We start from the raw sequence: 57,671 nt of genomic DNA on the forward strand, positions 1-57,671 counted from the left end.
GAAAATGGAATATGCCTTCTGGATGGACGGTGCAGAATCGCTGATCCCCAATCAGGCCTATCGCCATGTTGTTAGGATGCCGGACGGTTCGCTGCTTAACCGCTACTGGGATGACCGTGACACACCGCGCGACGAATCCTGGCTTGAGGACGTAGAAACCGCAAAACATTCCGGTCGCCCCCCCAACGAAGTGTATCGCGATTTACGTGCGGGCGCGGCTTCTGGCTGGGATTACTCCTCCCGCTGGCTGCGTGACGCGGGTCGTCTGGCGAGTATTCGCACCACCCAGTTCATCCCCATCGACCTGAACGCTTTCCTGTTTAAACTGGAGAGTACCATCGCCAACATCTCGGCGCTGAAAGGTGATAGAGAGACAGAAGCGCTGTTTCGCCAAAAAGCCAGCGCCCGCCGCGATGCGGTAAACCGTTATCTCTGGGATGATGAAAACGGAATCTACCGCGATTACGACTGGCGGCGCGAACAACAGGCTCTCTTTTCCGCTGCGGCCATCGTGCCGTTATATGTCGGCATGGCAAACCACGAACAGGCCGATCGTCTGGCAAATGCCGTGCGAAGCCGTTTACTGACACCAGGCGGGATTCTGGCAAGCGAGTATGAAACCGGTGAGCAGTGGGATAAACCCAACGGCTGGGCACCGTTACAATGGATGGCGATTCAGGGATTTAAAATGTACGGAGATGACCATCTGGGTGATGAGATCGCTCGTAGCTGGCTGAAGACGGTGAATCAGTTCTACCAGGAACACCACAAACTGATCGAGAAATACCATATTGCCGATGGTATCTCCCGCGAAGGCGGCGGCGGTGAATATCCGTTACAGGACGGGTTTGGCTGGACCAACGGTGTGGCACGCCGTTTAATTGGTTTATACGGCGAACCGTAATATTTTTTACAGCCAGCCGCTAATATCCTGCTGGCTGTAAAATTATCCTCTTCAGGAGGAGATATTTAACATCATTGCCGCCTGGGTTCGGTTTTTCACTTCCAGACGTCGATAAAGCGATTCCAGATGCGCCTTTACCGTTCCGGTGCTGATATTTAACGCCCGGCCAATCTCTTTATTCGATTCGCCTGCCGCCAGCATGGTTAAAATTTCCCGCTGGCGGGCGCTTAATGATGCGAGATCTTTCGACTCTTTTTCCGGCGCTGTTCGCCAGTCGCCGGGCAGAAACATCATGCCCATCACCGCACTATTTACCGCCAATACGAACGTCTCAACGGTTGAATCACGCGGCACAATGGCCATCACATTAAAGTGGATAACCTCCTGCAACCATCGTTTGTTGCAATCCGTCGCCGTGATTAACACTTTAATATCAGGAAATTGCACCACGGTTTTTTGCAATAACCACTGGCAAAATTCACCGTCTTGATCGCCATCCAACATCACTAAGGCTTCGGGATAGCTTTCAAGTCTTTGCCATAGCTCATCTGCCTGACTGACGCCCTGAATACCTACCCCTGGAATACGCTGTTGTAAACTGATTTTCATTCCATGAATAAATATTGACTGCCTGTCAAACATGATTATTTGCATTACTGAATCTCCACCTGAATACGTTAAAAAGACTTAAGTAGTGGAAGGGTATTACCCGAGAGACAAAATAAGAATTCGCCATTTGGCGGTGGCCATTCTACAGAGATGAAACGTAGAAAATAGTTACCGATATAAATAGTTACAGCTAAATGCCCGAAATTACATGTCGAGGGCACTATTTAAAAAATTCTTAAGGAATTCCTTATATTTTGCACCGCATTCAGGCAAGTAAAGTAGATTTATCGCTCGTTTTAATAACGTCTACGGTTAAAGAAAATGATTAGATTGCGCACTAATCCGCAATACGCTGTTTGTGCATTTTATGAAATGAGTCAAAATTATGACCTTCTGCTGGTTATTTCTCTATTCAGGGAACGCTAATCCACCCTTTATTCTCTAAAATATCCTCACTTTCTGCGTTGCACCGTTGTGAAATCATGCATTAGATGTTAGAAAAAACAATAAATAATGCGATATGCGCGTTACTGTTTCGCTGTGAACAACAATCGGTCAAAGAAATGGATAAAATTCACGCAATGCAGTTGTTCATCAAAGTCGCGGAGCTGGAAAGTTTTTCCCGCGCGGCAGATTTCTTTGCTCTGCCGAAAGGTAGCGTCTCGCGTCAAATCCAGGCACTGGAAAACCAGCTTGGCACCCAGCTCCTCCAGCGTACCACGCGGCGGGTACAACTGACGCCGGATGGTATGACCTATTATCAACGGGCGAAAGATGTGTTGAGTAATCTCAACGAACTGGACGGCCTGTTTTTGCAGGATACCACCAGCATCAGCGGTAAATTGCGCGTCGATATCCCGGTCGGAATGGCGAAAAATTTGTTGCTGCCGCGGTTACCCGATTTTCTGTATCAGTATCCGGGTATTGAACTCGAATTAAGCAGCAGCGACCGTCAGGTAGATATTCTTCATGATGGCTTTGATTGTGTGGTTCGCACAGGTACGTTACCCGACGATGGACTCATCACCCGTCCACTCGGCAAACTGACGATGGTCAACTGTGCCAGTCCGCACTATCTGACGCGCTTTGGTTATCCGCAAAATCCCGACGATCTGACTTCACACGCGGTAGTGCATTACACGCCACATCTGGGCGTGCACCCATTGGGTTTTGAGGTCGCCAGTGGTCATGGCGTCCAGTGGTTTAAGTCCGGCGGCATGTTGACGGTAAACAGTAGCGAAACCTATCTCGCCGCCGGTCTGGCGGGGCTGGGGATTATTCAGATCCCCCGCATCGCCGTGCGCGAAGCCCTGCGCGCCGGACGGCTTATTGAAGTGTTGCCCAGCTATCGCGCCGCTCCACTCTCCATTTCCCTGGTTTACCCTCAGCGTCGGGAGCTTTCCCGCCGTGTAAACCTGTTTATGCAGTGGGTTGCAGGCGTAATGAAAGAGCACCTGGACTGACCGACTATACTTTTTAAGACAGACAACGACTGAAGGACTAAAGAGCGGATGACGCAGGAAAACGAGATCAAACGTCCCACCCAGGATCTGGAGCATGAGCCGATTAAGCATCTGGATAATAGCGATAAAGGCGGCAAAGTCAGCCAGGTGCTGGAAACTGTCACCACCACCGCCGAAAAAGTCCAACGCCAACCGATCATCGCGCACCTGATTCGCGCGACTGAACGCTTTAACGATCGACTGGGTAATCAGTTTGGCGCAGCGATCACCTATTTCTCGTTTTTGTCGATGATCCCGATTTTGATGGTGTCGTTTGCCGCTGGGGGTTTTGTGCTGGCTTCGCATCCGATGCTGTTACAGGATATCTTCGACAAAATTCTGCAAAACATCAGCGATCCAACGCTTGCCGCCACGTTGAAAAACACCATCAACACCGCTGTTCAGCAGCGTACTACCGTAGGTCTTGTTGGCCTGGCGGTGGCACTTTATTCCGGCATCAACTGGATGGGCAATTTACGTGAAGCGATTCGCGCCCAGTCGCGTGATGTCTGGGAACGTTCGCCGCAAGATCAAGAAAAATTCTGGGTTAAATATCTGCGTGATTTTATTTCGCTGATTGGCTTGTTGATTGCGCTGATTGTGACGCTCTCAATCACCTCCGTTGCCGGTTCTGCGCAGCAAATGATTATTAGCGCATTACACCTTAATAGCATTGAGTGGCTGAAACCGACGTGGCGATTGATTGGCCTGGCGATTTCCATCTTCGCCAACTATCTGCTTTTCTTCTGGATCTTCTGGCGGCTGCCGCGTCACCGCCCACGGAAAAAGGCGCTAATTCGCGGGACATTCATCGCAGCTATTGGTTTTGAAGTGATTAAAATTGTGATGACCTACACCCTGCCATCGCTGATGAAATCCCCCTCCGGCGCAGCCTTTGGTTCCGTGCTGGGGCTGATGGCATTTTTCTACTTCTTCGCCCGTCTGACGCTGTTTTGCGCGGCGTGGATTGCCACCGCCGAGTACAAAGATGACCCGCGAATGCCGGGTAAAACACAACATTAAAATATGCCGGATGCGGCGCAAACGCTTTATCCGGCCTACGAATTTATTCGGTCTGGCTCCCCCTGGCCGGGTAAGATGCTCCAGCATCGCATCCGGCTATAACGCGCACATAACCTCCTGAAACTCTTCCCCCTTCGCCTTTTCAGTATCGCTTCAGGAGCAAACAATTTCATGCCAACTCATAAGCTCAGCATATAAATCCAGTTGGTAACTTTTATTTAACCTAAAACCAGTTTTATCGACTATTTATGAAATTATGTGAAGCATTTCATAGAAGAAAAATCACCAGCCTAAACATTATCCCCTTTTTGCCTGGTTTTTAGTCGTTTTCGTGGTTTGTTACACATTGAAATATCACTTTTGCTGTGCGTAATATGGCTATTCGTTAGACAAAAAATAAGAAAAAATTATGCAAGCAACAGCCACAACACTCGACAACGAGCAAGAATACACGCCGATCAACTCGCGTAATAAAGTCCTTGTCGCCTCCCTCATTGGCACGGCCATTGAGTTTTTCGACTTCTACATTTACGCCACTGCGGCCGTTATTGTATTCCCGCATATCTTCTTCCCGCAGGGCGATCCGGCGGCGGCGACACTACAGTCGCTCGCGACCTTCGCTATCGCTTTCGTCGCGCGCCCCATCGGCTCTGCCGTGTTTGGTCATTTTGGCGATCGCGTTGGGCGTAAAGCGACGCTGGTCGCCTCTTTGCTAACGATGGGAATTTCGACGGTGGTCATCGGCCTGCTGCCTGGCTACGCAACGATTGGTATTTTCGCCCCGCTGCTGCTGGCGCTGGCTCGATTTGGTCAGGGCCTGGGATTAGGCGGTGAATGGGGCGGCGCAGCGCTGCTGGCGACCGAAAATGCGCCGCCGCGTAAACGTGCGCTGTATGGCTCCTTCCCGCAGTTGGGCGCACCGATTGGCTTCTTCTTTGCCAACGGCACTTTCCTGCTGCTTTCCTGGCTGCTAACCGACGAGCAGTTTATGAGCTGGGGCTGGCGCGTGCCGTTTATCTTCTCGGCGGTGCTGGTGATTATCGGCCTGTATGTTCGCGTGTCGCTGCATGAGTCGCCGGTGTTTGAGAAAGTCGCTAAAGCGAAAAAGCAGGTGAAGATCCCGCTGGGTACGCTGCTGACCAAACACGTACGCGTTACGGTACTCGGCACCTTTATCATGCTGGCGACCTATACGCTGTTTTACATCATGACCGTCTATTCAATGACCTTCAGTACCGCCGCCGCACCAGTCGGGCTTGGCCTGCCGCGAAATGAAGTGCTGTGGATGCTGATGATGGCAGTAATCGGTTTTGGCGTGATGGTGCCGGTAGCCGGATTGCTGGCTGATGCCTTTGGTCGTCGTAAAAGCATGGTAATCATCACCACACTGATCATCCTGTTCGCACTGTTCGCCTTTAACCCGCTGCTCGGTTCTGGCAACCCGATTCTGGTTTTTGCCTTCCTGCTGCTGGGGTTAAGTCTGATGGGGCTGACCTTCGGGCCAATGGGCGCGCTGTTGCCAGAGCTGTTCCCAACGGAAGTGCGTTACACCGGAGCATCATTCTCTTACAACGTATCGTCGATTCTCGGGGCTTCCGTTGCACCGTATATCGCGGCCTGGCTGCAGACTCACTACGGGTTAGGTGCGGTAGGGTTATATCTGGCGGCGATGGCCGGCTTGACGCTAATCGCTCTGCTGCTGACGCATGAGACGCGACATCAGTCGTTGTAATAAGAGTGAAAAGCCTGATGCGCTACGCTTATCAGGCCTGAATTTCCATACAATGTATTGAATTCACAAGGATTAGTAGGCCGGATAAGGCGTTCACGCCGCATCCGGCATGAACAAAGCACACTTTGCCAACAATCTAAATCTGTTTAATTGCCGGATGCCAGACATCCGGCAATTATCATCACTTCTTCATCTGCGACAAAATCATCCGGCACTGATTAGCTTCACCTTCTGAAGGTGATATCAACGCCAGTAATGCCGCCGCAGGTGTCACCAGCGTTGCCAGTGCTGCCGCAACAGCACCACGGGCAATCAACGGCCCTGCTTTCACCCCTGCCTGCGGATTTTTGAACGTTCCGCGGACATACAGCGGCGAACGCAGCGTGATAATCCGAATACCTTTGCTCTCTGGATCGACAGTTAAATCCAGTTGCTCCGAAGCAAAACTTGCCGTGCCGGTAACATTAATCAACGCATTCTCAGTATCGAAAGCAAAAATCTGCGGACGCACCACGCCGTTGGCAATATCCAGATTCGCCGCCGCGCAGTTCATCCGCACCTCGTCATCACCAAAAATCGCACCGACAATGTAGTTACCGACGTTCAAGCCGACAATCTCCATCAGGTTACGGCTCACCAGCCCGTCATTCATCAACAGTTTCAGGTTGCCATTACTATTTCCCAGCAGCGCCGCCACCGAGTTGCCGCTACCGCGTAGTTCAGCATCGCCGTTCATTTCACCCAGTGTTTTCTGCATCAGCGCCACATCCGGCATCAACGCTTTCAGTTTCAGCCGACGAGCCTGAATATCCGCCCGACCCTGCATCGGTTTTTTATCCCCTTCCAGATGAATGTTCGCCGCAATACTGCCGCCCGCCATGCCAAATTTCAGCGGTTGCAGGCGCAGGTCGGCGTTTTTGAGGATGATATGGGTAGAAAGATCGCTAATCGGCAGACTGCTGCCATGCTCAATGCGCCGACCTTTAAAACGGACATCGGCATCCATCGCATCCCATTTATCGGTTTCGAAGCGGTCATATGGCAGCACTTTGCCCGCAGGCTGAACATTCTTTTCGCCCTTCTTCTGTTCAGACCGTTTCGACTTTTCCGCACCTTTCCCGGAATCAACGCCAATCAACGGCCCCAGATCTGCCAGCCGTAACTGCCGCGACTCGACGTCACCTTCCAGTTTTGGTCGTGGTTTGCCGGTGGTGTAGACCAGAGAACCGTGAATATCGCTATCACCAATGCGCCCGTTAAAGCCGCGATAATCAAAGACCGACGATTTTTCAGTGTCGATTTTCGCTACCAGTCGGCCATCGGTTTCAAACGGCGGCGTATCGGGCAACAGAACGCCGGTCAGTTCGTAGAGATCACCCAGCGAATCGCCATAAAATTTAAGCCGTAAATCGACGCCGCCCATTTTCATTGGGTCATTCACCACGCCATCAAAAGCGACACGGGTGTTACCGGAGCGAAAATCAGCCTGTACCGGAAACGGTGTCCCTTCACCACGCAGCGCTAGCATACCGCCAATTTTACCCGTCCCCATGAGTGGTTCGCCGTTATAGCGCCCTTGTGCTTTCAGGCCAAAAACGTAATCGCCCACCTTTTCTTGATCCGTTTTACCTTTCGATCCGGTCACTTCGCTGAACGGCAACGGCTTGCCTAACGGATCAACAAAAATCTCCAGATCCGCTTTGCTTACTTTGTCATCAATAGCGATCCGCCCTTGATCGAACAGAATATTATCCAGCCGAAACGACCACGCCGATGGTTTTGCATTCGCGTCTTTGTTGTCATCGTTGCCGAGGTTGAACGTCCAGTTGTTGTTCTTTTCAGAGAGGCGAATCAGGCGCGCATCAGGCTTTTCCAGCTTGATCCACGGCAACCAGACCGTTTTGGTCAGCAGCGCCAGCGGAGCCAGCGTCGCTTCTACGCGCGGCAAATGCACCATCGTTACTTCGGGAATATCCGGCGGGTTGCCGAGAATGATGTCTTCTGCGTGCACATGAGGCCACGGCACCCAGCTACGCCAGCCGGTTTCTTGTTTTTGCCGCTCCCACACCACGCCCAGATCGCCACGAATAGCGAAGGGGCGATTCAATTCCGCAGAGACTTTCTGGTTGATGGTCGGTTTGAGACGATTCCAGTCAAAAGTCGCAATCAAAATGATCGCCACGACGACCAACAACAAGAAAGCCCCTGAAATCGCAGCGGTTATTTTGCCTGCCTTGCTCATAGTTCGCTTCCTCATGTTCTTCCTGTGCCAGTCCTAAAGATAGTCCAGCCAGGCGAAAAATGAGGCGGCTTACAGAGCCAGCGCCACTGAATCCAGCGTTTCTATCGGCGCAGGGCGCGAAAGAAACCAGCCTTGTGCAGCGAATGCGGGAGAATTTTGCACATCGCCCCATTCTTCCTCAGTCTCGACACCTTCGACAATCACGCCGCGGCAGTAGCGGTTCATCAAATGCAAAAGCTGGGAAAAGAGCGTGCGGCCTTCCGGAGACTGGCGCAGCATCACAAACAACTCGCGAGCGATTTTGATGTAGTCATAACGCACTTCACTTAGCGCAGAAAAGTTTGCCATCCCGGTGCCAAAATCATCCAGCCACAGCGGGCCAAATTCGCACATTGAGGCAAATGTTGAATCTTTCGGCAGGCGGATGTGTTCCACCAGTTCAAAGCGCAGCCAGGGAAGACGGTCAATCTGGCGTAAAATCTCCGGCCGCTGACGCAGGGCGAGAAGTGTAGGACCATCAATATTAACCGATGCCAGCAGACCGTGCTCAGCAAAGAACGCGGCTTTTTTCGCTAGTAAATCAATCTGTTCTTTCACCACATCCATCCGATGCCTGACGGTGATTTCGGCAAAATAACGATCTGGCGGCAGTCGTTGCAAAGGATTATCGGGATGCGTGACAACCGTTAAAAGCTCCACGGCCATCAATCGCCCGGAAGTCTGGTAAATCGGCTGCCAGGTGTAAGCTCGCTCACATTGCAACCAAAAACGCCGTTCCTGCAAGCTCTCGATGCTTGCTTCAGGGTTGCTTATTCGCTGGATAACCTGCCTTATCATCGAAGATGTCCTGTGTTTAAAAGTGATACTGGCCGGACTCGACAAATATTATCGGCGCGCTACGGCAGAACTTTACCGCCAGAGAGGAGTTAATTTGCCCGCGCAACGACGGAATTTCTCAGGAATACGTTCTGGCTCAAAAAAATAATGGAACAGTGTTTTAATATAGTTGACCAACAAACCACCGCAGCGCAAACTAACGCTAATTTTTTACAGATCAGGTTCACGACTATGTCCAAAAAGATTGCCGTGATTGGCGAATGCATGATTGAGCTTTCCGAGAAAGGCGCAGACGTTAAGCGCGGTTTCGGCGGCGATACCCTGAACACTTCCGTCTACATCGCTCGTCAGGTCGATCCTGCGGCATTAACCGTTCATTACGTAACGGCGCTGGGAACGGACAGTTTTAGTCAGCAGATGCTGGACGCCTGGCACGGAGAGAACGTCGATACTTCCCTGACCCAACGGATGGAAAACCGTCTGCCGGGTCTTTATTACATTGAAACCGACAGCACCGGCGAACGGACTTTCTACTACTGGCGTAACGAAGCCGCGGCCAAATTCTGGCTGGAGAGCGAGCAATCGGCGGCGATTTGTGCAGAACTGGCGAATTTTGATTATCTCTATCTGAGCGGCATTAGCCTGGCGATCTTAAGCCCCACCAGTCGCGAAAAACTGCTTTCTCTGCTGCGCGAATGCCGCGCCAATGGCGGGAAAGTAATTTTTGACAATAACTACCGTCCACGCCTGTGGGCCAGCAAAGAAGAGACGCAGCAGGTCTACCAGCAAATGCTGGAATGCACGGACATCGCTTTCCTGACGCTGGATGATGAAGATGCGCTGTGGGGTCAACAGCCGGTGGAAGACGTCATTGCGCGTATCCATAACGCGGGCGTGAAAGAAGTGGTGGTGAAACGCGGCGCAGATTCTTGCCTGGTGTCCATTGTGGGCGAAGGGTTAGTGGACGTTCCGGCGGTAAAACTGCCGAAAGAAAAAGTGATCGATACCACCGCTGCGGGCGACTCTTTCAGCGCCGGTTATTTGGCTGTACGCCTTACCGGCGGCAGTGCAGAAGAAGCGGCAAAACGCGGGCATTTGACTGCCAGCACCGTGATTCAGTATCGCGGCGCGATTATCCCGCGTGAGGCGATGCCAGCGTAAAAACAGCATATGCAAAAGGCTGGATAAAGTGTTACTCCTCTATCCAGCTCTTCCATAAATGCCTGATGGTTGTGCTAACTCATCACCATCAGGCATTACTGTGCGGGTGGAATATCCGTCACTTCAGGATGCACATCATCTGCGGCTACAGATGTGGCGGCAGCCGCAGTAGATGGTGCCATGATTTGATCCCAGGCGGCCTGCAATCCTTTCATGTTAAATTCCGGCTCACCTTTCGGCTGCAACAGAATTAACGCCATGTCGTTCGACAACTGCTGACGCAGATCCTGATTTAACATTTCTACCGTCAGGCTGTTAAGAAAATCCTGACGCAGTTTCTGATATTGCTCTGGCGCGATATCGACGACCTGATTTTGCAGTGAACGCATCCGCTGCCCCATCAGAATATCGGTATCAGCTCGCGCATAAGCAGCAAACAGTTTCTGTAACTCCAGTTTCTTTTGCGCAACCAGAGCGTTGAACTCTTCTTCTGGCAGGCCTTTATCACGAACTTTCGCCAGTTCACGCGCAACCAGATTCAGGTTGCTGTTCAGTTTGTCGTTTGGCGACTCGATGTTGATGGCACATTGCGCACGCTGATACAGCACACGGCAGTCAAAACCGAGGCCGATATCTTTGCTGTTATTGGCGCTTAGTGCTTGCTGAACATGCCAGAACAGCGCCTCACGGGCCAGATCAGCACGCCAGTAGCGCAGGAGCGCCGCTGACTCACGAATCGGCTGCCACGGCGTATCCCACATAATGGATAACCGGTCCTGACGCACTGCGTCAGTCATAATGCTTACCGCTTCGGCGCGCAGCGGAGAAAGCGTCGGCACTGGTGCCGGTGTTTCACGTTTGCCTTTCAATTCGCCAAAGGTTTTGTTGATTTGGTCGACAACCGAGCGCGCATCAACATTACCCACCACCAGCAGCGTCATAGCATCTGGGGTGTACCATTTCTGGTAGAAATCTTTAATTTTCGCCGCCTCAACGGGTTGTTTCAGCGAATCAGCAGGATCGTGACCTAGCAAGGTAGATCCTTTCAAACGATAGCGCCACCAGCCTTCTTTGGTGTCGGCTGGCCAGGTTGCCACCATGTCCTGGCTTTGCAACGCATGGTTTACCGTTTCTGGCGTGATGGTCAGCTTGCCGGTCGTATTCGCCAGATAAGAGAGCGCTTCTTTCAGCAGGTCGTTACGGTTATTTGGCAAACTAAGATTAAACAGCGTGGTGTCATAAGAGACGATCACCGGCGGCATTGGACGCTTAGGGTCGATCCCCTGTTGCCACAATGAGCGTGCCTGTGCTGCTTCCAGGCCACCGCTTTGCGTTAGCGCAATACGAGGAATAGCGTGGCTGTAACCGCTCTGTTGTGTACTTTCAGCGAGCGAACCGGTATTAACCAGCAGGCGAATTTCAACACGATCGCTGGGACGCTGAGGCGTGGTCAGCACTTGCCACTGTAAACCGTTGGAGAGCGTCCCCTGTTGCCATGCTGGATCAGGCTGGAGCGCATCTGCCTGCACATAGCCAGCAGTGGCCATCACCAGCAAACCGCCCGCTAAAAGTCGAATTTTTGTGCCCTGCATGTGAACCCCTGATCAACTATCCTGGTAATAAAAGACTGCCCGTTGTCGGTCAGTCTGAATGACGTTAAAAACACTTCGTGTTAGACCGCAAGAACATGAAAATGTCACGGAGGAAGTGAAATAAACCCGAACTCACCCAGGGGGTCAGTTCGGGCACAGGGGTCAATTATGCGCAAACACCCGCACTCGGGGAAGGGAGTGCGGGCATAAGTAGTGAGATTAAGAGGATAATTCGTGCGTTTTGCCATCCGGCGCACGATTATTCAGCACATCATCCAGTTTTTTGTGGTCCAGTTCTTTAACCCACTTCGCTACCACGATAGTTGCGACACCATTACCGACAAGATTAGTCAGCGCACGAGCTTCCGACATAAAGCGGTCGATGCCGAGGATCAGCGCCAGACCAGCCACCGGTAAATGACCCACGGCTGAAAGCGTCGCCGCCAGCACGATAAAGCCACTGCCCGTTACCCCTGCCGCCCCTTTGGAAGAAAGCAGCAACACAACTAACAGCGTGATTTGGTGGACGATATCCATCTCACTGTTGGTGGCCTGGGCGATAAACACCGCCGCCATCGTCAAGTATATCGATGTTCCGTCAAGATTAAACGAGTAGCCTGTTGGGATAACCAACCCCACCACCGATTTCCGGCAACCGAGTTTCTCCATCTTGTCGAGCATACGCGGCAGCGCTGACTCGGAAGAAGACGTCCCCAAAACAATCAGCAATTCTTCACGGATATAACGGATAAATTTGAAGATACTGAAACCGGTCGCTTTAGCGATTGAACCCAGTACCAGCACCACAAACAGGATACAGGTGATGTAGAAGCAGATAATGAGCTGCCCCAGTTGCACCAGTGTGCCGACGCCGTATTTACCGATAGTAAACGCCATCGCCCCAAACGCACCAATGGGTGCCAGGCGCATGATCATATTGATAATGCCGAAGATGACCTGTGAGAAACTTTCGATAACGTTAAAAATCAGTTGGCCTTTGCTACCCAAACGATGGAGCGCAAAACCAAACAGGACGGCAAACAACAGCACCTGCAGGATGTTACCGCTGGCAAATGCGCCAATAACACTCGCCGGGATGACATCCATAATGAAGGCGACAATGCCCTGATCTTTCGCCTGCGCGGCGTAAACCGCGACCGCTTTCGCATCAAGACTTGCCGGATCGACGTTCATTCCGGCACCAGGCTGCACGACGTTAACGATGATAAGACCAATAATCAGCGCGATGGTACTGACAACTTCAAAGTAAAGCAGTGCGACAGCGCCGGTACGACCGACCGCCTTCATGCTTTCCATGCCCGCAATGCCAGTTACGACAGTACAAAAGATGACGGGAGCGATGATCATCTTAATGAGCTTAACGAATCCGTCGCCAAGCGGTTTCATTTGCTCGCCTATTTCAGGATAGAAATGGCCAAGGAGAATACCAATGGCTATCGCTGTCAGGACCTGAAAGTAAAGGCTTTTAAACAGAGAGGTCTTCATAGGGTGTCCTTTAGTAAAACCACAGGTCTTGTAAGGTTATGGTGTACCTGCGGCCTTAAAATAACACCCAGACAACATCACAGAAATGTACCTGGATCATAATTGAAACAAAAAGGTTAAAAAGTTTGAGCTGGCTCGCACAAACCAGCACTTTTTAAAGTTTTGTAATCAGTTTGGGGTAGTTATTTATCTTCCAGGTAACTCTCTTCGAAGATTTCAATGGGGAGTGGCCGTGCAAAAAGGAAGCCCTGGGCAATACCCACGCCCGCTTTTGCCAGCCAGTCGCGTTGCGCTTCAGTCTCCACGCCTTCGGCAATCATTTGTAGGTTCAGACTTTGCGCCAGCATGATAATTGCGGTAATCATGCTGCTATCTTCTGGCAAGCCTTCAACGAACATTTTGTCGATTTTCAGCACGTCTATTGGCAACGATTTCATATGCTGCAACTGACGTAGCCCTGCGTAACCCATGCCGAAATCATCCAGTGCCACCTGTACTCCGGCATTTCGCAGCGGACGGAGGATCGCCACCGCCGCTTGCGGGTCATCAATACGTCGACTCTCTGTCACTTCCAGAATCAGCGTTCCCGGCTGAATGCGATAGCGGGTTAACAACTCCAGCATATCCGGCACCATATTCGGGTGCATAAGCTGTAGCGCCGAGAGGTTCACCGACAACGGCAGCATAATGCCGCGCTCTTGCCAGGCGGCAAGCAGCCGACAGGACTCCTCCAGCACCCAATGACCAACGGTAACCATCAGTCCACAGGACTCAATTCGATCGATTAGCCCATCCGGCAATTCCCAACTACCATCCGGTTGCTGGATACGCAACAACACTTCCGCACTGACTAATTTGCCACTGGTCATCTCCACCTGTGGCTGCAACCAAATAGCAAACTGATGATTTTCCAGTGCATTAAGGATATCGCTCTCTTCCGTCAGCCGCTGTTGAGCTTCTTCCATCTGCTGCGGATCATAGAACTGAATTTGATTCTTCCCTTTATGACGAGCAGTAAACGCCGCTGAAATAGCACGACCATAAAGTTGTTCGGCAGTAAGATCGCCATAGAACATCGCCACACCAATGCTACAGTGTGGACGCAGTTGAATACGTTCAATTGGCAAACGCTCGCTCATGATAGTAAGCACTTGCTGACCTAATGTGATAGCGTGCCACGGCTCCTGTACGCCGTTAGCGATAACAGCGAAGTCATAGCCGCTGACCTGTGCGAGGATCATGCGTGGCGACAGCACAGATTTGATTTTCTCCACCAGCGTCAGTAGCAGGATTTCCCGCTGCGCCTCTTTCAGCACGCCTGCGGTATCACGCAGCGTTTCACAAGTGATGATCATCAGTGCGGTGGTTTGTTTACGTGCAACCACCTGCTCCAGCATCTCCATCAGCAAGGCTTTGTTTGGCAAATCCGACACCGGGAAGCGCATCGCATTTTCGCACTGTTCTTCATAATGGCGCTGCAACAATTGCTGATTAAGGTTGTAACTGCGCACCAGCATACCGATTTCGTCGTCCTGATGCAGACGCGGCAAGGCCAGTTGATGACCAACAATCTCTTGCGGTGGAATGGCGTTTAGTTCGCGAGCAATATTACGTAAAGGATGTAATATCAGTCGGTTAATGCACCAGCTAATCGCCACCGTCAGGATGAGTGACAAAAGTAAGTAAATGGTCACTAACGTAGAGACGGTGCTCATCACGAACTTGTACATGCGGAAGGAATCTGCCTGTAACACCAGATAGGCAATCGGCTGCGGGGTGGCCGGACGCTCCAGCGAGTAGACGCCCAGCGAGATTTGTACCGGTAACTCAAACAATCGGGTGAACATCACTGGCACCGGGCGCTCTGGAATAAAACTTTTACGTAGCGCCTGGAACTGGTTAGGTAATACAACATCGGCGCGGCTGACCACACCCGCCGGTTTTATGCTGGCAAGAATAGCTTCCGCCTGCGGAATATCACCTTTCAAAATGGCGGAAGATAAGGGTTCGCGGACAGAGCGAGCAATGCTTTCCAGTTGCGTAGCCGTGTTATAGCGGTTCTGCTGTACCAGATGAAACAGCAAAACAGTGCAAAAAACAAAAACGAATACCATGACAACGGCCGCCACCATTGCCATCTGCTTAATTGTTAACGAGCGACTAACGCGCAAATTGTCTCCCCCCGGAAATCCCAGATTGCCGCCCGAGTATACCCGATCGCAGCGGCATTAAGAGAGGCGCTATCTGAAAACTTACCAGTCGGCGTAAGGTATCAGCGGCTGCGGCGGTAAATCCATGTCGCCCTGCCATCCGGCGGCGGAATACCGTACATAGAGCAGGAAATGGCTGGGCGCATAATCTTTCGCCTGCTGGATATCGATTGCCGTACCGACAAACCAGTTGGATGTGACGCGGCGTTCAAGTAATGCCCGCGCCGTGTAGCCAAAGCCCTGACTGCTGCCACCGTCGTTGGTCTGGCCGGCTGCATCGTCTTTCCAGTCAGTCGGGATCAGGTTCATCAGCGGATAACGCGGCATGGTTTTGGTTCGTGAATGCGACCACGAGCCAGACGCACCCAGCTCCCACGACCAGTTTTCCGTCCGCTCACGCCACATCACCGGTACGGCAAACGACAGGTATTCCTGCGGGCTGTAGTAACCGCCCTGACCGAGTGAGTACCCACTCAGGTCTTTGTCGTAATGCCAGATCATATTGTTCAGACCAATGGTGACGCGGCGATTGTTCTGGTTGATGACTTTATAGTAATAGCCCGTCATCCAGCGCACGCGCCAGTTATCTTCAACATTTTTACCGGTTAACTGGTCGCCGCTAAGCGATGCCCAGACGCCGTTCGCTTCACCTTTATCGTAGCTCAGGCTTAGCCCCACGCCATCAGCACGCACGCCGCCCCATTTTTTCCCGGTGTTGCCCGGGGAGTCTTTTTGCCCGCCAAAGGCCAGCAAGGAACTGGAGATGGGGCGACGATGGGCGTTAATGGTGTAACCAAGCGGCCCCACGTCGTCGCTGTAACTGATGCCGCCAACGACATCCACCACGTTGAAGCCCATCGGCGTGGTGCCGATATCCCAGCTCCAGACGTCATTGCGCCAGCCGACAGCAACGCTGGCACCGGAATCCGACTGACTGCGATTGCCGCTACAATCCTGTAACGTACAGGTGCCCCAGTTGTTATCCCATTTACCCTCAGCGTCGGCGGAGAAACTGCCAACGTTCATATTGACGAAATCACTGCGGAAGAACATTCGCCCGTCGGAATACGGCGCATCCACCTGCAACATGGTGGTGTGCGCTTTCAGATCAGAATAGCCACCAGTACCGCTCGAACCCCAGTAATCATGTTCGAGGGTGACGTTGAGATCCTGCTGACGATAGAGGTCCGCCGCATCGCTGCGCACGCCGCGTTTCAGCCAGTCGTCCTTCTCGTCATTGCGGGTCAGACGGGTAAAGGTGTCGTTATCCTGCGGACGCGTTGTCGCCACACCGGATGCGACCATTGCGTCTTTGTAGGTTTCCAGCGCCTGCTGCGGTTCCCCCGCCTGCGCTTCAAAACTCGCGCCATCGCGCAGTACCATCGCGCTTTCCATCGACGGTGGTTGAGATTTTGCCTGTGGGATCAGCCTGTTAAACGTCTGCTGCGCCGCCGCGGTATCGCCAAGCTGTGCCTGCACCAGCGCCACACGCCGTTGCGTGTTCAGCGACGCGTTATCGGTGGCGGGCAGTTTCGCCAGTTGGCTGCGCGCTGCCGCTTTGTCGCCTGCAGCAATATCCACTTCCGTCAGGCCAAGAATGGCGTCGATGTTATTCGGCTCGCGCGTAAGGACATTCTGATACGCAGCGCGGGCGGCGGTGTAATCACGCCGTTGCTGCGCCCAGTCGGCCAGCGTGAGGTCAATGCGCGTGGAAGGTGGTTGCTGGCGCAGCATCGCTTCCGCTTCGGCCTCTTTGCCGCTTTCCCGCAGACGGTTAGCGGTTTCCAGCACCTGATCGCTTTGCAGCCGATTAACCAGCTCCTGAATATTGCTGTTCCACTGCGCGCGCGGCAGGTTGTTGATATGCGCCAGCGCCGCCCGCTCCTGATCGTGACCGGAGAGATACAGCCCGTAAGCGTAAACCTGCTCCGGATCGTCTGGTTTCTGCTGTGCCAGATTGCGCATCAGGGTATCGGCCTGGCTACGTTGCCCGGCCTGCCAGAGATCCTGCGACAGCCGGTAAGTAATCCATACACTGCCGGGATCCAGCGCCAGCCGTTGCCGCTGAAGCGCTGCCGCCTGCGCCCATTTGCCCTGATTTTCCAGTGCCTCCGCCTGCTGTGCCAGACGATCGTTTTGCAGGCTGCGTTCGATGTCATCAACGCTGCGCCGCTGGCTGGCCGGGAGCGAGGCAATAAACGCTTCGGCTTTTTCCGGTGACTGCTGGCGATAAATATTCGCCAGTCCGCGCACGGCGTTGGTGTTGCTGCTGTCCATGCGCAGCGTCTGCTGATAATAACGTTCCGCGGCGGGGTAATCTTTGCGCGCCATTGCCACATCACCCAGTCCCAGCACTGCATAGCTGTCGGCGTTATCAACACTGCGCGCCTGCCGGAACAACCGTTCGGCCTGCTCTGGATTATTGGCTTTCAGCGCAGCATCACCCTGCTGGATCGCCAGCCAGTAGCGGTTCACTTTCAACAGGCTGTTCCACTTGTCATTGTTGCTGCTGTGCGGGTCCAGCGCGAGGGCTTTTTCCAGATTCACCACCGCATTCGCGCGATCGCCTTTCTGGGAATACGCCTGGCCCAGCGCCCCCAGAGCTTCACTGTCTTTCGGGTTAGCGCGCACCGCCTGTTGCAGTTCGGGAATAGCTTTACCCGCCATGCCTGAATCCACCGCGGCTAAACCTTGCGCACGAGCGCGGAAATTAGGATCGGCCAGTTGTTTTTGTTGTTCTGCCAGTTGCGATTGCGCCAGTGCCACACTATCGCCATCGCTAAAGATTGAGAGATATTTTTTCAGCGCCTGCACGCTGGCATCACTGACAGGCATGTCTTTTATCTGTGCGTACCAGATTTTAGCGGCACCCTCTCGCCCGGCGTTGGATTTCGCCATCTGTTCCAGCACGGCAAAACCTTCGTCACGGCGATCGCTGCTAAACAGCAATAACGCCAAATTGTTTTGCAACCCCGTATTGCCCGGTGTATCCGCATTGATGCGTTTTAGCTGATTAATCGCTTCGCCACGACGCGCCGGAATTTTCGCCACTGTACTCCAGTACTCGACGGCAATATCACCTTCCGGCGGCGCTCCGTTAAACAGTTTGTTGTAACCTGCCACGGCTTCTTCTGCGTGCCCCGTGGTGGCCTGTAAACGCGCCTGTTGCAGTGCCTGACGACCATCTGCCGTGGAAAGCAGCATGATGGTACGCGACGATTTATACGCATTTGAACTCGGCGCTAATTGCGACAGTCGGTCGAGCTGTTTTTGCGCCCCGTCAGTGTCTCCCTGACGTAATAATGAACGAAAACGAGCAGCAACCACATCCGGGTTATTCGGATCGATAAGCTCCAGACGATACAGCGACTGCTGCACCAGGTCTTCACGATGGGTAGCTTCGCCCACCCGAACCTGCTCCAGCAACTGTTGCTGGGCGGTTGGTGCCGCCTCGACCATCGGCATCATAGCCAGACCGAGGGAAAGCGTAAGAATATTTAGTGTGAATTTGCGCATTCCAGGCCCCAGTCAGGTAATAACTCACCCTTTGTCGAGAAGCGAAAACGGTGTTGATCCCAGCCTTGTCCAAACAGGGTCAACACATAGTTGTAATAGGCATCGCTACCAGGAAAGTTATCGGCTACGCGCTGGCGCTGTACAGCCTGCGCATCACGGTTCTGAAGAAACGGCAACATAGCCGCAGAAAAACCGACTGGCCCTTTACCCTGCGCTTTCCCCGTCGCGACATCAACTTTCTCCGGTGGATAACCATTTTTCTCGGTAAATGTTGCCATCGGTTTAAAACGGTTGAGCATCCGCGCTTTTTGCGGATCGCTATCCGGCATCATGCCGACCCACATATAGACGCGAATAGCGTCGTAACTGCTGATCAACGTTTTCTCCGGCTTTAACTGCCAACCTTTGTCTTTCTCATAGCGTACCCAGTCTGGCGAAAAACCTTTCGGTGCAGTTTCCAGCAGTAAGCGCTGATTGGTTTCGCGCAGCGTAGTCCACGGCGCGCCAAAGCGGGTGAAATACTGCGCCAGCGTTGGAGGCAGGTAACTCGGGTTAAAGCGCCAGGTGTTATCCTCAGCAAAGCCCACTTTGCCCGGTAACAGCATGGAACCCAACCCTGGCACCGTCACCACTTCTTCTTGCGCAATGCGTTTTAACAACGCGCTACCGATGTCGGTATAGCGTTGCTCTTTCCACAATCGTCCTGCTTCCAGCAGTGACCAGGCCATCCAGATATCGCCGTCAGAGGCGGAGTTACTGTCCAGCACTTCCCACTTCGTGTTTTCTTTCTTGCCCCATAGCCAGGCGGGCAAATGTTCTTTTAATGACCCCTGGGCGAGATTGTTCTGCGTCCAGTCGAGAAGGTTGTCGAAAGCCGCACGGTCGTTAGCCGCCAGGGCAAAGAACATGCCGTAACTTTGCCCTTCGGAGGTGGTAATTTTGCGCGCATCACTGGGGTCAATGACGCGCCCCTCCTGACTGATGTAATCCTTTTTGAACTGCTCCCAGGCAGGCCAACTGCAGGCAGCCTGAACACTAAAGGCAGCCAGCAGCAGCATCGTCACGATTCCACTACGCAAAACATTCATCATCAATTACTCATTATCCGGGTTAAGACGACGACGGCTGATGATACGCAGCAGACGCCACAGTACCCAGGCCAGCAACACCACGCTGATTGCCGCCAGCACCGCCAGCAGAATCGGGTGATTCGCCAGTGCATACCACAAGCGTTCGAACCACGGCAGATGTCCGACGTAATAGATATCACCGACACGCAAACTGTTTACGCCAGATTCACGGATCACCGCTACCGAGCCAAACATGGTGGCGCGTTTGCCGCTGTCGTTCACCGCATCGTTAAGCATTTCATAACCGCGAGGGCTGTCCGCCAGCAGCGCAATCACACTGCGCTGGTCGTTATACGGTGACTGGAAGCCAATCACCGCCGCCATCGCGCCGGAAGACGTCAGCGTTGACTGGGTTTCTGCCGCGCGGTCGTTTTCGTCCGGCACAATCCCCGGGAATGGCGTCTGACGCATCGGCGTTTTCACCCAGCTTTCTGTGGCCTGTACCAACATATCGATCTGCTTATCGTCTTTCAGTTTTTCAGGGATACCGCCGATGATCATGATATCGGCGTCTTTCCCCTGAATGGCGCTGCCGTCATCGGTCACCGTCAGGTTAATCGCCGGGAAGCCCGTCTGTGCGCCAATAAAGCCAACGGTATTGAGCAGCGTTTCCATCTGCGCTTCATTTGGCGTTTTTGGCATCACGGTGATGGTTTGCGACAGATCCGCCATCCGGCTGAACGGGAAGCCCGCGTTAGCAAACGCGCGCAAATCCGGCATCGGTATAAAGTGGTAATACTTCGAGAAGTCGATGGTGGAGTCATCGCCAATCACCACGTGATTCTGCACCGGCTGGAAGGTAATACAGTTATTCACCGAACCGCCCGGCATCGGGTTCATGTATTCAAAGTCAAAGCGTAACTGGTTGGTGGCTCCCAGTTTCAGCGCCGGAATCGAGACATCGGTTTTACCATCCAACAAGCCTTGTAACACAGGTATACGCAGCAGCAGGCGATTTGCCTCCTGTTTGCTACTCAGATTGAAGGATTGCAGGAACTGGTTGTTCAGGCTGATATCCATCCGTGAACTGTCTTTCACCGGCGGCGTGGTGTAGCGATAGTTGATATCCATATCGATACCGGTACTACGCATCAGATAGAGATCCGGCGGCAGGTTTAGCGAGACGTTAATCGCTGCCGGTTCCAGACCGCTGGACTGTAACTGTTCTTCATAGGTTTTCAGCTCGCCAAAGGTGACCGGACGATCGGTACGCACCCAGTTCGGCGCATCGTACGGCTTACGTGGCAGCAGCGGTTTGACTTCTTTCACTTCTACGCTGTCGCCGCGGAACAGAATATTGCCCTGGGCGATACCTTTCGCTGCCTGCAACAGGTCTTTGTCGTCACGACCAAAAACCACCAACAGCTTGACGTAAGGATTTTCCGGATGGTTGATCATCTCAATCACCGGGGCTTTTACTGCCGGATGATCGCGCAGGAAGTCCGGGCGTTTGTCGTTAGTGGCAAAAACAATGGCATTGCGATCAGGAAGTTGATTATAGAGTACCGGGAAGTTCTGCCCACGCCAGCCGGAACGGGAACCAAACCACGAGGCAACAATGGCGGAAGCCTGTTGCAGCCCCACATCCGGCGCACCGGCAAAGACCATCGGGAGCGTATTAGTACGGTTATCGCGTGGGTCGAAGAACGGTATCGGGAAGTGCGACAGGTCATTTTTCACATTCAGTGATTGATACGTCAGATCCAGCCCACTACTGCGTCCGACATCCAGCCAAAGTGTGGTGCTGGCCGGGTTTTCGCACACATCCTGATAATGACCGACAAACTCCAGCCGCACGCGGTTGAAGTCGGTAATAAACAGCGGATTAATCGGCATTTGCGCCAGTGTCTTTTTACCCAACTGTTCTTTGGTCACTGGCAGCACACCCATCAGTTCATCATTCAGATAAACCTTTAACTGCGACTGGACAGGCAGCAATGACGGCGACGGCGTATATTCAAGGTTAAGCATCGCCTTCGTTACCACTTCGTCGCTGCGCATACCAAACTCAATACTGCCGTTCGGGTTGATGCCACGCAGCACCATGCTGCCCGGCGGCGGCGCGATTTGCGCAAAAGTCAGCTTCACATCCCGTGAAGGGCCGTTCTGCGCGACGACTGGCGCATCCGCTCCCTGCACGCCCGGCATCACCTGCCCCACCTGCGGGCTCTGCTCCGCCTGAGTAGGTACGGCTGGCTCAGCATTGATCAGTGGTTGCGTTGCAGGCGTCGCATGCGTCATGTAAGAAGGGAATGCACTCATCCCCATTGCCACTGCACAAATCCAGAATAGTTTTCTTTTCATCGCGTTATCATCATTGTTGAGCCAAAACCTGATCCGATGGTTGTACCGTTTCGCTCCGCTCCGGGCGGCGCGGAATGAACGAAACAACCCAGGAAACCAGAGAAGTCAGCGCGCGGAAAATGCCCTTCACTGAAGAAGGCGCAAACTCCGCCAGATGGCGGTAGCCACGGAAGCCGAGCTTCAGAATATCCAGCAGACTTTCCAGCGGCTTATCTTCCGGGTAGCTGTCCTGCCAGAGCGCCCATGTATCCGCACGGGCAAACGTACACTGCACAAAATCGATATGTTGCTGGGTAGTAAGCGGCATCAATTGCAGCCCAACTTCGTTACCCATCACGCGCGCCACCTGAGTCGGGAAGACATATTCCTGCTGACCGCGTTTGAGCAGTAAGTTCACCTTCTGTCCTTCCAGAATCTGCGCCTGACCGTTGATCTTGATCCCCAGACCGCCGTCAGAGAAGTCCTGAACAGTGCAGGAGAAAAGGTGGCCGTCTTCGCGGGCAATGGCCGCTGGCATCGTCATTTCTACACGATGCGAACGCCGTACCTGTTTACTTTCAACCGATACCGCTACCGCGCCGCCGAGAATAATCAGGTTGTAGAACACCCACACCATACTGACAACCACGGTGAGCATTTCAGTTGGCGGGCCGTAGAAGTAACGCCAGATGCCAACAGCGACACCAAACAGGTTGAGCAGGACGAGGAAGATGTACGGTCGCGAGATCACCCAATCGACATATTCTTCCTCCACCAGGCCGCCTTTGGCGGTGACGTTAAATTTGCCTTTATGCGGGTTAATTAACGCCACCAGCGTCGGCGGCGCGATATACCACGCCAGCACTGTTTCGTAGATTTCACTCCAGAACGAGTGGCGATATTTACCCTGAATCTTCGAGTTGGTCAGGCTGGCATGGATCATGTGCGGCAGCACAAACAACGCGATCATCAACGCGGGTGCGTAGATGATGTAAGCATGAAGCAGCAGGAACGCCAGCGGCGCGGTCAGGAAGATCAGCCGTGGAATGCCCGACAAGAAGTGGAACATGGCGTTGACGTAACACAGCCGTTGCGCGAACTTCAACCCTTTACCGGTAAGCGGGTTATCAAGACGGAAGATTTGCACCATCCCACGCGCCCAGCGAATACGCTGACCGATATGTGCCGACAGGCTTTCGGTCGCCAACCCCGCCGCTTGCGGAATACGCATATACGCAGAGGTGTAGCCACGACGGTGCAAACGCAGAGATGTATGCGCATCTTCGGTCACGGTTTCGACAGCAATGCCGCCGATCTCATCTAACGGCTTACGGCGAATCACCGCACAAGAACCGCAGAAGAAGGTGGCATCCCACATATCGTTACCGTCCTGCACCAGACCGTAGAACAGCGTGCCTTCATTCGGCGTTTTACGAAAACGCCCCAGGTTGCGTTCAAATGGGTCTGGTGAGAAGAAATGGTGCGGTGTCTGCATCATCGCCAACTGCTTCTCTTTCAGGAACCAGCCCATCGTCATTTGCAGGAACGAGCGCGTCGGTACGTGGTCGCAGTCAAAAATCGACACGAACTCGCCTTTGGCATATTTCAGTGCGTTGTTGATATTTCCGGCTTTAGCGTGTTCATGAGTTGTTCGGGCGATATATTTCACCCCAACATTTTGTGCAAACTGACGAAACTCTTCCCTGCCGCCATCGTCGAGGATCCAGATATTGAGTTTATCTTTCGGCCAGTCGATACCCAGCGAGGCGTAAATCGTATTTTTCACCACGCTAAGATCTTCGTTGTATGTCGGCACAAAAATATCCACCGATGGCCATTGCGACATATCTTTTGGCAGCGGTACTGGCTGACGGTTCAGCGGCCATACCACCTGGAAGTAGCCAAGCACCAGCACAATCCACGCGTAAGTTTCCGCGAACAGCAGAATTAAGCCACACACCAGGCTAACCGGATCGTCCCAGTTCAGCGTGGAAGTGTAGCGCCACCAGATATAACGGCACGAAACGGTGAGCGACAGCACAATCAGCATCAGTGCAGAGAAGCGTCCCGGTAAACGCCGCACCATTAGCGCTACACCCCACAGCAACATCAGGAAGATAAACTGTGACAGTGGGTTAAACGGCTGGGTGACGCAAATCAGCGCCAGAATCAGCGAGAACGTCACGATGATGCCAAGAATAAAGCGCCGAGCTCCGGCGCTTATATGGCCCAGCTCTTTTTTCTCATCAAGATGTTGCGTGTTATGACTGAAGCGAGCCGGAAGCTCATCCATCCATTGATGATAACGACCACGAATATTCTGCAAGCGTGAAAACGAACGCCAGCGCGGTTTCGCCGTTTCTCTGCGTGAAGCACTGATTAACAACCAGCAGGTCTGGATTACATAGCGGACCGGATCCAGCGGACGCGGGCGCGCGGCGTTGATATGCGGATAAAGGTTTTTATGTTCTGCTCGAATACGCTGCCAGCGCGGATGTTCCAGCGGAATAAATACCCAGGCGAGAATCAGCCAAAAACAGCCGAGCGTCGCGCTAAAAGGCGACGCGCCGTGACGACGATATTCCCGATAACGCCCGATAAGACGTGCGTTGACCGGCGGGATAAGCAACCACCGGGTCAGAATACTCATGATTCGCTCCCGGCTGACGCTTTCAGCCCGGAATAGTTCAACAGACACCAGTTCGCCAGCGTTAGAATCTCTTCTGCCGCCAACGCATCGCTACGGTATTCGCCCAACGGTTGTTTTGCCGCCAGACATTCAGCCATCGCTTCATCACGATGGATCAACATCGGCAACAAGCGCCGCTGGCTTTGCAACCATAGTTGGTAAATATCATCCTGAACCTGGCTACCTACGCGAAAATCATTAATTAAAATATGCGCGCCAGCAGGTAGTACCTGCTGATGCAGCCGAATATGACAGTTGGCATCCACTTTAACGATTGCCAGGGTGTGATCGCACAGACTCAGCAACTGATGCGTTATCTGCGAGGCGTCGCGTGGTAAATCGATCAAAATCCATTGATAACGCCCGCTAGCTTTCAGTTGCTGAATACCGGTGCAAATCTCGCCCAATCGCGTTTGCCAGTGTTGGGGATTTTCATGTTCTTCGAGAGTCAGTTGACCAAAGGGCAGCAGATCGAGCTGCGAGGTATAACGTAGCCCGGCATCACGCCAGTCCTGACCATCCAGCATGGCTCTTGCCCAGCCCTGACGGTGAGAAAAATCAACGTTAAATGACAGGCGCAGCAAATTGTCCGGGCAGGCATCGACCACCAGGACATTTTCTCCTAACATTTGCAATGACCAGCCTAACGCGGCAGTGATGGTTGTAGTACCCACGCCACCCCGCACCCCCTGCAATCCCAGTACGGCCATTTACCACTCCCCTACTTCTGCTGCGCAAACTCAGCCAACAGCGGCCAGCGTTTTAATGCTGCAGCCAACTGTTCGCGTTGAGAAATATCGGCATAATCAATATCAGGCAGTGAAAAAGCCTGTTTTAGCGCCAAAATATCATTCTGGAAGATATAGCCTATCGCGGGATCAGGCAGAATATCGGGTTCATTGTTATTCATTATGGATGATCCCTATGAAATAAACATATTACACAGTAAGACACTTTCACCGCTTTATTGCTAACGGTGGCACAGAAGTTCGCTCATTTTTTGGCTTTCCGTTACGCAACAGAAAAACTAAAAAACGAAAAGGCTGATATCACAAGGCTTCTGACCTGCTAAATTGATTCACATGCTAAATCTGATAAGTTTTAATTTCAATGGTAGGTTTATTTCTTAGCTTTCGCTAGTAAACTGATAATCAGACAAAATGGCGACTTGAGGGACACTGTGGACCCTGTATTCTCTATCGGTATCTCATCCTTATGGGATGAGCTGCGACATATGCCAGCAGGCGGCACCTGGTGGTTTAACGTCGATCGCTATGAAGATGCTATCAGTCTGGTGAATCAAACCATTGCATCTCAGGCCGAAACCGCGAAAGTCGCGGTCATTAGCATGGGCAACGATCCTGACAAATACTTCAAATTAGATGATTCTCAAGGACCAGAAAAAATAAAATTATTTTCGATGCTAAATCATGAAAAGGGCCTATACTATTTGCCACGTGATTTACAGTGTTCTATTGATCCTCAAAATTACCTTTTCATTCTTGTTTGCGCAAATAACGCATGGCAAAACATTCCTGCCGAGCGGCTTCGCTTATGGCTGGAGAAAATGAACAAGTGGAGTAGATTAAACCATTGTTCACTGCTGGTAATTAATCCTGGAAATAATAACGATAAACAATTTTCATTGTTGTTGGAGGAGTACCGTTCGCTTTTTGGACTCGCCAGTTTACGTTTTCAGGGTGATCAGCATCTGCTGGATATCGCCTTTTGGTGTAACGAAAAAGGCGTCAGCGCCCGTCAGCAACTGACCGTCCAGCATCAAAATGGCATCTGGGCGTTAGTTCAGCGTGAAGAGGCAGAGATCCAACCACGCAGCGATGAAAAACGTATTCTCAGTAATATTGCTGTACTGGAAGGCGCGCCACCGCTATCGGAACACTGGAAGCTATTCGACAATAACGAAGCCTTGTTCAATGAAGCCCGTACCGCTCAGGCAGCAACGGTCGTTTTCTCTTTACAGCAAAATGGACAAATTGAACCTCTGGCCCGCAGTATTCATACTCTGCGCCGCCAGCGTGGCAGCGCATTGAAAATCCTCGTGCGGGAAAATATCGCCAGCCTGCGCGCCACCGACGAGCGTTTATTGTTGGCCTGCGGCGCAAATATGGTTATTCCATGGAACGCTCCACTCTCTCGCTGTCTGACGATGATTGAAAGCGTGCAGGGGCAGAAGTTCAGTCGCTATGTACCGGAAGATATCACCACACTGCTGTCGATGACTCAGCCGATTAAACTGCGGGGGTTTCAGAAGTGGGATGTGTTCTGTGATGCGGTTAATAACATGATGAATAACACCTTGTTACCTGCCCACGGTAAAGGCGTTCTGGTGGCTCTGCGCCCGGTGCCTGGCATCCGTGTCGAGCAAGCACTGACGCTGTGCCGCCCTAATCGTACCGGAGATATTATGACGATTGGTGGCAATCGACTGGTGCTGTTTCTCTCTTTCTGCCGGATTAATGATCTGGATACCGCGTTGAACCATATTTTCCCACTGCCTACTGGCGATATTTTCTCCAACCGCATGGTCTGGTTTGAAGATGACCAAATCAGCGCCGAGCTGGTGCAAATGCGCCTGTTAGCGCCGGAACAATGGGGTATGCCGCTGCCTTTAACGCAAGGCTCCACGCCAATCATTAATGCCGAACACGATGGTCGCAACTGGCGACGCATACCTGAACCACTGAGATTGCTGGATGATGCTGTGGAGCGTTCATCATGATGACCATCAGCGATATCATTGAAATTATTATCGTTTGTGCACTGATATTTTTCCCGCTGGGTTATCTGGCTCGACATTCTCTGCGGCGTATTCGTGACACTTTGCGTTTGTTATTCGCTAAACCTCGTTATGTAAAACCGGCCGGTATATTACGCCGTGCGGAAAAAGCCAGGGCAACCAAAAAATGACTCAATTTACCCAAAACACTGCTATGCCTTCTTCCCTCTGGCAATACTGGCGCGGCCTTTCTGGCTGGAACTTCTATTTTCTGGTTAAGTTCGGCCTGCTGTGGGCGGGCTATCTTAACTTCCATCCGCTACTAAACCTGGTATTTGCCGCGTTCCTGCTGATGCCGATTCCACGCTACAGCCTGCACCGTCTACGTCACTGGATAGCCCTGCCAATCGGTTTTGCATTGTTCTGGCACGACACCTGGTTGCCTGGCCCGGAAAGCATCATGAGTCAGGGTTCGCAGGTCGCCGGTTTCAGTACCGATTATTTAATCGACCTCGTCACTCGCTTTATTAACTGGCAGATGATCGGAGCCATTTTTGTATTGTTAGTGGCCTGGTTATTCCTGTCGCAATGGATTCGCGTCACCATTTTTGTCGTCGCCATTCTGGTGTGGTTGAACGTACTTACCCTGGCGGGTCCAAGTTTCTCCCTCTGGCCAGCCGGTCAACCGACCACGACGGTGACAACGACAGGTGGCAACGCAGCAGCAACTGTCGCTGCCGCAGGCGGTACGCCGGTGGTTGGTGATATGCCTGCGCAAACCGCGCCGCCGACAACCGCAAACCTTAATGCCTGGCTGAGTAATTTCTATAACGCCGAAGCGAAACGTAAGTCAACCTTCCCATCTGCTCTTCCGGCTGATGCACAGCCATTTGAATTGCTGGTCATCAACATCTGCTCACTCTCCTGGTCGGACATTGAAGCTGCCGGGTTAATGTCGCATCCGTTATGGTCGCATTTTGATATTGAGTTCAAGAACTTCAACTCCGCCACCTCATACAGCGGTCCGGCGGCAATTCGTCTGCTGCGCGCCAGTTGTGGGCAGACTTCGCACACCAATCTGTATCAACCAGCCAATAATGACTGCTATCTGTTCGATAACTTGTCAAAACTGGGCTTCACCCAGCACTTGATGATGGGGCATAACGGCCAGTTCGGCGGCTTCCTGAAAGAAGTGCGCGAAAATGGCGGTATGCAGACAGAATTGATGGATCAAACAAACCTGCCGGTTATTTTACTGGGCTTTGATGGTTCGCCAGTTTATGACGATACCGCCGTGCTTAACCGCTGGCTGGACGTAACCGAAAAAGATAAAAACACCCGCAGTGCCACGTTCTACAACACGCTTCCACTGCATGATGGCAACCATTATCCGGGCGTCAGTAAAACAGCAGACTACAAAGCGCGGGCGCAGAAGTTCTTTGATGAACTGGACGCCTTCTTTACCGAGCTGGAGAAATCGGACCGTAAAGTGATGGTCGTCGTCGTACCAGAGCACGGCGGCGCGCTGAAAGGTGACAGAATGCAGGTATCAGGTCTGCGTGATATCCCTAGCCCATCAATCACTGATGTCCCCGTTGGCGTAAAATTCTTCGGCATGAAGGCACCGCATCAAGGCGCACCGATTGTTATCGACCAACCCAGCAGCTTCCTGGCAATTTCTGACCTGGTGGTTCGTGTTCTCGACGGTAAAATTTTCACCGAAGACAATGTTGACTGGAAAAAACTCACCAGCGGATTGCCACAAACAGCGCCGGTATCTGAGAATTCAAACGCGGTGGTGATTCAATACCAGAACAAACCTTACGTTCGGTTGAACGGTGGTGATTGGGTGCCATACCCGCAGTAAACTCGAAAAAGGCCGCAGAGTTTTATCCCTGCGGCCTGGTTCGGGCGCAAATTGCCATTACGGCAGCCGACGCCCGCATGGCACGTTACTTCCGCTTATTCAGCCAGCTCACGATCAGGCTGGCAAGGATGCCAGCAATGACCGGAGCCGCTAAATCGTGCCAGAAGGCCATGCCTAACTGCGCGAGCGTCATATAGCCGCCTGTGTTGTAATGACAACGTTTCGCGGCTATTCTTGAGTTGTTTGGGTTCAAGAATGGCCCCCGTGATGTTGTCAGGTATATATCTGCAACGTGCGGGGGTTTTCTCTTTCCAGCAACCAATGCCACCAGGGATAAAGCCCCGCAACATTGCGCCTCACCGGAACCCTCCGGCTTGCCGCTGATTCTACGGCAGCGTATCTGTCCTGAAATATCTCAATTTTTCACTCTGTGCTGCGCATTCCGCAGAATATTATCGGCTTGCAGCCGTTGCATTTTTCTCACGAAAAAGACCGCAGAGTTTTATCCCTGCGGCCTGGTTCGGGCGCAAATTGCCATTACGGCAGCCGACGCCCGCATGGCATGTTACTTCCGCTTATTCAGCCAGCTCACGATCAGGCTGGCAAGGATGCCAGCAATGACCGGAGCCGCTAAATCGTGCCAGAAGGCCATGCCTAACTGCGCGAGCGTCATATAGCCGCCTGTGTTGTAATAACAACGTTTCGCGGCTATTCTTGAGTTGTGTAGGTTCAAGAATGGCTCCCGTGATGTTGTCAGGTATATATCTGCAACGTGCGGGGGTTTTCTCTTTCCAGCAACCAATGCCACCAGGGATAAAGCCCCCGCAACATTGCGCCTCACCGGAACCCTCCGGCTTGCCGCTGATTCTACTGACGCTTTCTGCCCCTGGTATCTGCCTGTTTTTCACTTTGCGCGATGCATTCCAGCTTATTTTCATGTTTGCAGAATTTTCACTGTCCGCATTACCCGCGATCTGACACCAGGCTGGTAGTGAAATGCGCAATTTTGTAGAATTGCGCCTCCTCGCGATTCTCCCCGGTGAATCTGTTGCCTCATTCTTAGCACACTGCGTATTCGACTTCTCCGCCTGTTGCGCAAGAGAAACGGGGGATAACCATCTTTGCGGGGCTGACTTCTTTCTGGACAGGACTTTATGCAGGACAACACATTACAACTACGCGATCAGAAATTGCCATTTACGCGATACGACTTCGGCTGGGTTTTATTATGCATAGGAATGGCAATTGGTGCCGGAACGGTGCTGATGCCAGTACAAATTGGGCTGAAGGGAATTTGGGTATTTATCACCGCAGCCATTATTGCTTATCCGGCAACCTGGGTAGTACAGGATATTTATTTAAAAACACTTTCTGAAAGTGACTCCTGTAATGACTACACCGATATTATCAGTCATTACCTGGGGAAGAACTGGGGAATATTCCTCGGCGTCATTTACTTTTTGATGATTATCCACGGAATTTTTATCTATTCCTTATCTGTGGTTTTCGACAGTGCTTCATATCTGAAAACCTTCGGGTTGACTGATACCGATCTTTCACAATCTTTAGTCTATAAAGTGGCTATTTTCGCCATACTGGTCGCTATCGCTTCCGGTGGAGAACGGTTGTTGTTTAAGATTTCCGGGCCAATGGTAGTGGTCAAAGTGGGCATTATTGTGGTGTTCGGTTTTGCAATGATCCCCCACTGGAATTTCGCCAATATAACCGCTTTTCCGGAGGCTTCTGTCTTCTTCCGCGATGTCCTGCTCACGATTCCTTTTTGCTTCTTTTCTGCGGTATTTATTCAGGTGCTTAACCCGATGAATATTGCCTACCGTAAACGGGAAGCAAATAAAATACTGGCAACGCGACTCGCACTGCGTACTCACCGGATTAGCTATATCACGCTCATCGCAGTAATTCTGTTTTTTGCCTTTTCGTTTACCTTTTCGATTAGCCATGAAGAGGCGGTTTCCGCGTTTGAGCAAAATATCTCAGCACTGGCGTTGGCCGCTCAGGTGATCCCCGGGCATATCATCCATATCACCTCTACGGTGTTGAATATCTTTGCTGTACTTACCGCTTTCTTTGGCATTTACCTTGGATTCCACGAGGCCATTAAAGGCATTATTATCAATCTGTTAAGCCGAATTATTGATACCCAGAAAATTAACTCACGCATGCTGACACTGGCAATTTGCGCTTTTATCGTCATTACGTTGACCATTTGGGTTTCATTTCGGGTATCGGTGCTGGTGTTCTTTCAGTTAGGAAGTCCGTTATATGGCATTGTGTCGTGCCTCATTCCGTTTTTCCTGATCTATAAAGTCGCACAACTGGAAAAACTTCGCGGGTTTAAAACCTGGCTGATTCTGCTGTACGGTATTTTGCTGTGCTTGTCGCCACTGTTGAAGTTGATTGAGTAAAAGCAACGGGGCTGCTCACAGCAGCCCCAGACGATGTCGATAGCATTGCAGTACAGCCTGGATATGCTCCTGAGTCACAAAAAGGGTCAAAAAAGACATGTATTCGATATGTAAAACACTAAAAGATTATTTTTGATATGAGACCGGCATGAAAACCGGTCTCATCGGGTGGGTTATACAACTGGCTTCTGCGGATTTTCATCCTGATCAACAGCAAAGCAGGCCACCAGTTGACCGCCATAGTCTTTTAGCTGCGGCTGCAACTGTGTGCAGAGGCCGAAACGTCTACGACAGCGAGCGTTGAAGGCGCAACCCGGCGGTGGATTCAGTGGGCTTGGCAGTTCACCGGTGAGCTTGATGCGTTCGCGACGATCGTCCGGGTTCAGGCGCGGCGTCGCAGAGAGCAGCGCCTGAGTGTACGGATGACGCGGGTTATTGAAGATTTGCTCCTTCGTTCCCTTCTCCACGCAGCGCCCCAGGTACATCACCATCACTTCATCGGCAATGTGCTCCACCACCGACAGGTCGTGCGAGATAAAGACATAAGAAAGCCCCAGCTCTTGCTGTAGGTCCATCATCAGGTTGAGCACCTGCGCACGCACCGAGACGTCCAGCGCGGAAACCGGTTCGTCGGCAATCACCACGTCCGGGTCAAGCATCAACCCACGGGCGATGGCGATGCGCTGACGCTGTCCGCCGGAGAACATATGCGGATAGCGGTCGTAATGCTCGGTTTTCAGGCCGACTTTCGCCATCATCGACAGGGCTTTTTCCCGACGCTGTTCTTTGCTTAAGTTGGTGTTAATCAGCAGCGGCTCTTCGAGAATTTGCCCGACTTTTTTACGTGGATTCAGCGAACCGTAGGGGTTCTGGAAGACGATCTGGATTTTCTGCCGACGCAGTTTCTGCGCCTGCGGATCGTGCTTGAGCAGATCCTGCCCCTGGTAATACAGTTCGCCGCCGGTCGGCGTTTCGATCATCGTCAGCAACCGACCGAGGGTCGATTTACCGCAGCCAGATTCTCCCACCACCGCCAGCGTTTTGCCGCGTTCAAGGGTAAACGAAACGCCGTCCAGCGCCTTCACCAGACGTTCCGGCGCGAACATACCTTTCTTCACCGGATAATGCTTTTTCAGGTCGATAGCCTGCAACAATGGCTGTTGCGAGGTGGCCTCTTGCGTACTCATAGTGTGGGCCTCCCGGCATCATCAAGTGGGTAATGGCATTTGGACTGACGCCCGTCAGCGAGCATATTCAGCGCCGGTTCTTCAGCGCGGCATTTGTCAGTGGCATAGGGGCAGCGCGGATTAAGCAGGCAGCCGTTCGGGCGGTCGTATTTTCCGGGAACCACACCAGGTAACGACGCCAGACGTTCTTTGTCCTGGGCAAATTCCGGCAACGCACGCAACAATGCCTGGGTATATGGATGACGTGGCGCACGGAAGATAGCGTGGGCATCACCCGTTTCCACCACCTGACCGGCATACATCACGATGATTTTATGCGCCGCTTCCGCCACCAGCGCCAGGTCATGCGTAATCAATACCAGCGCCATGTTCTCTTTCTGCTGTAACTCCAGCAGCAGTTCGATGATTTGCGCCTGAATGGTCACGTCCAGCGCGGTGGTCGGTTCATCGGCAATCAGCAGTTTTGGCCGACAGGCAATTGCCATCGCGATCATTACACGCTGGCTCATCCCGCCGGAAAGTTGATGCGGGTAAACGTCCAGACGCGATGCCGGATCGGGGATGCCGACCAGATTCAACAGGTCAATCGCTCGCTGACGGCGGGTGCTTTTGTTACCCCCCTGATGCACCTTAATCGCTTCCATAATCTGGAAACCAACGGTGTAACACGGGTTGAGACTGGTCATCGGGTCCTGGAAGATCATCGCGACTTCGGCACCGACCAGGTTGCGGCGCTCTTTTTCCGAAATACGCTGCAAATCCTGACCGTTAAATTCCAGCTTTTCTGCCATCACGCGACCGGGATAATCAATCAGCCCCATAATCGCCAGCGAACTAACCGATTTGCCAGAACCAGACTCGCCAACAATGCCAACCACTTCGCCCTGTTTCACGCTGTAGCTGATGCGGTCTACGGCGCGGAATGGTGCGCTTTCATCACCGAAATGCACCGATAATTTATCTATATTTAATAACGCCATCTCGAACCTCTTACTGCTTCAGTTTGGGATCGAGCGCGTCACGCAGACCGTCACCCATCAGGTTAAATGCCAGCACCGTCAGCAGGATCGCCAGACCCGGGAAGGTCACGACCCACCAGGCACTTTGCGCGAACTGCAATACATCGGAGAGCATGGTGCCCCATTCCGGCGTTGGCGGTTGCGCGCCCATGCCAAGGAAGCCGAGGGCAGCCATATCGAGAATGGCGTTAGAGAAGCCGAGCGACGCCTGAACAATCAGTGGTGCAAGGCAGTTAGGGAGAATATTGACGAACATCTGGCGCAGCGCCCCAGCCCCCGCCACGCGGGAAGCCGTCACATAGTCGCGGTTCACTTCCACCAGCACGGCAGCGCGCGTCAAACGGACGTAATGCGGCAGGGCGACAAAGGTTAATGCCAGCGCGGCGTTGCCGATAGATGGGCCGAAGATAGCCACCAGCACCAGCGCCAGCAGCAGGCTTGGCAGCGCCAGCATGATATCGACCACGCGCATGATGATGTTATCGACCAGACCGCCAAAGTAACCAGCGATCAAGCCGAGAATAACGCCCATAATCAGCGACAATACCACCACCAGACAACCGACCAGCAGTGACAGCCGGGCACCATACATCAGGCGCGACATCACATCGCGACCGACGTCATCGGTGCCGAGCAAATGCGCCATGCTGCCGCCTTCCTGCCAGGCTGGCGGGGCGAGCAGCGCATCGCGGAACTGCTCCGCCGGGTTATACGGCGCAATCCAGTTGGCAAAAATCGCGATAAACAGCACGATGACCACGTAAACAAGCCCGACGACTGCGCCTTTGTTGCGTTTAAAATAGTGCCAGAACTCCTGTAACGGGGTCATCGGCACCGGTGCAGTAATCACTTTATTTTCAGTAACCTGTGACATGATGTTCCCTTACTTCTTATGACGAATACGCGGGTTCACCACGCCGTACAGCAGATCGACCAGCAGATTGACGAGGATAATCATCGTCGCCACCAGCAATACGCCCCCCTGCACTACCGGATAATCGCGGCGTTGCAGCGCGTCAATCAACCAGCGCCCCAGACCCGGCCAGGAGAAAATGGTTTCGGTCAGAATCGCCCCCGCCAGCAGCGTGCCCACCTGCAGGCCGATCACGGTAACCACCGGCAGCATGGCGTTGCGCAGCGCATGGACGATAATCACCCTAAGGCGGGTCAGGCCTTTGGCGCGAGCGGTGCGGATATAGTCTTCGCCCAGCACTTCCAGCATCGAGGAGCGCGTCATACGAACGATAACCGCCAGCGGAATCGTACCCAGCACCATCGCAGGTAAGATCATATGTGCGACGGCGTCGATAAAGTTACCGTCTTCACCCCAGATGGCGGTGTCGATCAACATAAAACCGGTTAATGGATTAGCGTCATCGAGGAACACCATGTCGCTCACGCGACCGGAGACCGGCGTCAGGTTCCAGTGCACTGAAACCAGCATGATCAGCATCATGCCCCACCAGAAGATCGGCATTGAATAGCCGGTCAGCGCCAGACCAACCGCCGTGTGATCGAAAATGGAACCCCGTTTAACTGCCGCCAGCACACCAACCGGAATGCCGACCGCGGTCGCAAAAATCATCGCGCAGACGCCAAGTTCCAGCGTGGCCTGGAAGCGCGGCACGAACTCTTCCCAAACCGGGATGCGGCTTTTCATCGAAATGCCTAAATCGCCATGCATAACGCCCCAAATGTAGTGGAGGTACTGCTGCCACATCGGTTTATCTAAGCCGAGTTCAGCCAGCAGTTGCGCATGACGTTCTGGGGAGATCCCACGTTCGCCAGCCATGATCATCACCGGATCGCCGGGGATCATGTGGACAAAGGCAAAAGTGAGAAGGGTAATACCGATAAACGTGGGGATGACGAGTCCCAAACGTCGGAGAATAAACTGCAACATAACCCGGATTCTCTGTAGTGACGCACAGCCTGGAACTGCGTGTCTGCATTGCTCACCAATCAATTCCTGTCCTTATCGGACAGGGAATGAAGTATTGCTACCGGATGGCGCTGTGCGCAGAGGCCAGCGCCACCGGGTATACAGATTGTTGACAAAGTGCGCTTTGTTCATGCCGGATGCGCCGTTAACGCCTTATCCGGCCTACAAAATCTTGCAAACTCAATGCATTGCAAAATTCTCGTAGGCCTGATGAGCGGAGCGCATCAGGCAGTTTTGCGTTTGTCATCAGTCTCGTATGGCTTTTAATTATTCAATAGAGACGTTTTCGAAGTGATGTTTGCCTAATGGATCAACCACATAGCCTTTAACTTCTTTACGTACCGGTTCAAACACGGTGGAGTGAGCGATGATCAGTGCCGGAGCCTGATCGTGCATGACCACCTGCGCTTGTTTATACAGTTCAACACGTTTGTTGTGGTCGTCGGTAGCACGCGCCGGTTGAATCAGATCTTCAAACGGTTTGTAGCACCATTTTGAGTAGTTAGAGCCTTGTTCAGAAGCAGCGCAGCTAAACAGGGTGGCGAAGAAGTTATCCGGGTCCCCATTGTCGCCAGTCCAGCCCATCATTACTGTCTGGTGCTCGCCATCTTTTGCACGCTTGAGGTACTCACCCCATTCGTAAGTGACGATTTTGGCCTGTACGCCCACTTTCGCCCAGTCAGCCTGAATCATCTCTGCCATGCGACGAGCATTCGGGTTATACGGACGTTGTACTGGCATTGCCCACAGATCGATGGAGAAGCCTTTTTCCAGACCCGCTTCTTTCAGCAAAGCTTTCGCCTTTTCTGGATCGTAGGTGTAGTCCTGAACGTCGTCGTTATAGCCCCACATAGTTGGTGGGATCAGGTTTTTTGCTGCCACGCCAGCGCCCTGATAAACCGCTTTGATGATCGCGTCTTTGTTCACCGCGTAGGTCAATGCCTGGCGAACTTTCACGTCATCCAGTGGTTTTTTCTGCACGTTATACGAGAGGTAGCCAACGTTCAGCCCCGGCATCTCCATCAGGTTGATGGATTTATCCTGCTTCATGCGGGCGATATCTGCCGGGTTCGGGTACGGCATCACCTGGCATTCGTTCTTCTGCAACTTAGCGTAACGCACGGAAGCGTCAGGGGTAATAGAGAAGACCAGCGTGTCGATCTGCGGTTTGGTGCCCCAGTAGCCATCAAACGCTTTGTAACGAATACGGGAGTCTTTTTGATACTGCTGTAACTGGAACGGGCCGGTGCCGATTGGGTTGAGGTCCAGTTTTTCCGGCGTACCGGCTTTCATCATCGCGTCAGCATATTCTTTTGACAGAATAGAGGCGAAGTCCATTGCCAGGTCAGCCAGGAACGGCGCTTCCGGGCGAGTCAGCACGAACTGAACGGTGTTGTCATCCACCTTTTTCACTTCGCTGATCAGCTCCGGCAAGCCCATGCCTTCGAAGTATTCGTAGCTGCCGCCAGAAACTTTATGGTACGGGTTTTGCGCATTTTTCTGACGATCGAACGAGAACACCACGTCATCGGCGTTCAGTTCACGCGTCGGTTTAAATTCTTTGTTGTCGTGCCACTTCACACCTTTACGCAGATGGAAAGTATAGGTTTTACCGTCGTCGCTGACTTCCCACTTTTCAGCGAGGGCGGGGATCACTTCGGTGGTGCCGATTTTAAATTCAACCAGGCGGTTATAAAGCGGTACAGAAGAGGCGTCATAGGTGGTGCCAGAGGTAAACAGTTGCGGGTTAAACCCTTCCGGAGAACCTTCTGAACAATAAACCAGAGTTTTAGCCTGAACACTTGCTGCAACGGTCATAGCCACCAGGCTGAGACCAAGCTTCAGCATCCCTGACTTTTTCAAGGAAATACGCATTATTCTGCTCCAATTGTGATGTTTGTTGTTTTAACCCTTTGCAGTGGGTTGTCGCTGCCTGACCTTTTTTGTTTTTTGCCCGGTCGGGTCAACGTAAAGAGGTGGGGATGCCGTACTTATTTACATCAGTGTAACAGTGCGGATCCTCCATAAAATGCCCCTCATGACCTACAATCTGTCAACAGAATGTGAAAACGTCAATACAGCCAACCGGGATTTACAACAACGGTGAGATTCCACAAACAAAGATTAAAAAAACTTCGCAAGGCTATTTGCAGCAGAGAAATTTGTGCTATGCCAACATAACCAGAACAATCACCTTAATATTTCGCAACAACTGGTGATTAAGTTTTAGGCAGATAATGAAAAAAATCTGATGGAATGGTGGTTATCTGAGCGATTAATACCGCGAACGTTAAAGCGCACAGCGGAAAATGCCAGCGCCAGCCATAAGTAACGCAAGAAAAGATTTAAGCAAATATAAAAAAAGACAATGGAATATGTCACAAATCCGTTAATGGATAGTGAGATATGGGGCGCAAATTTGGCAGTGAAATGCGTGGTGTGTAGATTGGATAAAGCGTTTACGCCGCATCCGACAATGGGCTGACACATTTGCCTGATGCGACGCTGGCGCGGCTTATCTGGCCTGAGTTCGAGCGGGCACAAATGCAAAAAAGCCTGCTCGTTGAGCAGGCTTTTCGAATTTGGTCGGTGATAGAGGATTACTCGCCACTTCGTGGCTTGCCCTGCGGGCCGTTGCTGGCGCAACGTTCTCTCGCTTCGCTTGAGTCGAACCTTTCTGCCCCCGGAGGTTCTCATCCTCTTCAAACCGCAGAAAGCAAAAAACCAGCCCGTAGGCTGGTTTTTCTAAATTGGTCGGTGATAGAGGATTCGAACCTCCGACCCCTTCGTCCCGAACGAAGTGCGCTACCAGGCTGCGCCAATCACCGAATGCGGGGCGCATCTTACTGCGCAGATACGCCCTCGTCAATCCCTTAATAGCAAAATGCCTTTTGATCGGTGAGAAAGTCGGCAGACCATTTAGTTGGCTGCAACGTCCTTCGCCTGCGGGATATGACACCAGTTGTTGTTTTCGTTAATGCCACCGTCCGGTGAAGTATAACCAAGGCAGCCCATGATGGTATCGTACAGCTCTACATGGCGGCGCGGTACTTTCATTTCCGCTTCTTTTTTCAACTGTGCAAATGCCTGCGCGTTGGCCGGATTTTCCAGATATTTATCCGACATCCAGACCATCATCGGTACACGGAACTGTTCCGGCGGTGCATATTCGCGTGGTGTACCATGCAAGTGTTCGCGCTCGTTAATCGACTCACCGTGATCCGCCGCGTAGAAAATAATAGCTTTCTTATCGCGGAATTTGTCAATCACTGTGTCGATAAAATGATCAACGTAGGTTATAGAGTTATCGTATGAGTTAATCATCGGTGCTCGTGGACATTTACGATCAACTGCATAGCACTCTGGTTTCCACTGGGCAAACTGACGGGGATAACGCTGAGTATAGTTGTAGTGCGACCCTTTGGTATGCAGCACAATCAGATGCTTGCCTTCTGGCTTTTTCTCCAGAGAACGCTCGATTTCATTGACCAGCAACATATCGTCCACCGCTTTCCCGCGGTTACGTGGCTCAGCCGCAATTTGCTCACGATAGGCAATGTTGTCAGCCATGGTATTGCTGTAGAACCACATCTCGCTCTGCATGGCGTACAAATCCGAGCTAAAGCCTAACTGCTTGAGAACTGCGAATACGTTCTGCTCTTTGAGCGTACGTTGTGGGTTATCTTCCGTTCCGCCTTCGCGGACAAACATACAGCGTAGTGATAATTTAGTCGCGGTATCACAAGAATAACCACGGTACATCACCAGATTTTTCTCTTTTGCCAGCTTCGGCGTGGTATCACGCTCGTAGCCCAGCATCCCCATATGATCCCAACGCGTGGTTTCACCAATAATAAAAATTACATAGGTGTCGTCGAGATTTTGCGTCGGGGTATAAGTGAATTTTTTCGCCGGATTCATCAACGAACGATTATCTGAAGATTCATCCACCTGTGCCCAGGCGTACAGCCCCAACGCAGAAAGCCAGTTCGAAGGTAAATACGAGTTCGCCAGCACCCCACCATAACTTGGCATATCCACCCCAGCCATGCGGTCTGCACGCTTTTGAGCGACGTCCATCAGACGGATAGGTCCCCATACCAGTAGACCCGCCAGCAGCACGGTAAGCGCACTACGCCAACGTGTTTTCGGTGTACAAAGCTGACGCCAGAAGGTGTCTTGTGAGCGGTTCATCCAGATAAGTATCAACGGGATAATACTCACCAGTACAATCCATGCGATAAGCGACCAGCCAACTACTTCTTTCGACAAATCGATATCGGTAGTCATCACCGAAGCGACAATCCCATAGCCAATCATGACGTTCATAAATGTCATGTAGTAGCTGGCTCCGGCAGAGACCAGCACCAGCAACGAGGCCAACACTTTCCAGACTGTTCTGCCGAAGAGTGAAATTAAGCGTAAAAAGAAGAAGGTAGCCAGGACAGTACCGGCCAGTTCGATAACCGCCGATACACCATTAAGAAAAGTAAAATTATGCGCATAACCATCGAACCGACGGAAATAGACTGCGCAATTCATAAACAGACCGATATAGACAGCGAGCAAAAAGCTTAGCTTTTGCTGCGTTATCGTTTTGATATATCTCATGCAAACAAACCCTGGAAAAACAGGTGATAACACCCTGCATAATAGCTTTTCAGGCCAGGCAGGGGAAAAGTGCGGAGGTTGTCAGATAAAGAAAATCTGCACACGCAGACAAGTAAACCACAGCAAAAGGAAAAAGTGTGGGGAAAGAGTGTACATGAAGCACAAATTTACAAAAATACAAGTATGAAAGGATACTTTTTGTAAATTGAACGCTTAAAAGGACCATTTAAATGGCACCCTTCAGAGCAAAAAAACTCAGGTTGTCTGCATCAGGTTGGCCATCTATAGCAATAAGCATTGAGCATTTTTACAGAAGGCCCGCCTCTTTAGTGAACATAGAAAGCGCAAGGGATCATTCGTACTCTACAGAAAAGTTGACCAATGCATTTGCAATGCCGGATGTTGCGTTAGCATTCACCACCACATAACTCGCGACGTAATCAAGCTGTGATGTAGCACCAGTCACAGGCCACTCAATCTCTGCCCCACCAGCCACCTTCGGAATTTGTTGTGTACCCTTACCATCAACAATTTTGAGGGCAACGCCCGCCGCGCCTCCAGGATCAAGGGCAAAAAGGGAAGAGTCACTCGCATCGGGAAGCCCATCCATTGTGACTTTAGCCTTCGCGGTGCCATCGCAATCTTTTAAACTGATCGCGAAATTGCGTTCTTTTAAAACCTGTCCAACCGAGATTGGCTTTGTCAGTGTCATTTTCCCCATATCAACTTCCAGATCAGATGACTCAAACTCACATCCTTTTGCCACAACAGCAAGAGAAAATGTCAGCTTTCCTACTTCACCCAAGCTGGTTTTAGCTTCTACATTGATACAGCTTGTCAGGGCTAAAAGCGGTAATAAAACGAGTAATATATTCCTTCGCATTGCTATTACTCCATATCCAGAAAAATCGTCGCAACACCACTGTATTGTCCAGTCGCAGGAGCATTTCCTGTCGTGCTAATGGGTTCCGCTTTTAACTTAATTGTCGCTGCGCGATGCTGTTGGGAATCATTCTGACCCAGAGTTAAGTTTGTACTGCTATTTGCATCATTAGGTTTCAGGATATTACCGTTTGGATCTTTCACCAATACACCAATATCCGGGTTCCCCATATCGATGGCCCGAGAATCTGCCAGGTTTGATGAGCCTTCAATCCTTAGAGAAACCTGGATTCCATTAGCAATATTCTCACAATCAAACTGGAGATCAATTTCTTTCTCCGTTCCACCGTCCGGCATAGCACCTCGTTTATTTCTAAATGCGGAAGGTGAAAATTCACCAAAGGGGACATCCAGCACAGTTCCCGCATTAATTTTACAACCTTGTGAGAAACGTAATTTCCCTGCAATACTGACGGTAGAAAGTGGGTCCCTATAGGTGTTTTTCTTCTTTGATGCATATAATGTTGCAATTTGTGTATAGGGTATTTCAACTTCACCCTGAACAGGTTTTGCAATATAAAAAGACAAATAACCACTACTACCAAACTGACCTAAATTTTTTCCCACACAATCTTGAGATGAGTTATTTAAATTAGGAACCTGCGTATTATTCCCTGGCACATGAAATAACATATTTGGCCCTTGAATCATTGTCATCACTTCCAGCTCTTCGGTTAACCGGTAGTATTGCTCACTGTTTATTTTTCGCGTTGCCTTAGATAAATTACTCTCGACTTTAATTAGTGTATCTTTTTCCGTCTTATAAGTATCAGGGCACTCACAAATAAAACTAAAAGGCTGCCCAACACCAGCCCATGAGTAAATTAATTTTAATTCAGTGCCCGCTTTATTTTTGCTGGCATCCATAATATCAATATCAAAATTGACCGGGTAATCATGAACACCTGAAGTCGATGTACATGGTCCCCAATCAGCAGCCATCGCATTAAAAGCTGAAAACATCATAATTGCTGAAAATAATAGCTTTAATAGCTTCATCATCTTATCCCTCCCTGGTTACTGGCAGTTTGCTGTAACAGAAATAATCCTGGAAATTTTTTGCTCAATTGGTAGGGTATATTTTGCAACACATTGCTGAGAAGCTGCTTTACCCCACACAACCTTCACTTGCCCCTCTTCAGGCATCCCGCTGATGTATAACTGTCCCTCTTCACCGACAATACTACCAGGTTGCTCACTCTTGTCTGACACCAGTGTTGCCGTTGCACCAAAAGGTACATTCATGCCATTTTTCTGTGTTAGAGCCATCAGAACGCGATATCCCACACGGGTATCGAAACGCGCCCGCACTACAGCACCGCGCGTTGGCACTACCGTCTGGAATGCGTTACTGATATCCACACTGTCACTCAGCGTTTCACTGCGTATAGATACATCATTCTCACGATAGATACTCAGATAAGGCACTATCGCATTTCCTTGCCAGTCGATACTCACGCTGCTGCTATTTAATACTTTAGCCCCCCTACCACCAGGTGCTGAAACGATGCCAATTGTTTCACCTAGTGGTTGAGAAAGCGTGACCCCTTCACTGTGTGCCACCAGACCACCACGAAGGCTGTAGTTAACCTGCTGATAATCTTTGCCATAGCTATAACCCAGGCTGATATTCCCGGCGCCGCCCTGGTAGCCCAGGCTGGCATTACCGCTATTACCAACACCATTACTTGAATACCCTTCCTGAATATTGTAATTAAGGTTGTGATCTTCCAGAAGTGTGCCGCTTACGCCTAATTGCTGCGTGGTTCGACCATCCTGATCAGTGGTAACGCGGTAGTTACTCCATGCGCGACCCAACGGAATCGAAATATTAAACGACCACAGCTGATCGTTCTCATCCCATTCAGGACTCTTATTCCAACTGTAAGCAATACTGTAATTTACGCGACCAATACGACCATTGTACCCTGTCGATAGGGAAAGGCGCTTACCATTATCGTTCCAGTAATCCTGTTGAGTCATGTTGAAATACACCGACCCATAGGTCCCCAATTGCTGTGTCAGGTTACCCTGAATTTCACTACGTTTATGGTAACGGCTGTAATCACTATCGGCACCGCTACGCACATCCGTTGCCTCCTGGAAAGTATAAAATCCACTTGTTGAATATTTATAACCTAACAGACGGAAATCAGTACCACTGGCAAAACTTTTTGAGTAAAGGAAACGATAAGATTGTCCTTGATCGGTCGAGTCATCTTGTAATGTGCTTTTTGCCTGCGTGATATCTACTGATATAGCCCCAATAGAACCAAAGTTTTTCCCCAGCCCCAACGCAAAAGCATTATATTCTTCAGAGATCAATGCTCCGCCATAAGCCGTCATGCCAAACGGTAAACCATACATGGTATTAAACTGCCCAAAATGTGGGCGGTCACTGTTATAATTACCTGCGCGATATTCCCCGGCAGCGAGACTATATTTTAGATGTCCTTCACGCTGGAAAATAGCGACAGAAGAGAATGGTTGAATAAATCGTTGTTCGCTACCATCAGCTTCTTTAATAATAACCGTTAAATCACCGCTGTTGGCTGTAGGATAGAGATCATTTATTTCGAATGCACCGGGCTGAACAAATGTTCGGTAAATAACATAACCATTTTGTTCAATACTAACTTCCGCGTTACTTTTCGCAATACCACGCACTACAGGGGCAAATCCCCGTTGACTGTCTGGCAGCATTTCATCATCGGATGCCAGTAACGCCCCCCTCATCTGCACACTATCAAAAATATCCGAGGGTGTGGCTGTATCGCCTAATGTAATTTGTGCTTTCAGTGGAACAATCGACCGCGTTAAATAAGTGCCAATATTATCCCAGTTCTTTTCACCGCCACTGTAGCTCCAGTTACTGTAATTACGCAGACGCCACGCGCCAAGGTTCAAACCACTTCGCAGGCTCAGATAGTAGCTCTCGCTCGTTTGACTACTCTCATTATCATCCTGTCGATGATTTCCATTTTCATCAACGTAGCTGCGATAGTCTTTTACATCATACGAATTGTTGCTACCGCTGAAGCTGTAATCAAGTAATAGGGCTGGAACGCCATCATCCCAACGGGATTCTGGTACAGTACCACGCGCAACCTGGTGCATTGCCGCTTGCGGAAAACTCATTACCAGCTTTTGCTCATTAAAATCAAAATGACTGGTTGCATGAGGAATAATTTCATCAAATGCCACACAGGCTTCTGCTGGCATAAGATTCAGTGCAGGAAAACTATCTACACGCACACCCATATCCGCTAACTGCGTCCGGCTCAAGCAAGGTATAAGGGATTCACCCATAATTTTACGTTGAGATTCAGTTGCCGCCTTAAATTCAAGGGTACGTGTTTCCATTTTTTGTTCATTCACAAAAACAGTAACACGGTATGTACCAGGCAATTGTGCACCACGGTCAGACTCGTACATAGAGAGATCAACATGCTGGCTAACTCCAGCAGTGTCTTCCAAAAAACGCGGGTTAAACTTACCAGCCATCGCAGAAAACGTACTGGCAACCGTAAGCGCCAGCACAGAAACAGAGAAGGGCAGAGAGTAATATGTACGCGAGACAGCCTGCCGTGACATTAAAAAGATTCCCCTGAAAATATTAACGAATATCTCGGATCAACAGTTCACCTGATGATCCAAAATCATTAATGGTATTATATTTTATTTGAGACACCACATTTACTCCGGCGGGTAAGTTAATATTCAATGAACCTTTTGCAGGCACCATACCGGATTTTTCAATTTCGTGGCCATTAACAAAAAGCTGGTTAAATGTAAGATTATAAACGGATGGATTATCTACTTTTATTTGATTACCGTTTCGTGTAAAACGCATCTCACCGGGTGCAGATTTAATATCTCCCTTTAGTCCTTCCGGGCGATAAAAAAGTTTTATACGTGTACGCACTGCAATTTGCAGCACATTTTTACCTTCACTATCATCACTTTTTGAGGGAATCGCTTTAACATTGACCCAGTAAACTGATTCACGGTCCTGAGGTAATGATGGATTAACATTTACAATACGAAGGATATTGTTTTTTTCAGGATCGAGTTTAAATAATGGTGGAGTAATGATAAAAGGTGTTTTTTTGTTGCCAGCAACATCATCAACCCATGACTGGATAAGGAATTCTTCATTTTTGCTTTTATTTTGTACTGTCAGAGAGGCTTCTTTCTTGCTGCCGTCATAAATCACGCGGGTAGAACTTAATGCAACCCCACTCGCCAGAGAAGTCTGGGAGATTAACGTAGAAACAGCCAACGCAATAATTTTGCTTTTCATCATTCTATCCATGAATTATTGACCATGTATGGCGGGGATAATCCACCACCATACATGAAAGCTGACGATTACTCGTAGGACAGGTCGAAATCAACCTGAGCGTTGCCGTAACCAGTACTAACTGTTGCCAGAGTAGAAACGTAGTTTGCAGTGAAGTAGAGAACTGTCTGGCCTTTTTTCAGATCAGCAGTAGTATTTCCGGTATTCATTGGAACCAGAGTATTACTGTTGTCATAAATACCAATACCGACGCCTTTTGCTGCACCAGATTCAGTACTTACAGAAATTAACTCAGGTTTGTCCGCATCGCCCACACCGCTGAAACCAACTTTCACCTTTTTCAGCGTAGTGATATCGCAATCTTCCAGTTTAATTTCAAAAGGTTTAGATGGAGATTTATCGCCTATTGCTTTAAACACAGATTTTTGAACCTGTCCCAGAACAACTTCCTGGTTCTGAGAATCAACAGACAGTACGCAAGCTGCGTCTACGATTTCACCAGTAAATTTAACGGTACCATCACCAGAATCAGCAGCGAAGACTGAACCAGAAGTTAATGCCAGTGCGGACAAGGCAAAAATAACCTTTTTCATGAAAAACTCCATTTATAAAAATCACAGTAAATGCAAACATTGATGATTCAAAAAACATCAATTTTGAAGGCGGGATTATACGAATAAATGTGGAAAAGAAAATTAAATATATAAAAATATTAATAGTAAGGCACTTTATGAATTGTGATTATAATCATATGGTTATGCTTTAGCATAAAAAGTCATTTTGTTTTTTTAGGAATATATTAATGCAAACTATCAATATAATTTCATGGGAATATTCATACAAACAATATTATAGAGACTATTAATTTATTTCGATACGTTCATATGCAAAAAAAAAGAGGGGATAGTCACCCCTCTTCATTCATCAATAGTGTCATTTATTTATATGTGAGCCTCATACAACACCTTCTGCCCTGGCTGGCGAATGGTCGTTGAAAGCGCCAGCGAAATAATCAGCAAGGCGAAAATGACGTAGAAGGTTACATAGAAGCCGCCAAACAGTGAGGCGATAATCGAGCCGCAAATACTACCGATACCAAACCCGAGGTAAATCACACCGTAGTTTTTCGCCAGGTTATTAAGCCCGAAGAACTCACTAACCAGTGACGGGAAGACGGTAATGGTGCCACCGAAGTTAAAGGCCACACAGGCAATCGCCGCAAAGAATGTCAGCGCATTGAGTGGAGCAAACAACAGCGCTGCCATACCCACCAGCGAAATCACCTGACCAATGGTGATGACACGAATACGGGCAATTTTGTCAGACAGAATGCCCAGCACCAGACGACCAGAAAGGTTAGCAATAGAAATAACCGTCACTGCGTTAGCTGCTGATACTGCATCAAGATGCGCCAGGCTCTGGGCGATATCTTTCGCCACACCAATGACATACAAACCGCTCATACAGGCGGTCAGGAACATCACCGCCAGCATCCAGTATTGCGGTTTACGCATCGACTCTGCCAGAGTGAAATCATTTTCCACCACGCCATTATGGGTTTTGACTTCCTGCTTCGGCGCGTCTTTCATTAAGGTTGCGCCAAAGACAATCATCACCAGCACAATCGCGCCCCAAATCAGAAAGGTTTTTTCCAGGCCGACCGTCTCCAGCAGATGCGAGTCGATAAATTTGAATCCCAGGCTACCCAAACCATAGGAACCAATGGCGAACGCGGAGATCAAACCTTTACGCTCCGGGAACCACTTCACGCAGTTAGAGAGCGTCAGCAGGTAACCCGCGCCATCTGCCAGACCGACCAGCACACCAGCGCTCAACCACAGCATCATCAGACTGTTGGAATGCGCGGTAAGGAAGAAACCCAGCCCCAGTAAAATGCCGGACGCCATAGTGACGCGTTTTACGCCAAAACGTTCCTGCAACTTACCAGCCACAGAAGATGAGATAGCCAGTCCCAGACTCAACAGGCCAAAGGAGAAAGCGACCTGGCTTATCGGAGCATCCAGCTTGGCGGAAAGCGCGCCGTTAAACAGGCTCCAGGTATAAACCGAACCCAATGCAAACTGGGTAATGATAGTACCAATGAGTGTCAGCCAGCGGGTACGCTGATAGTTTGAAGGTGTCATGGCAGTATTCCTGCATTAATAAAAAGGAAAATTCTCTGCTGACAACCATAACGAAGTGCATTTTATGCCAGGGGGAAAACGGCATGAAATGCCATCAGAACGGAATGAAATGCCTCAGTTCAGGAATGAATGACGTGACAAACATTCACAACAATAATTATTAAGTCAGTTAGCACCCACTATCAATACAATGATTGTTATAACCGATCCCGCACTGTAAAAAACAAGTTAAAACCTGGCACTAACCCCCATAGTATACAAATAATCACTATTATTGGCGCTGTTCTCTGCCTGGGATAACGCAGCATAAGCGGCAATATTTTGGTTAAGCAACATATCGGCGCCTACGGTCACATCAAGCCAGTTGCCGTTCTGATTTGTCGCCGTCATGCGACTCAGGCCTGATTGAGCCTTCCAGATATTTTCACCAAATTGCTGGTTGTAGCTGATTTGCGCCCAGGGGCGGAAATCGCCAAGTCGGGAATCAACACGCCAGCCCAACGTACTGACGCTGGCATGCCATAACGGATCGGTCAGTGTTGCAGTGCTGTCGCCAAACTCGTTATACATCGAAGTGGTCGTTCCGTCGTAATGCAATGCGGCGACCGGGCCTGTTGTAACGTGTTCATATAAAGGGAAGTTCCAGCCCATACTCATGCTGCTGGTTACATCCGCGGGAGTTTCTTCCGCCAGATTAACTTCCAGTCCCAGCGCTCTTTGGCTACTTTGAATACGTTGCGACAAAATATCGTTGTAATCAGGTTGGTGATCGCTATCCCAGGTATAACGCTCTGTGGTATGTCCTGGCTGCGTATCAACGATATATTCTTGTTGCCAGGCGTAAGCTGTGTTGAGAAAAAAAGAACTGATTACCACGCTCGCCAGCAGACTTAGGGGCCAGCGACCACCGCATTTTTTTATGATCATTAACACGACTCCAGGGAAGAGCCGAATTCGGCATTATTATTGTCATTGTATGAAGGATATCGGGCATATTAGTCCTGTATTAAATATTGACTTTTTCGCCGGTGCGTCAAGAAAAGCAGGTGAAATTTTTACGAACAGGTGCATAGAGAGGGAAAGTATGGAACGTTGCGGCTGGGTGAGTCAGGACCCGCTTTATATTGCCTACCACGATGAAGAGTGGGGCGTGCCTGAAACTGACAGTAAAAAACTGTTCGAAATGATCTGCCTTGAAGGGCAACAAGCTGGGCTGTCCTGGATTACCGTCCTCAAAAAACGTGAAAATTATCGCGCCTGTTTTCATCAATTCGATCCCGTGAAGGTCGCTGCAATGCAGGAAGAGGATGTTGAAAGGCTGGTGCAGGACGCCGGAATTATCCGCCATCGCGGGAAAATCCAGGCCATTATTGGCAATGCGCGCGCATACCTGCAAATGGAACAGAACGGCGAACCATTTGCCGACTTTGTCTGGTCGTTCGTAAATCATCAGCCGCAGGTGACACAAGCCACAACGTTGAGTGAAATCCCCACATCAACGCCCGCCTCCGAGGCGCTTTCTAAGGCATTGAAAAAACGCGGTTTTAAATTCGTTGGATCAACGATTTGTTACTCCTTTATGCAGGCATGTGGGCTGGTGAATGATCATGTGGTTGACTGCTGTTGCCATCCGGGGAATAAAGCATGATTAGACAAGCACAACGTTCGGAACTGCCCGCAATCCTTGAACTGTGGCTGGAAAGTACAACCTGGGGACATCCCTTTATAGAAGAAAGTTACTGGCGTGACTGCATTCCGCTGGTGCGTGATGCATATCTTGCCAACGCGCAAAACTGGGTATGGGAAGAAAACGGTGAATTTCTCGGTTTTGCCAGCATTATGGAAGGGCGGTTTCTGGCAGCAATGTTTGTCGCACCGAAGGCTGTCAGACGCGGTATCGGTAAGGCTTTGATGCAACATATGCAACAGCGCCATCCTCATTTATTGCTGGAGGTTTACCAGAAAAACCAGCCAGCAATAAGTTTTTACCATGCGCAGGGTTTTCAAATTGTCGACTGCGCATGGCAGGAGGAAACCCAACTCCCTACCTGGATTATGGACTGGCAGGCGGATCAAACGCTGTAAGTTTAAGTTCAGGCCCCGTGTATTTTTCCAGCCACGCCAGCGCCGTGTTACCCGCACAACCATTACCCAGCCGCGAGCTTGGGAAGTCTTTGGTCAGCACATTCACCGCGCCATTTTTACAAATGCCGCCAGCAGTAAAATCCAGATCTGGCCATGCCCCTTCGTGAATGCAAATCACACCAGGCCTGATGCCTTCACTAATCACCGCTCCGGCAAGAATTTGCCCGCGCGAGTTCCACAACCGAACAGTATCGCCATCTTGTATGCCGCGTGCCTTTGCATCGTCAGGATGAATGGTGACAGGCTCACGGTTTGCCACCGCATACAATTCACGAAGTGAACTGTAATTCAACTGACTGTGCAGGCGATGCGCCGGATGGGCTGAAAGTACCTGCAACTGCTCTGCTTCGGCGTTGCCCCACCACTCATCGGGTTCCAGCCACATCGGATGGCCTGGACAATCCCGATAACCGTAATCCGCAATGCGCTGCGAGAAGATCTCAATCTTACCACTGGTCGTCTTTAATGGGTGTGCCTGCGGGTCGCGGCGAAAATCCGCGAAACGGATAAACCGCTCGCTGTCTGGATTTTCTGGCATCTCAATTAACTGATTGGCTTCCCAGAACTCGTCAAACGGCGGTATTTCAACCTGCTGATTTTCTCCACGCCGCCGCGCAACGTTATAGAACGTTTCCAGCCATTGCAGCTCACTTTTCCCTTCCGTAAACCGGGCATAGCCGCCCTTCTCCCAGCGCTCACTTAACTCAGCAAAAACATCAAAATCATTACGCGCTTCACCACGCGGTGGCACCACTTGCTTCATCGGCACCAGATGTTGATTGCTGTAATCGCCGGTCATAGTGAGATCGTTACGCTCAAACGACGTAGTCGCGGGGAGGACGATATCGGCATGTTTCGCCGCCGCCGTCCAGAAACATTCCGATATCACCACCAGCTCCGGTTTTTGCCAGGCGCGAATCAGACGATGAGTATCCTGATGATGGGTGAAGTTAGCGCCGCCCGCCCACCAGATAAAACGAATATCCGGGAAATGTCGGTTCATGCCGTTGTGTTGATACGCGCCGCCAGGGTTTTCTAATGCTTCGACAATGCGGGCTACGGGGATTTTATCTACCGCATCGGTGCCACCCGGCAAACTGCCCTGCATGGAAGGTAGCACCGCAGCGCGGCGGGTCGGGTTGCCGCCATTAGCAAAATGGTAAGAAAGACCAAAACCGCCACCGGGCGTGCCGATTTGCCCTAACATTGCCGCCAGCGTGACTATCATCCAGTGTTTTTGCTCACCAAACTGCTGGCGCTGCATTCCCCATCCAGCCATCAGCATAGTGGTATTTTGGTGGAAAATAGCTGCCAGCTCGCGGATTTTCTCTGCGCCAACACCGCAAATCTCCGCGGCCCATTCGGCATTTTTTGCAATGCCATCACTCTCGCCCAACAAATAAGAGGCGAAGACGTCATAACCTGTGGTGCAACGCGCCAGAAATGCCTCGTCGTGCCAGCCGTTTTCCACCAGCGTGTGAGCTATCCCCAGCATCAGCGCCACATCAGTCCCCATATGCGGAGAGACCCATTCCATTTTATCGCCAAAGAAATCGACGGTTTCCGATCGCATTGGATCAATGCAGATCAGCTTTTTCCCGCTGTCACGCAGTGCGGCAAAGTAAGAAAGTCCCTGCTCATCGGACGCATTCCACGCAATTTTCAGCGTGTTTAATGGGTTAGCACTCCACAGCACCACCACATCGCTATTTTCCAGCACCAGAGGCCAGCTAGTCTGCTGCTGATAGACTTCGCTGCCCCCCACGACATACGGCATGATCGCCTGTGCCGCGCCGGTTGAATAATCGCCCAGATGGCCGGTATAACCGCCTGCCAGCGCCATATAGCGTTGTAACAAGGTTGACGCTTTATGCAGCACACCGTTTGAACGCCAACCGTAGGAACCGGCAAAAATCGATGCCGGACCATAAGCCTCACGAATGCGTTTATGCTGATGGTGGATGAGATCCAGCGCCTCATCCCAACTCACACGAACAAATTCATCCTGCCCGCGAACGCCTTGTGGTTTTTCTGGCGATGCGAGGAAACCTTTGCGCACCATCGGAAATTGCACTCGCGTGTTGCTATGAACCTGGTCACGAACCGCGCTCTGCAAGGAATTTTCCATTTCTGTGGCTAACGCACCACGCGAGCTGAAGACTGTTTCACCGTCGGTTTCAACCAGCATGGGCCCCCAGTGGGCGGCAGTAAGAACGGAATAACGTGAGGATGAGATGGCCAAACCGAAGGCTCCTGAAAGGTTAGATGTATTGAGCAGTTAAATATTACTTACAAATTTCCGAGTATTCCCAGGAATAATCTTCATGTTCACACGGCATAATCTCCCGCCACGAAACCCGTGACCAAGAATAAAAAGGTTATTAAGGATTAACAATGAAGAAACGTGTTTATCTTATTGCTGCCGTAGTCAGCGGCGCTCTGGCGGTATCTGGTTGTACAACTAACCCTTACACCGGCGAACGCGAAGCAGGTAAATCTGCTATCGGTGCAGGTCTGGGCTCTCTCGTTGGCGCGGGTATTGGCGCTCTCTCTTCTTCGAAGAAAGATCGCGGTAAAGGTGCGCTGATTGGCGCAGCGGCAGGTGCGGCACTGGGTGGCGGCGTTGGCTATTACATGGATGTGCAGGAAGCGAAACTGCGCGACAAAATGCGCGGCACAGGCGTTAGCGTAACCCGTAGCGGAGATAACATTATCCTCAACATGCCGAACAACGTGACCTTCGACAGCAGCAGCGCCACTCTGAAACCAGCAGGTGCTAACACCCTGACCGGCGTTGCAATGGTGCTGAAAGAGTATCCAAAAACGGCGGTTAACGTGATTGGCTACACCGACAGCACTGGTGGTCACGACCTGAATATGCGTCTGTCCCAGCAGCGTGCTGATTCCGTTGCCAGCGCATTGATCACCCAGGGCGTGGACGCCAGCCGTATTCGTACCCAAGGTCTTGGCCCGGCTAACCCAATCGCCAGCAACAGCACCGCAGAAGGCAAAGCCCAAAACCGTCGCGTAGAAATTACGTTAAGCCCGCTGTAATCACTGTCATGCCAGGTGACGAAGAAATCACCTGGCATTCTTCGGTTTTCCTGCTTCATTTTTCAGGCTAAGGTGATCGCCTTATCAGTGAATGGAGAGAAGAATGAAGCCGTCCGTTATCCTCTACAAAGCCTTACCTGATGATTTACTGCAACGCCTGCAAGAGCATTTCATCGTTCACCAGGTGGCAAATCTCAATCCACAGACCATCGAACAAAACGCGGCGATTTTTGCCGAAGCTGAAGGTCTACTGGGTTCAAATGAGAATGTTGATGCCACGTTGCTGGAAAAGATGCCGAAACTGCGTGCCACTTCAACTATCTCTGTCGGCTATGACAATTTCGATGTCGATGCGCTTAATGCCCGGAAAATCCTGCTGATGCATACGCCAACCGTATTAACGGAAACAGTAGCCGATACGCTGATGGCGCTGGTGCTGTGTACCGCGCGTCGGGTTGTGGAAGTCGCGGAGCGCGTAAAAGCGGGCGAATGGACCGCCAATATCGGCCCGGACTGGTACGGCACTGATGTTCACCATAAAACACTGGGGATTGTCGGGATGGGACGGATCGGAATGGCGCTGGCGCAACGTGCGCACTTTGGCTTCAACATGCCAATTCTTTATAACGCTCGTCGCCATCATAAAGAAGCTGAAGAACGCTTTAACGCCCGCTACTGTGATCTGGATACATTGTTACAAGAATCAGATTTCGTTTGCCTGATCCTGCCGCTAACTGAAGAAACTCATCACCTGTTTGGCGCTGAACAATTCGCCAAAATGAAATCTTCCGCCATCTTCATTAATGCAGGGCGTGGGCCGGTAGTTGACGAAAATGCACTGATTGCCGCATTACAGAAAGGGGAAATTCACGCCGCCGGGCTGGATGTCTTCGAACAAGAGCCATTGCCCGTAGATTCACCGTTGCTATCAATGACCAATGTCGTTGCAGTACCGCATATTGGTTCGGCCACTCATGAGACGCGTTATGGCATGGCTGCCTGTGCCGTGGATAATTTGATTAATGCGTTGCTGGGGAAGGCTGAGAAGAACTGTGTGAATCCGCACGTCGCGGGCTAAGCCGCGACTGCGTAGATAAAAGCCCGATAACTTCTCGGGCTTTTACCGTTTATTGGGTTGCAGTTACTGCTGCGGTCCAGGCCTGATTAAACGCCTGATGCTGTGCCGGTAATGGCGCGATCAGTTTGTTATATTCACTTGCCTGCTGGGAAGTCGGGAACTGAATGCCGTTCGATACAAAGCTCACCTGAGTACCTTGCTGAGCAATGTAGTCTCCAACCATCACCAGTTGTTGCGTGAAGGTTTGTGCCGCTGGAATCAGCGGTTGCAAGGCATCGGCCGGAGTAGTCACCACTTTAGTGAATGCCTGATCAAAGACCGGTTTCAGATCGTCAGCTTGTTTTAGCGCAGAGTGCGCGGCATCTGCCTGCAACTTCGCATTTTGCAATTGTTGCGCCAGTACGCCCAGAGAACCGTTCATTTCACGCAGTGGACCACTTTGCGTGACGTAATCCTGCGGTACACGAATCGCGTTAACGCTGTCTACAACCGGACGCAGACCGGAATCCATCGCCTGATTAACCTGTTGGGAATAGCCATACAGGATCGCGTAATCAGAGACAAAAGGACCAAATTGTTTTTTCTGATCGGCAGTCAGGGTTGGTAGACGTTCACCGCTACGCATCACAGTATTCTGCAGGAAGTCGATAAACGCTTTACGCTGATCGCCTTCTTTATCAAAACACCCACTCAGGCTAACTACCATTAATAACGCCGCAAGAGGCGCAAACCAGCGAGAGCAGGACTTTCCTGTCGCCATTTTCTTACTCCTTTCACCCAAAAAAAGCGCACAACGACACACGCGTGTCTGACGCAGACAAGGATAGTCCAGGACAGGCCTACAGGATACCCTTTATGTATAATCTTCCTGGGAAAATGATGGAGAAAATGAAGTAAGGTTAATTTGTTGTTTCATTGTTAAAAATTGATATTGCCATTGTGTTTTTGTTGCCAGGACTTTCCTTCTCGTTGGGAGGCCAGATTTTCGAAATCTTTACAAATCACGGCCAGTACGAGATATATCTGCATATATCAGATCGTTAGGTGACTATAAGTCACGGTGACTGACGGGCTGAATCGAATCACACTCAAAGCATGTCTAACTTCTCCCCGCTATGCCTGTTTTCCCGACTATTCTTAATAAGCTTCGATGAAATTCACGATCCCGCAGTGTGATTTGAGGAGTTTTCAATGGAATATAAAGATCCAATGCATGAGTTGTTGAGTAGCCTGGAACAGATTGTTTTTAAAGATGAAACACAGAAAATTACCCTGACACACAGACCAACACCTTGTACCGAAATTGAGCAATTACGCAAAGGGACAGGGTTAAAAATTGATGATTTCGCCCGGGTTTTGGGCGTATCTGTTGCCATGGTAAAGGAATGGGAATCCAGACGCGTGAAGCCTTCCAGTGCCGAACTAAAACTTATGCGCCTGATTCAAGCCAACCCGGCATTAAGTAAGCAGTTGATGGAATAGGTTTTTATTCCCTTTTTTGATGATGACGGTCCTGCTGACAGGGCCGCTTTCTGAACGATTAATCATAAATTTGAAAAATAAATGTTGCATCACCACCCAATGCGTGGCTTAATGCACTCAACGGTTTGACGTACAGACCATTAAAGCAGTGTAGTAAGGCAAGTCCCTTCAAGAGTTATCGTTGATACCCCTCGTAGTGCACATTTCCTTTAACGCTTCAAAAATCTGTAAAGCACGCCATAACGCCGAAAGGCACAATTAATTATTAAAGGTAATACACTATGTCCGGTAAAATGACTGGTATCGTAAAATGGTTCAACGCTGACAAAGGCTTCGGCTTCATCACTCCTGACGATGGCTCTAAAGATGTGTTCGTACACTTCTCTGCTATCCAGAACGATGGTTACAAATCTCTGGACGAAGGTCAGAAAGTGTCCTTCACCATCGAAAGCGGCGCTAAAGGCCCGGCAGCTGGTAACGTAACCAGCCTGTAATCTCTGCTTAAAAGCACAGAATCTAAGATCCCTGCCAATTGGCGGGGATTTTTTTATTTGTCCTGGACTGACCCCATAAAGTTGGACAGTTCATGTTAAGCGGCTTTCAGGGTCTGGGTTCGGTATTCTACCGGACTCAGGCCTTTTAATTTCAGGCTGCTCCGCTCGTTGTTATAATAATGGATATAGTCCTCTATCGCCTTCCTCAGTTCATTCAGTCCGGCATGCCTGTCCACTCGCTTCAGGGCATTCATATTGTGATACCACGTACTGCGGGACATACCCGCTGCACGCAGAAGATCACCGAGCGCATGCTTAAGCCTTAGCTCACTGATTATCCGGGCTTTCTGCCGTTTTTCTCGCTTTGAACTAAGGCCTTCAGCTTTTTTAGATAGGCATTCTCTGCGCGAAGGTAACGGGGTTCCGCCCACAGTTCTTCGGGAGATAACTTTTCCAGTTCTGCATCGGTAATTGGAGGTGTTTTTTGAGGTTTTGTCATGTCCTTGCTCCGACCTGGTTTTATGTTCAGAAGTCCTTCTTCACCGGTGTCTTTGTAAACCTTCACCCAGTGCCGGACCACGGATTCATTTGAGATATTAAACCGTGCGGCGGCCTCGCGCATGGTAAGTTCTTCACTCAGAGCCTTCAGAACAACCGTCAGTCGAAACTCAGGAGAGTGGCGGTCATTTTTCCATGTAATATCATCAATACCGTGGAGTTGCCAGGCTCTTACCCAGCGTCGCACAAATGTTTCTTCAACACCAAAACGTTCAGCGGTACGACGTGCGCCATCGTGTCCGGCAAGATAATGATTAACGACAGCTAATCTGGTTTCGAGAGAATATTTTGGCTTTGCCATAAAAAACTGCACCTTAATCAGTTGGGTGTCCAACTTTTGGGGTGCAGTCCATCTGGCAGGCTTTTTACTAAAGGAGTTATTACTGCAACAACGAAATATCCGCAACGCGCAGGAACAATTCGCGCAGTTTTTCCAGCATGGTCAGACGGTTGATACGCAGATCTTTATCATCAACCATAACCATCACTTTATCGAAGAAGGCGTCAACCGGTTCACGCAGTTCAGCCAGTTCGACCAGCGCATCCTGGTAACGACCTTCAGCGAAGTATGGCTCCAGCTTGTCGCGCAGTACAACCACCTGCATCGCCAGCTTAATTTCTTCCGGCTCTTTCAGGGTAGATGCGTTCACACGATCGCTCAGGACTTCGTCAGATTTCGCCAGAATGTTGGATACGCGCTTATTCGCTGCCGCCAGTGCAGCCGCTGCTTCCAGAGTACGGAAGTG

General features: G+C 50.7%; 47 protein-coding genes, 1 tRNA gene, 1 other RNA gene and 1 pseudogene (2 of these 50 running past the window's edge). 16 read left to right on the forward strand and 34 right to left on the reverse strand.

The window, feature by feature from the left end:
- Positions 1-904, forward strand: the 3' portion of a protein-coding gene (locus A31E_RS05580; RefSeq protein WP_001517298.1) for an alpha,alpha-trehalase. The gene continues 746 nt to the left of window position 1, outside the view; 904 of the gene's 1,650 nt are visible here — the last part of the coding sequence; the start codon falls outside the window, past its left edge; the stop codon is at positions 902-904.
- A 51-nt stretch (positions 905-955) separates the two neighbouring features.
- Here the strand turns inward: A31E_RS05580 and A31E_RS05575 are convergent, their stop codons facing one another.
- Positions 956-1,558, reverse strand: a complete 603-nt coding sequence (locus A31E_RS05575; protein WP_001165765.1) for a helix-turn-helix transcriptional regulator — start codon at positions 1,556-1,558, stop codon at positions 956-958.
- A 518-nt stretch (positions 1,559-2,076) separates the two neighbouring features.
- Between A31E_RS05575 and A31E_RS05570 the strand changes: the two genes are divergently transcribed.
- The 3 genes from A31E_RS05570 (at position 2,077) to A31E_RS05560 (ending at position 5,770) form a co-directional block, all read left to right on the forward strand.
- Complete coding sequence (locus A31E_RS05570; RefSeq protein WP_032159445.1) at positions 2,077-2,976, forward strand: LysR family transcriptional regulator; 900 nt, start codon at positions 2,077-2,079, stop codon at positions 2,974-2,976.
- 48 nt (positions 2,977-3,024) lie between these two features.
- Positions 3,025-4,038, forward strand: a complete 1,014-nt coding sequence (yhjD, locus tag A31E_RS05565) for an inner membrane protein YhjD (protein ID WP_000191245.1) — start codon at positions 3,025-3,027, stop codon at positions 4,036-4,038.
- 409 nt (positions 4,039-4,447) lie between these two features.
- On the forward strand, positions 4,448-5,770 hold the full coding sequence (locus A31E_RS05560) for an MFS transporter (RefSeq protein ID WP_001149022.1): 1,323 nt from the start codon (positions 4,448-4,450) through the stop codon (positions 5,768-5,770).
- A gap of 181 nt (positions 5,771-5,951) precedes the next feature.
- On the opposite strand, the gene A31E_RS05555 is transcribed toward A31E_RS05560, so the two are convergent.
- Positions 5,952-8,012, reverse strand: coding sequence for an AsmA family protein (locus A31E_RS05555; protein ID WP_016249325.1), 2,061 nt, complete (start codon positions 8,010-8,012; stop codon positions 5,952-5,954).
- A gap of 69 nt (positions 8,013-8,081) precedes the next feature.
- Entirely contained in the window at positions 8,082-8,849 is a 768-nt protein-coding gene (pdeH, locus tag A31E_RS05550; protein WP_000621117.1) for a cyclic-guanylate-specific phosphodiesterase, read from the reverse strand.
- Between the two features lie 231 nt (positions 8,850-9,080).
- Between pdeH and kdgK the strand changes: the two genes are divergently transcribed.
- Entirely contained in the window at positions 9,081-10,010 is a 930-nt protein-coding gene (kdgK, locus tag A31E_RS05545; protein WP_016249326.1) for a 2-dehydro-3-deoxygluconokinase, read from the forward strand.
- A 95-nt stretch (positions 10,011-10,105) separates the two neighbouring features.
- Here the strand turns inward: kdgK and A31E_RS05540 are convergent, their stop codons facing one another.
- The 9 genes from A31E_RS05540 to bcsR form a co-directional block, all read right to left on the reverse strand.
- Positions 10,106-11,602: a M16 family metallopeptidase gene (locus A31E_RS05540; protein WP_001163174.1), complete on the reverse strand. Its 1,497-nt coding sequence runs from the start codon at positions 11,600-11,602 to the stop codon at positions 10,106-10,108.
- Between the two features lie 219 nt (positions 11,603-11,821).
- The gene (gene dctA, locus A31E_RS05535; RefSeq protein WP_000858222.1) at positions 11,822-13,108 is read right to left on the reverse strand and encodes a C4-dicarboxylate transporter DctC; all 1,287 of its coding nucleotides are present in this window, start codon (positions 13,106-13,108) and stop codon (positions 11,822-11,824) included.
- A gap of 182 nt (positions 13,109-13,290) precedes the next feature.
- On the reverse strand, positions 13,291-15,279 hold the full coding sequence (gene hmsP, locus A31E_RS05530) for a biofilm formation regulator HmsP (protein ID WP_001266370.1): 1,989 nt from the start codon (positions 15,277-15,279) through the stop codon (positions 13,291-13,293).
- 81 nt (positions 15,280-15,360) lie between these two features.
- Entirely contained in the window at positions 15,361-18,834 is a 3,474-nt protein-coding gene (gene bcsC / locus A31E_RS05525) for a cellulose synthase complex outer membrane protein BcsC (protein ID WP_016249327.1), read from the reverse strand.
- The gene (bcsZ, locus tag A31E_RS05520) at positions 18,816-19,922 is read right to left on the reverse strand and encodes a cellulose synthase complex periplasmic endoglucanase BcsZ (RefSeq protein WP_001517308.1); all 1,107 of its coding nucleotides are present in this window, start codon (positions 19,920-19,922) and stop codon (positions 18,816-18,818) included. Before bcsZ ends, bcsC begins: the two co-directional genes overlap by 19 nt.
- Positions 19,923-19,928: 6 nt before the next feature.
- Positions 19,929-22,268, reverse strand: a complete 2,340-nt coding sequence (gene bcsB / locus A31E_RS05515; RefSeq protein ID WP_010377576.1) for a cellulose biosynthesis cyclic di-GMP-binding regulatory protein BcsB — start codon at positions 22,266-22,268, stop codon at positions 19,929-19,931.
- Between the two features lie 10 nt (positions 22,269-22,278).
- The gene (gene bcsA / locus A31E_RS05510) at positions 22,279-24,897 is read right to left on the reverse strand and encodes a UDP-forming cellulose synthase catalytic subunit (protein ID WP_000025929.1); all 2,619 of its coding nucleotides are present in this window, start codon (positions 24,895-24,897) and stop codon (positions 22,279-22,281) included.
- Complete coding sequence (gene bcsQ, locus A31E_RS05505) at positions 24,894-25,646, reverse strand: cellulose biosynthesis protein BcsQ (RefSeq protein ID WP_000279553.1); 753 nt, start codon at positions 25,644-25,646, stop codon at positions 24,894-24,896. The genes bcsA and bcsQ overlap by 4 nt, the downstream gene beginning before the upstream one ends.
- Positions 25,647-25,657: 11 nt before the next feature.
- On the reverse strand, positions 25,658-25,846 hold the full coding sequence (bcsR, locus tag A31E_RS05500) for a cellulose biosynthesis protein BcsR (RefSeq protein WP_001063312.1): 189 nt from the start codon (positions 25,844-25,846) through the stop codon (positions 25,658-25,660).
- A gap of 258 nt (positions 25,847-26,104) precedes the next feature.
- Here bcsR and bcsE point away from each other — a divergent pair, with 258 nt between their 5' ends.
- From bcsE to bcsG, 3 genes are read left to right on the forward strand one after another with little or no spacing between them, the layout of a single operon-like run.
- Positions 26,105-27,676: a cellulose biosynthesis c-di-GMP-binding protein BcsE gene (bcsE, locus tag A31E_RS05495; protein ID WP_077633369.1), complete on the forward strand. Its 1,572-nt coding sequence runs from the start codon at positions 26,105-26,107 to the stop codon at positions 27,674-27,676.
- Entirely contained in the window at positions 27,673-27,864 is a 192-nt protein-coding gene (gene bcsF, locus A31E_RS05490) for a cellulose biosynthesis protein BcsF (protein ID WP_016249328.1), read from the forward strand. Before bcsE ends, bcsF begins: the two co-directional genes overlap by 4 nt.
- Positions 27,861-29,540: a cellulose biosynthesis protein BcsG gene (bcsG, locus tag A31E_RS05485; protein ID WP_000191615.1), complete on the forward strand. Its 1,680-nt coding sequence runs from the start codon at positions 27,861-27,863 to the stop codon at positions 29,538-29,540. Before bcsF ends, bcsG begins: the two co-directional genes overlap by 4 nt.
- 85 nt (positions 29,541-29,625) lie before the next feature.
- Here the strand turns inward: bcsG and A31E_RS23560 are convergent, their stop codons facing one another.
- On the reverse strand, positions 29,626-29,733 hold the full coding sequence (locus A31E_RS23560; RefSeq protein WP_000170974.1) for a type I toxin-antitoxin system toxin Ldr family protein: 108 nt from the start codon (positions 29,731-29,733) through the stop codon (positions 29,626-29,628).
- A gap of 372 nt (positions 29,734-30,105) precedes the next feature.
- A complete protein-coding gene (locus tag A31E_RS25860) occupies positions 30,106-30,213 on the reverse strand; it encodes a type I toxin-antitoxin system toxin Ldr family protein (protein ID WP_000170974.1) in 108 nt (35 codons plus the stop codon).
- Between the two features lie 74 nt (positions 30,214-30,287).
- On the opposite strand from A31E_RS25860, the gene A31E_RS26125 reads away from it, so the two are divergent.
- A complete protein-coding gene (locus tag A31E_RS26125) occupies positions 30,288-30,518 on the forward strand; it encodes a hypothetical protein (RefSeq protein WP_175419245.1) in 231 nt (76 codons plus the stop codon).
- Positions 30,519-30,694: 176 nt separating this feature from the next.
- Positions 30,695-31,966 (forward strand): SLC5/6 family protein, encoded by a 1,272-nt coding sequence (locus A31E_RS05480; protein WP_001153786.1) that lies wholly within the window; start codon positions 30,695-30,697, stop codon positions 31,964-31,966.
- Between the two features lie 173 nt (positions 31,967-32,139).
- On the opposite strand, the gene dppF is transcribed toward A31E_RS05480, so the two are convergent.
- The 15 genes from dppF to A31E_RS05410 all read right to left on the reverse strand — a co-directional run bounded on the left by dppF (position 32,140) and on the right by A31E_RS05410 (position 49,041).
- Positions 32,140-33,153 carry a dipeptide ABC transporter ATP-binding subunit DppF gene (gene dppF / locus A31E_RS05475; RefSeq protein WP_000107039.1) on the reverse strand — a complete coding sequence of 338 codons (1,014 nt, stop codon included), beginning with the start codon at positions 33,151-33,153 and terminating at the stop codon, positions 32,140-32,142.
- Positions 33,150-34,133, reverse strand: a complete 984-nt coding sequence (gene dppD / locus A31E_RS05470) for a dipeptide ABC transporter ATP-binding protein (protein ID WP_001196443.1) — start codon at positions 34,131-34,133, stop codon at positions 33,150-33,152. The genes dppF and dppD overlap by 4 nt, the downstream gene beginning before the upstream one ends.
- Before the next feature lie 10 nt (positions 34,134-34,143).
- Positions 34,144-35,046: a dipeptide ABC transporter permease DppC gene (gene dppC / locus A31E_RS05465; protein ID WP_000084684.1), complete on the reverse strand. Its 903-nt coding sequence runs from the start codon at positions 35,044-35,046 to the stop codon at positions 34,144-34,146.
- A 9-nt stretch (positions 35,047-35,055) separates the two neighbouring features.
- Positions 35,056-36,075 (reverse strand): dipeptide ABC transporter permease DppB, encoded by a 1,020-nt coding sequence (gene dppB / locus A31E_RS05460; protein ID WP_000938852.1) that lies wholly within the window; start codon positions 36,073-36,075, stop codon positions 35,056-35,058.
- Positions 36,076-36,381: 306 nt separating this feature from the next.
- Positions 36,382-37,989: a dipeptide ABC transporter substrate-binding protein DppA gene (dppA, locus tag A31E_RS05455; RefSeq protein ID WP_001222864.1), complete on the reverse strand. Its 1,608-nt coding sequence runs from the start codon at positions 37,987-37,989 to the stop codon at positions 36,382-36,384.
- 708 nt (positions 37,990-38,697) lie between these two features.
- Positions 38,698-38,832: non-coding RNA, RtT sRNA (locus A31E_RS24675), on the reverse strand.
- Between the two features lie 33 nt (positions 38,833-38,865).
- Positions 38,866-38,942 (reverse strand) — tRNA-Pro (locus tag A31E_RS05450).
- Positions 38,943-39,033: 91 nt separating this feature from the next.
- Positions 39,034-40,725: a kdo(2)-lipid A phosphoethanolamine 7''-transferase gene (eptB, locus tag A31E_RS05445; protein WP_001269273.1), complete on the reverse strand. Its 1,692-nt coding sequence runs from the start codon at positions 40,723-40,725 to the stop codon at positions 39,034-39,036.
- Positions 40,726-41,077: 352 nt separating this feature from the next.
- Complete coding sequence (gene lpfE, locus A31E_RS05440; RefSeq protein ID WP_016249330.1) at positions 41,078-41,608, reverse strand: long polar fimbrial protein LpfE; 531 nt, start codon at positions 41,606-41,608, stop codon at positions 41,078-41,080.
- A 5-nt stretch (positions 41,609-41,613) separates the two neighbouring features.
- Positions 41,614-42,669, reverse strand: a complete 1,056-nt coding sequence (locus tag A31E_RS05435; RefSeq protein WP_016249331.1) for a fimbrial protein — start codon at positions 42,667-42,669, stop codon at positions 41,614-41,616.
- Positions 42,670-42,684: 15 nt separating this feature from the next.
- On the reverse strand, positions 42,685-45,261 hold the full coding sequence (lpfC, locus tag A31E_RS05430) for an outer membrane usher protein LpfC (protein ID WP_016249332.1): 2,577 nt from the start codon (positions 45,259-45,261) through the stop codon (positions 42,685-42,687).
- 22 nt (positions 45,262-45,283) lie between these two features.
- Complete coding sequence (gene lpfB, locus A31E_RS05425) at positions 45,284-45,970, reverse strand: long polar fimbrial biogenesis chaperone LpfB (protein WP_016249333.1); 687 nt, start codon at positions 45,968-45,970, stop codon at positions 45,284-45,286.
- Positions 45,971-46,038: 68 nt separating this feature from the next.
- Positions 46,039-46,563: a long polar fimbrial major subunit LpfA gene (lpfA, locus tag A31E_RS05420; protein ID WP_016249334.1), complete on the reverse strand. Its 525-nt coding sequence runs from the start codon at positions 46,561-46,563 to the stop codon at positions 46,039-46,041.
- Positions 46,564-46,911: 348 nt separating this feature from the next.
- Complete coding sequence (locus A31E_RS05415; RefSeq protein WP_016249335.1) at positions 46,912-48,114, reverse strand: L-lactate MFS transporter; 1,203 nt, start codon at positions 48,112-48,114, stop codon at positions 46,912-46,914.
- A 228-nt stretch (positions 48,115-48,342) separates the two neighbouring features.
- Entirely contained in the window at positions 48,343-49,041 is a 699-nt protein-coding gene (locus tag A31E_RS05410) for an autotransporter outer membrane beta-barrel domain-containing protein (protein WP_001517315.1), read from the reverse strand.
- A 157-nt stretch (positions 49,042-49,198) separates the two neighbouring features.
- Between A31E_RS05410 and tag the strand changes: the two genes are divergently transcribed.
- Positions 49,199-49,762 (forward strand): DNA-3-methyladenine glycosylase I, encoded by a 564-nt coding sequence (tag, locus tag A31E_RS05405; RefSeq protein ID WP_016249336.1) that lies wholly within the window; start codon positions 49,199-49,201, stop codon positions 49,760-49,762.
- Entirely contained in the window at positions 49,759-50,199 is a 441-nt protein-coding gene (locus tag A31E_RS05400; protein ID WP_016249337.1) for an N-acetyltransferase, read from the forward strand. The genes tag and A31E_RS05400 overlap by 4 nt, the downstream gene beginning before the upstream one ends.
- On the opposite strand, the gene bisC is transcribed toward A31E_RS05400, so the two are convergent.
- Positions 50,168-52,501: a biotin sulfoxide reductase gene (gene bisC / locus A31E_RS05395; protein ID WP_016249338.1), complete on the reverse strand. Its 2,334-nt coding sequence runs from the start codon at positions 52,499-52,501 to the stop codon at positions 50,168-50,170. The genes A31E_RS05400 and bisC overlap by 32 nt on opposite strands.
- A 152-nt stretch (positions 52,502-52,653) precedes the next feature.
- Here bisC and A31E_RS05390 point away from each other — a divergent pair, with 152 nt between their 5' ends.
- Positions 52,654-53,313 carry an OmpA family lipoprotein gene (locus A31E_RS05390; protein WP_000747625.1) on the forward strand — a complete coding sequence of 220 codons (660 nt, stop codon included), beginning with the start codon at positions 52,654-52,656 and terminating at the stop codon, positions 53,311-53,313.
- Between the two features lie 103 nt (positions 53,314-53,416).
- Positions 53,417-54,391 (forward strand): glyoxylate/hydroxypyruvate reductase GhrB, encoded by a 975-nt coding sequence (gene ghrB, locus A31E_RS05385; protein ID WP_016249339.1) that lies wholly within the window; start codon positions 53,417-53,419, stop codon positions 54,389-54,391.
- A 49-nt stretch (positions 54,392-54,440) separates the two neighbouring features.
- Here ghrB and A31E_RS05380 read toward each other — a convergent pair whose 3' ends face one another.
- Entirely contained in the window at positions 54,441-55,151 is a 711-nt protein-coding gene (locus tag A31E_RS05380) for a DUF3053 domain-containing protein (protein WP_000190515.1), read from the reverse strand.
- A 431-nt stretch (positions 55,152-55,582) separates the two neighbouring features.
- Between A31E_RS05380 and A31E_RS05375 the strand changes: the two genes are divergently transcribed.
- Together A31E_RS05375 and cspA are read left to right on the forward strand one after the other, a co-directional pair.
- Positions 55,583-55,873 (forward strand): HTH-type transcriptional regulator, encoded by a 291-nt coding sequence (locus A31E_RS05375; protein ID WP_001517320.1) that lies wholly within the window; start codon positions 55,583-55,585, stop codon positions 55,871-55,873.
- A gap of 281 nt (positions 55,874-56,154) precedes the next feature.
- Positions 56,155-56,367: a transcription antiterminator/RNA stability regulator CspE gene (gene cspA, locus A31E_RS05370; protein ID WP_000014594.1), complete on the forward strand. Its 213-nt coding sequence runs from the start codon at positions 56,155-56,157 to the stop codon at positions 56,365-56,367.
- A gap of 95 nt (positions 56,368-56,462) precedes the next feature.
- On the opposite strand, the pseudogene A31E_RS25870 reads toward cspA, so the two are convergent.
- The 3 genes and pseudogenes from A31E_RS25870 to glyS all read right to left on the reverse strand — a co-directional run.
- Positions 56,463-56,576, reverse strand: a pseudogene (locus tag A31E_RS25870) (IS3 family transposase); the annotation flags it as partial.
- A 125-nt stretch (positions 56,577-56,701) separates the two neighbouring features.
- Positions 56,702-57,226: a helix-turn-helix domain-containing protein gene (locus tag A31E_RS05365; RefSeq protein ID WP_016249340.1), complete on the reverse strand. Its 525-nt coding sequence runs from the start codon at positions 57,224-57,226 to the stop codon at positions 56,702-56,704.
- Between the two features lie 79 nt (positions 57,227-57,305).
- Positions 57,306-57,671, reverse strand: partial view of a glycine--tRNA ligase subunit beta gene (gene glyS / locus A31E_RS05360; RefSeq protein ID WP_001291753.1) — the final stretch only. 1,704 nt of this gene lie beyond the right edge of the window; only the last 366 of its 2,070 coding nucleotides appear in the window; the start codon falls outside the window, past its right edge; it ends in the stop codon at positions 57,306-57,308.

It is taken from the genome of Escherichia sp. KTE159, from assembly GCF_000408805.1.
Taxonomy (GTDB): Bacteria; Pseudomonadota; Gammaproteobacteria; order Enterobacterales; family Enterobacteriaceae; genus Escherichia; species Escherichia marmotae.

Excerpts from the sequence above, each read along its gene's own strand:
- A31E_RS05575 (WP_001165765.1), bottom strand. The coding sequence starts at position 1,558 with ATGCAAATAATCATGTTTGACAGGCAGTCAATATTTATTCATGGAATG.
- A31E_RS05570 (WP_032159445.1), top strand. The coding sequence starts at position 2,077 with ATGGATAAAATTCACGCAATGCAGTTGTTCATCAAAGTCGCGGAGCTG.
- yhjD (WP_000191245.1), top strand. The coding sequence starts at position 3,025 with ATGACGCAGGAAAACGAGATCAAACGTCCCACCCAGGATCTGGAGCAT.
- A31E_RS05560 (WP_001149022.1), top strand. The coding sequence starts at position 4,448 with ATGCAAGCAACAGCCACAACACTCGACAACGAGCAAGAATACACGCCG.
- A31E_RS05555 (WP_016249325.1), bottom strand. The coding sequence starts at position 8,012 with ATGAGCAAGGCAGGCAAAATAACCGCTGCGATTTCAGGGGCTTTCTTG.
- pdeH (WP_000621117.1), bottom strand. The coding sequence starts at position 8,849 with ATGATAAGGCAGGTTATCCAGCGAATAAGCAACCCTGAAGCAAGCATC.
- kdgK (WP_016249326.1), top strand. The coding sequence starts at position 9,081 with ATGTCCAAAAAGATTGCCGTGATTGGCGAATGCATGATTGAGCTTTCC.
- A31E_RS05540 (WP_001163174.1), bottom strand. The coding sequence starts at position 11,602 with ATGCAGGGCACAAAAATTCGACTTTTAGCGGGCGGTTTGCTGGTGATG.
- dctA (WP_000858222.1), bottom strand. The coding sequence starts at position 13,108 with ATGAAGACCTCTCTGTTTAAAAGCCTTTACTTTCAGGTCCTGACAGCG.
- bcsC (WP_016249327.1), bottom strand. The coding sequence starts at position 18,834 with ATGCGCAAATTCACACTAAATATTCTTACGCTTTCCCTCGGTCTGGCT.
- bcsZ (WP_001517308.1), bottom strand. The coding sequence starts at position 19,922 with ATGAATGTTTTGCGTAGTGGAATCGTGACGATGCTGCTGCTGGCTGCC.
- bcsB (WP_010377576.1), bottom strand. The coding sequence starts at position 22,268 with ATGAAAAGAAAACTATTCTGGATTTGTGCAGTGGCAATGGGGATGAGT.
- bcsA (WP_000025929.1), bottom strand. The coding sequence starts at position 24,897 with ATGAGTATTCTGACCCGGTGGTTGCTTATCCCGCCGGTCAACGCACGT.
- bcsQ (WP_000279553.1), bottom strand. The coding sequence starts at position 25,646 with ATGGCCGTACTGGGATTGCAGGGGGTGCGGGGTGGCGTGGGTACTACA.
- bcsR (WP_001063312.1), bottom strand. The coding sequence starts at position 25,846 with ATGAATAACAATGAACCCGATATTCTGCCTGATCCCGCGATAGGCTAT.
- bcsF (WP_016249328.1), top strand. The coding sequence starts at position 27,673 with ATGATGACCATCAGCGATATCATTGAAATTATTATCGTTTGTGCACTG.
- bcsG (WP_000191615.1), top strand. The coding sequence starts at position 27,861 with ATGACTCAATTTACCCAAAACACTGCTATGCCTTCTTCCCTCTGGCAA.
- A31E_RS23560 (WP_000170974.1), bottom strand. The coding sequence starts at position 29,733 with ATGACGCTCGCGCAGTTAGGCATGGCCTTCTGGCACGATTTAGCGGCT.
- A31E_RS25860 (WP_000170974.1), bottom strand. The coding sequence starts at position 30,213 with ATGACGCTCGCGCAGTTAGGCATGGCCTTCTGGCACGATTTAGCGGCT.
- A31E_RS26125 (WP_175419245.1), top strand. The coding sequence starts at position 30,288 with ATGTTGTCAGGTATATATCTGCAACGTGCGGGGGTTTTCTCTTTCCAG.
- A31E_RS05480 (WP_001153786.1), top strand. The coding sequence starts at position 30,695 with ATGCAGGACAACACATTACAACTACGCGATCAGAAATTGCCATTTACG.
- dppF (WP_000107039.1), bottom strand. The coding sequence starts at position 33,153 with ATGAGTACGCAAGAGGCCACCTCGCAACAGCCATTGTTGCAGGCTATC.
- dppD (WP_001196443.1), bottom strand. The coding sequence starts at position 34,133 with ATGGCGTTATTAAATATAGATAAATTATCGGTGCATTTCGGTGATGAA.
- dppC (WP_000084684.1), bottom strand. The coding sequence starts at position 35,046 with ATGTCACAGGTTACTGAAAATAAAGTGATTACTGCACCGGTGCCGATG.
- dppB (WP_000938852.1), bottom strand. The coding sequence starts at position 36,075 with ATGTTGCAGTTTATTCTCCGACGTTTGGGACTCGTCATCCCCACGTTT.
- dppA (WP_001222864.1), bottom strand. The coding sequence starts at position 37,989 with ATGCGTATTTCCTTGAAAAAGTCAGGGATGCTGAAGCTTGGTCTCAGC.
- eptB (WP_001269273.1), bottom strand. The coding sequence starts at position 40,725 with ATGAGATATATCAAAACGATAACGCAGCAAAAGCTAAGCTTTTTGCTC.
- lpfE (WP_016249330.1), bottom strand. The coding sequence starts at position 41,608 with ATGCGAAGGAATATATTACTCGTTTTATTACCGCTTTTAGCCCTGACA.
- A31E_RS05435 (WP_016249331.1), bottom strand. The coding sequence starts at position 42,669 with ATGATGAAGCTATTAAAGCTATTATTTTCAGCAATTATGATGTTTTCA.
- lpfC (WP_016249332.1), bottom strand. The coding sequence starts at position 45,261 with ATGTCACGGCAGGCTGTCTCGCGTACATATTACTCTCTGCCCTTCTCT.
- lpfB (WP_016249333.1), bottom strand. The coding sequence starts at position 45,970 with ATGAAAAGCAAAATTATTGCGTTGGCTGTTTCTACGTTAATCTCCCAG.
- lpfA (WP_016249334.1), bottom strand. The coding sequence starts at position 46,563 with ATGAAAAAGGTTATTTTTGCCTTGTCCGCACTGGCATTAACTTCTGGT.
- A31E_RS05415 (WP_016249335.1), bottom strand. The coding sequence starts at position 48,114 with ATGACACCTTCAAACTATCAGCGTACCCGCTGGCTGACACTCATTGGT.
- A31E_RS05410 (WP_001517315.1), bottom strand. The coding sequence starts at position 49,041 with ATGATCATAAAAAAATGCGGTGGTCGCTGGCCCCTAAGTCTGCTGGCG.
- tag (WP_016249336.1), top strand. The coding sequence starts at position 49,199 with ATGGAACGTTGCGGCTGGGTGAGTCAGGACCCGCTTTATATTGCCTAC.
- A31E_RS05400 (WP_016249337.1), top strand. The coding sequence starts at position 49,759 with ATGATTAGACAAGCACAACGTTCGGAACTGCCCGCAATCCTTGAACTG.
- A31E_RS05390 (WP_000747625.1), top strand. The coding sequence starts at position 52,654 with ATGAAGAAACGTGTTTATCTTATTGCTGCCGTAGTCAGCGGCGCTCTG.
- ghrB (WP_016249339.1), top strand. The coding sequence starts at position 53,417 with ATGAAGCCGTCCGTTATCCTCTACAAAGCCTTACCTGATGATTTACTG.
- A31E_RS05380 (WP_000190515.1), bottom strand. The coding sequence starts at position 55,151 with ATGGCGACAGGAAAGTCCTGCTCTCGCTGGTTTGCGCCTCTTGCGGCG.
- A31E_RS05375 (WP_001517320.1), top strand. The coding sequence starts at position 55,583 with ATGGAATATAAAGATCCAATGCATGAGTTGTTGAGTAGCCTGGAACAG.
- cspA (WP_000014594.1), top strand. The coding sequence starts at position 56,155 with ATGTCCGGTAAAATGACTGGTATCGTAAAATGGTTCAACGCTGACAAA.
- A31E_RS05365 (WP_016249340.1), bottom strand. The coding sequence starts at position 57,226 with ATGGCAAAGCCAAAATATTCTCTCGAAACCAGATTAGCTGTCGTTAAT.